This window comes from Mucilaginibacter gilvus, assembly GCF_004054195.1.
Taxonomy (GTDB): domain Bacteria; phylum Bacteroidota; class Bacteroidia; order Sphingobacteriales; family Sphingobacteriaceae; genus Mucilaginibacter; species Mucilaginibacter gilvus.
Genome location: NZ_SBIW01000028.1, coordinates 1 through 56,878 on the forward strand (window position 1 = coordinate 1; position 56,878 = coordinate 56,878).

The 56,878-nt window shown below is 45.4% G+C and carries 57 protein-coding genes and 1 tRNA gene (1 of these 58 cut by a window edge); 27 read left to right on the plus strand and 31 right to left on the minus strand.

Features of this window, described 5'->3' with window-relative positions:
* Positions 1-67: 67 nt before the first annotated feature.
* The 4 genes from EPL05_RS22215 to EPL05_RS22230 all read right to left on the minus strand — a co-directional run bounded on the left by EPL05_RS22215 (position 68) and on the right by EPL05_RS22230 (position 2,789).
* Complete coding sequence (locus tag EPL05_RS22215) at positions 68-574, minus strand: hypothetical protein (RefSeq protein ID WP_128536190.1); 507 nt, start codon at positions 572-574, stop codon at positions 68-70.
* Entirely contained in the window at positions 575-1,636 is a 1,062-nt protein-coding gene (locus EPL05_RS24415; protein ID WP_243837358.1) for a DNA cytosine methyltransferase, read from the minus strand. It abuts the gene before it with no gap.
* 275 nt (positions 1,637-1,911) lie between these two features.
* The gene (locus EPL05_RS22225; protein ID WP_128536191.1) at positions 1,912-2,127 is read right to left on the minus strand and encodes a hypothetical protein; all 216 of its coding nucleotides are present in this window, start codon (positions 2,125-2,127) and stop codon (positions 1,912-1,914) included.
* Complete coding sequence (locus tag EPL05_RS22230) at positions 2,118-2,789, minus strand: hypothetical protein (protein ID WP_128536192.1); 672 nt, start codon at positions 2,787-2,789, stop codon at positions 2,118-2,120. The genes EPL05_RS22225 and EPL05_RS22230 overlap by 10 nt, the downstream gene beginning before the upstream one ends.
* Positions 2,790-3,347: 558 nt before the next feature.
* Between EPL05_RS22230 and EPL05_RS22235 the strand changes: the two genes are divergently transcribed.
* Positions 3,348-3,737 carry a hypothetical protein gene (locus EPL05_RS22235; protein ID WP_128536193.1) on the plus strand — a complete coding sequence of 130 codons (390 nt, stop codon included), beginning with the start codon at positions 3,348-3,350 and terminating at the stop codon, positions 3,735-3,737.
* 120 nt (positions 3,738-3,857) lie between these two features.
* On the opposite strand, the gene EPL05_RS22240 is transcribed toward EPL05_RS22235, so the two are convergent.
* Positions 3,858-3,931: transfer RNA gene (locus EPL05_RS22240), tRNA-Ala, on the minus strand.
* Between the two features lie 279 nt (positions 3,932-4,210).
* On the opposite strand from EPL05_RS22240, the gene pckA reads away from it, so the two are divergent.
* The 7 genes from pckA (at position 4,211) to EPL05_RS24125 (ending at position 11,453) form a co-directional block, all read left to right on the plus strand.
* A complete protein-coding gene (pckA, locus tag EPL05_RS22245) occupies positions 4,211-5,815 on the plus strand; it encodes a phosphoenolpyruvate carboxykinase (ATP) (protein WP_128536194.1) in 1,605 nt (534 codons plus the stop codon).
* Positions 5,816-5,849: 34 nt separating this feature from the next.
* Positions 5,850-6,905, plus strand: a complete 1,056-nt coding sequence (gene fbp, locus EPL05_RS22250; protein WP_128536195.1) for a class 1 fructose-bisphosphatase — start codon at positions 5,850-5,852, stop codon at positions 6,903-6,905.
* 108 nt (positions 6,906-7,013) lie between these two features.
* Positions 7,014-8,852, plus strand: a complete 1,839-nt coding sequence (locus EPL05_RS22255) for a glycoside hydrolase family 13 protein (RefSeq protein WP_166727789.1) — start codon at positions 7,014-7,016, stop codon at positions 8,850-8,852.
* 620 nt (positions 8,853-9,472) lie between these two features.
* Positions 9,473-10,660: an MFS transporter gene (locus tag EPL05_RS22260; RefSeq protein WP_208394818.1), complete on the plus strand. Its 1,188-nt coding sequence runs from the start codon at positions 9,473-9,475 to the stop codon at positions 10,658-10,660.
* Between the two features lie 232 nt (positions 10,661-10,892).
* On the plus strand, positions 10,893-11,084 hold the full coding sequence (locus EPL05_RS22265; protein ID WP_128536197.1) for a hypothetical protein: 192 nt from the start codon (positions 10,893-10,895) through the stop codon (positions 11,082-11,084).
* Between the two features lie 22 nt (positions 11,085-11,106).
* Positions 11,107-11,259 carry a hypothetical protein gene (locus EPL05_RS24120; RefSeq protein WP_166727790.1) on the plus strand — a complete coding sequence of 51 codons (153 nt, stop codon included), beginning with the start codon at positions 11,107-11,109 and terminating at the stop codon, positions 11,257-11,259.
* Between the two features lie 44 nt (positions 11,260-11,303).
* Positions 11,304-11,453 carry a hypothetical protein gene (locus tag EPL05_RS24125; protein ID WP_166727791.1) on the plus strand — a complete coding sequence of 50 codons (150 nt, stop codon included), beginning with the start codon at positions 11,304-11,306 and terminating at the stop codon, positions 11,451-11,453.
* A gap of 71 nt (positions 11,454-11,524) precedes the next feature.
* Here the strand turns inward: EPL05_RS24125 and lpxB are convergent, their stop codons facing one another.
* Positions 11,525-12,637, minus strand: coding sequence for a lipid-A-disaccharide synthase (gene lpxB / locus EPL05_RS22270; RefSeq protein WP_128536198.1), 1,113 nt, complete (start codon positions 12,635-12,637; stop codon positions 11,525-11,527).
* A gap of 63 nt (positions 12,638-12,700) precedes the next feature.
* Between lpxB and EPL05_RS22275 the strand changes: the two genes are divergently transcribed.
* Positions 12,701-13,162: a DUF7684 family protein gene (locus EPL05_RS22275; RefSeq protein ID WP_128536199.1), complete on the plus strand. Its 462-nt coding sequence runs from the start codon at positions 12,701-12,703 to the stop codon at positions 13,160-13,162.
* Here the strand turns inward: EPL05_RS22275 and EPL05_RS22280 are convergent, their stop codons facing one another.
* The 9 genes from EPL05_RS22280 to acs form a co-directional block, all read right to left on the minus strand.
* On the minus strand, positions 13,163-13,429 hold the full coding sequence (locus tag EPL05_RS22280) for a hypothetical protein (RefSeq protein WP_128536200.1): 267 nt from the start codon (positions 13,427-13,429) through the stop codon (positions 13,163-13,165).
* Complete coding sequence (gene surE / locus EPL05_RS22285) at positions 13,419-14,207, minus strand: 5'/3'-nucleotidase SurE (RefSeq protein WP_243837359.1); 789 nt, start codon at positions 14,205-14,207, stop codon at positions 13,419-13,421. Before surE ends, EPL05_RS22280 begins: the two co-directional genes overlap by 11 nt.
* A gap of 69 nt (positions 14,208-14,276) precedes the next feature.
* Complete coding sequence (locus EPL05_RS22290) at positions 14,277-15,431, minus strand: acyltransferase family protein (RefSeq protein WP_128536202.1); 1,155 nt, start codon at positions 15,429-15,431, stop codon at positions 14,277-14,279.
* 153 nt (positions 15,432-15,584) lie between these two features.
* The gene (locus EPL05_RS22295) at positions 15,585-15,770 is read right to left on the minus strand and encodes a CsbD family protein (RefSeq protein ID WP_128536203.1); all 186 of its coding nucleotides are present in this window, start codon (positions 15,768-15,770) and stop codon (positions 15,585-15,587) included.
* A gap of 57 nt (positions 15,771-15,827) precedes the next feature.
* Positions 15,828-16,085: a Txe/YoeB family addiction module toxin gene (locus tag EPL05_RS22300; protein WP_128536204.1), complete on the minus strand. Its 258-nt coding sequence runs from the start codon at positions 16,083-16,085 to the stop codon at positions 15,828-15,830.
* A complete protein-coding gene (locus EPL05_RS22305) occupies positions 16,076-16,288 on the minus strand; it encodes a DUF2683 family protein (protein ID WP_128536205.1) in 213 nt (70 codons plus the stop codon). Before EPL05_RS22305 ends, EPL05_RS22300 begins: the two co-directional genes overlap by 10 nt.
* A gap of 74 nt (positions 16,289-16,362) precedes the next feature.
* On the minus strand, positions 16,363-17,304 hold the full coding sequence (locus EPL05_RS22310; protein ID WP_128536206.1) for an alpha/beta fold hydrolase: 942 nt from the start codon (positions 17,302-17,304) through the stop codon (positions 16,363-16,365).
* A 6-nt stretch (positions 17,305-17,310) separates the two neighbouring features.
* Positions 17,311-17,841, minus strand: a complete 531-nt coding sequence (locus EPL05_RS22315) for a hypothetical protein (protein WP_128536207.1) — start codon at positions 17,839-17,841, stop codon at positions 17,311-17,313.
* Positions 17,842-17,850: 9 nt separating this feature from the next.
* Entirely contained in the window at positions 17,851-19,752 is a 1,902-nt protein-coding gene (gene acs, locus EPL05_RS22320) for an acetate--CoA ligase (RefSeq protein WP_128536208.1), read from the minus strand.
* Between the two features lie 139 nt (positions 19,753-19,891).
* Between acs and EPL05_RS22325 the strand changes: the two genes are divergently transcribed.
* From EPL05_RS22325 to bshC, 7 genes are all read left to right on the plus strand, one after another.
* Complete coding sequence (locus EPL05_RS22325) at positions 19,892-20,101, plus strand: hypothetical protein (protein ID WP_128536209.1); 210 nt, start codon at positions 19,892-19,894, stop codon at positions 20,099-20,101.
* A gap of 94 nt (positions 20,102-20,195) precedes the next feature.
* On the plus strand, positions 20,196-20,429 hold the full coding sequence (rpmB, locus tag EPL05_RS22330; protein ID WP_067187494.1) for a 50S ribosomal protein L28: 234 nt from the start codon (positions 20,196-20,198) through the stop codon (positions 20,427-20,429).
* A gap of 105 nt (positions 20,430-20,534) precedes the next feature.
* A complete protein-coding gene (gene rpmG, locus EPL05_RS22335) occupies positions 20,535-20,717 on the plus strand; it encodes a 50S ribosomal protein L33 (protein ID WP_067063463.1) in 183 nt (60 codons plus the stop codon).
* Between the two features lie 101 nt (positions 20,718-20,818).
* On the plus strand, positions 20,819-20,977 hold the full coding sequence (locus EPL05_RS22340) for a DUF4295 domain-containing protein (RefSeq protein WP_128536210.1): 159 nt from the start codon (positions 20,819-20,821) through the stop codon (positions 20,975-20,977).
* 186 nt (positions 20,978-21,163) lie between these two features.
* A complete protein-coding gene (gene ftsY, locus EPL05_RS22345; RefSeq protein WP_128536211.1) occupies positions 21,164-22,129 on the plus strand; it encodes a signal recognition particle-docking protein FtsY in 966 nt (321 codons plus the stop codon).
* Positions 22,130-22,244: 115 nt separating this feature from the next.
* Positions 22,245-23,579 (plus strand): 30S ribosomal protein S12 methylthiotransferase RimO, encoded by a 1,335-nt coding sequence (gene rimO, locus EPL05_RS22350; protein WP_128536212.1) that lies wholly within the window; start codon positions 22,245-22,247, stop codon positions 23,577-23,579.
* A 122-nt stretch (positions 23,580-23,701) separates the two neighbouring features.
* Complete coding sequence (gene bshC, locus EPL05_RS22355; RefSeq protein WP_128536213.1) at positions 23,702-25,312, plus strand: bacillithiol biosynthesis cysteine-adding enzyme BshC; 1,611 nt, start codon at positions 23,702-23,704, stop codon at positions 25,310-25,312.
* A gap of 4 nt (positions 25,313-25,316) precedes the next feature.
* Here the strand turns inward: bshC and EPL05_RS22360 are convergent, their stop codons facing one another.
* The 4 genes from EPL05_RS22360 to EPL05_RS22375 form a co-directional block, all read right to left on the minus strand.
* Positions 25,317-25,955 (minus strand): outer membrane beta-barrel protein, encoded by a 639-nt coding sequence (locus tag EPL05_RS22360; RefSeq protein WP_128536214.1) that lies wholly within the window; start codon positions 25,953-25,955, stop codon positions 25,317-25,319.
* A 107-nt stretch (positions 25,956-26,062) separates the two neighbouring features.
* Positions 26,063-26,584 carry a hypothetical protein gene (locus tag EPL05_RS22365; protein WP_128536215.1) on the minus strand — a complete coding sequence of 174 codons (522 nt, stop codon included), beginning with the start codon at positions 26,582-26,584 and terminating at the stop codon, positions 26,063-26,065.
* A 105-nt stretch (positions 26,585-26,689) separates the two neighbouring features.
* A complete protein-coding gene (locus EPL05_RS22370) occupies positions 26,690-27,025 on the minus strand; it encodes a TfoX/Sxy family protein (RefSeq protein WP_128536216.1) in 336 nt (111 codons plus the stop codon).
* A 98-nt stretch (positions 27,026-27,123) separates the two neighbouring features.
* Complete coding sequence (locus EPL05_RS22375) at positions 27,124-30,195, minus strand: GH92 family glycosyl hydrolase (RefSeq protein ID WP_128536217.1); 3,072 nt, start codon at positions 30,193-30,195, stop codon at positions 27,124-27,126.
* A gap of 383 nt (positions 30,196-30,578) precedes the next feature.
* On the opposite strand from EPL05_RS22375, the gene EPL05_RS22380 reads away from it, so the two are divergent.
* Positions 30,579-31,655, plus strand: coding sequence for an Ldh family oxidoreductase (locus tag EPL05_RS22380; protein WP_128536218.1), 1,077 nt, complete (start codon positions 30,579-30,581; stop codon positions 31,653-31,655).
* Between the two features lie 153 nt (positions 31,656-31,808).
* Here the strand turns inward: EPL05_RS22380 and galB are convergent, their stop codons facing one another.
* Both galB and EPL05_RS22390 read right to left on the minus strand, forming a co-directional pair.
* Positions 31,809-34,259: a beta-galactosidase GalB gene (gene galB, locus EPL05_RS22385; protein ID WP_128536219.1), complete on the minus strand. Its 2,451-nt coding sequence runs from the start codon at positions 34,257-34,259 to the stop codon at positions 31,809-31,811.
* A gap of 36 nt (positions 34,260-34,295) precedes the next feature.
* A complete protein-coding gene (locus EPL05_RS22390) occupies positions 34,296-34,694 on the minus strand; it encodes a DoxX family membrane protein (RefSeq protein WP_128536220.1) in 399 nt (132 codons plus the stop codon).
* A 403-nt stretch (positions 34,695-35,097) separates the two neighbouring features.
* Between EPL05_RS22390 and EPL05_RS22395 the strand changes: the two genes are divergently transcribed.
* Both EPL05_RS22395 and EPL05_RS22400 read left to right on the plus strand, forming a co-directional pair.
* Positions 35,098-35,313, plus strand: a complete 216-nt coding sequence (locus EPL05_RS22395) for a hypothetical protein (RefSeq protein ID WP_128536221.1) — start codon at positions 35,098-35,100, stop codon at positions 35,311-35,313.
* Positions 35,314-35,408: 95 nt separating this feature from the next.
* The gene (locus tag EPL05_RS22400) at positions 35,409-35,753 is read left to right on the plus strand and encodes a hypothetical protein (RefSeq protein ID WP_128536222.1); all 345 of its coding nucleotides are present in this window, start codon (positions 35,409-35,411) and stop codon (positions 35,751-35,753) included.
* 92 nt (positions 35,754-35,845) lie between these two features.
* On the opposite strand, the gene EPL05_RS22405 is transcribed toward EPL05_RS22400, so the two are convergent.
* Both EPL05_RS22405 and EPL05_RS22410 read right to left on the minus strand, forming a co-directional pair.
* Positions 35,846-36,619 carry a LytR/AlgR family response regulator transcription factor gene (locus EPL05_RS22405; RefSeq protein ID WP_128536223.1) on the minus strand — a complete coding sequence of 258 codons (774 nt, stop codon included), beginning with the start codon at positions 36,617-36,619 and terminating at the stop codon, positions 35,846-35,848.
* A 7-nt stretch (positions 36,620-36,626) separates the two neighbouring features.
* The gene (locus tag EPL05_RS22410; protein WP_128536224.1) at positions 36,627-37,706 is read right to left on the minus strand and encodes a sensor histidine kinase; all 1,080 of its coding nucleotides are present in this window, start codon (positions 37,704-37,706) and stop codon (positions 36,627-36,629) included.
* A gap of 259 nt (positions 37,707-37,965) precedes the next feature.
* Here EPL05_RS22410 and EPL05_RS22415 point away from each other — a divergent pair, with 259 nt between their 5' ends.
* The 5 genes from EPL05_RS22415 to EPL05_RS22435 all read left to right on the plus strand — a co-directional run bounded on the left by EPL05_RS22415 (position 37,966) and on the right by EPL05_RS22435 (position 45,631).
* The gene (locus EPL05_RS22415; RefSeq protein WP_128536225.1) at positions 37,966-40,788 is read left to right on the plus strand and encodes an outer membrane beta-barrel protein; all 2,823 of its coding nucleotides are present in this window, start codon (positions 37,966-37,968) and stop codon (positions 40,786-40,788) included.
* Positions 40,789-40,969: 181 nt separating this feature from the next.
* The gene (locus EPL05_RS22420) at positions 40,970-41,782 is read left to right on the plus strand and encodes a 5'-nucleotidase, lipoprotein e(P4) family (RefSeq protein ID WP_128536226.1); all 813 of its coding nucleotides are present in this window, start codon (positions 40,970-40,972) and stop codon (positions 41,780-41,782) included.
* A 79-nt stretch (positions 41,783-41,861) separates the two neighbouring features.
* Entirely contained in the window at positions 41,862-44,309 is a 2,448-nt protein-coding gene (locus tag EPL05_RS22425) for a bifunctional YncE family protein/alkaline phosphatase family protein (protein ID WP_128536227.1), read from the plus strand.
* A 36-nt stretch (positions 44,310-44,345) separates the two neighbouring features.
* Positions 44,346-45,212: an aldose 1-epimerase family protein gene (locus EPL05_RS22430; RefSeq protein ID WP_128536228.1), complete on the plus strand. Its 867-nt coding sequence runs from the start codon at positions 44,346-44,348 to the stop codon at positions 45,210-45,212.
* 80 nt (positions 45,213-45,292) lie between these two features.
* Positions 45,293-45,631, plus strand: coding sequence for a hypothetical protein (locus tag EPL05_RS22435; protein ID WP_128536229.1), 339 nt, complete (start codon positions 45,293-45,295; stop codon positions 45,629-45,631).
* A 58-nt stretch (positions 45,632-45,689) separates the two neighbouring features.
* Here the strand turns inward: EPL05_RS22435 and EPL05_RS22440 are convergent, their stop codons facing one another.
* From EPL05_RS22440 to EPL05_RS22450, 3 genes are all read right to left on the minus strand, one after another.
* On the minus strand, positions 45,690-46,436 hold the full coding sequence (locus EPL05_RS22440) for a hypothetical protein (RefSeq protein WP_128536230.1): 747 nt from the start codon (positions 46,434-46,436) through the stop codon (positions 45,690-45,692).
* Positions 46,437-46,503: 67 nt separating this feature from the next.
* On the minus strand, positions 46,504-48,345 hold the full coding sequence (locus tag EPL05_RS22445) for a glycoside hydrolase family 35 protein (protein ID WP_128536231.1): 1,842 nt from the start codon (positions 48,343-48,345) through the stop codon (positions 46,504-46,506).
* Between the two features lie 14 nt (positions 48,346-48,359).
* Positions 48,360-51,143 carry a DNA gyrase/topoisomerase IV subunit A gene (locus EPL05_RS22450; protein ID WP_128536232.1) on the minus strand — a complete coding sequence of 928 codons (2,784 nt, stop codon included), beginning with the start codon at positions 51,141-51,143 and terminating at the stop codon, positions 48,360-48,362.
* A 122-nt stretch (positions 51,144-51,265) separates the two neighbouring features.
* Between EPL05_RS22450 and EPL05_RS22455 the strand changes: the two genes are divergently transcribed.
* Both EPL05_RS22455 and EPL05_RS22460 read left to right on the plus strand, forming a co-directional pair.
* A complete protein-coding gene (locus EPL05_RS22455) occupies positions 51,266-51,529 on the plus strand; it encodes a hypothetical protein (protein WP_128536233.1) in 264 nt (87 codons plus the stop codon).
* Between the two features lie 110 nt (positions 51,530-51,639).
* Positions 51,640-51,981, plus strand: coding sequence for a hypothetical protein (locus EPL05_RS22460; RefSeq protein ID WP_128536234.1), 342 nt, complete (start codon positions 51,640-51,642; stop codon positions 51,979-51,981).
* A 4-nt stretch (positions 51,982-51,985) separates the two neighbouring features.
* Here the strand turns inward: EPL05_RS22460 and EPL05_RS22465 are convergent, their stop codons facing one another.
* Positions 51,986-52,504 carry a YdeI/OmpD-associated family protein gene (locus EPL05_RS22465; RefSeq protein ID WP_128536235.1) on the minus strand — a complete coding sequence of 173 codons (519 nt, stop codon included), beginning with the start codon at positions 52,502-52,504 and terminating at the stop codon, positions 51,986-51,988.
* Positions 52,505-52,636: 132 nt separating this feature from the next.
* Here EPL05_RS22465 and EPL05_RS22470 point away from each other — a divergent pair, with 132 nt between their 5' ends.
* The gene (locus tag EPL05_RS22470) at positions 52,637-53,065 is read left to right on the plus strand and encodes a nuclear transport factor 2 family protein (protein ID WP_128536236.1); all 429 of its coding nucleotides are present in this window, start codon (positions 52,637-52,639) and stop codon (positions 53,063-53,065) included.
* 58 nt (positions 53,066-53,123) lie between these two features.
* Here the strand turns inward: EPL05_RS22470 and EPL05_RS22475 are convergent, their stop codons facing one another.
* The 4 genes from EPL05_RS22475 to EPL05_RS22490 all read right to left on the minus strand — a co-directional run.
* A complete protein-coding gene (locus EPL05_RS22475; protein ID WP_128536237.1) occupies positions 53,124-53,783 on the minus strand; it encodes a GDSL-type esterase/lipase family protein in 660 nt (219 codons plus the stop codon).
* On the minus strand, positions 53,780-54,274 hold the full coding sequence (locus EPL05_RS22480; RefSeq protein ID WP_128536238.1) for a cytidine deaminase: 495 nt from the start codon (positions 54,272-54,274) through the stop codon (positions 53,780-53,782). Before EPL05_RS22480 ends, EPL05_RS22475 begins: the two co-directional genes overlap by 4 nt.
* 110 nt (positions 54,275-54,384) lie before the next feature.
* Positions 54,385-56,280 (minus strand): DNA topoisomerase IV subunit B, encoded by a 1,896-nt coding sequence (locus EPL05_RS22485; RefSeq protein ID WP_128536239.1) that lies wholly within the window; start codon positions 56,278-56,280, stop codon positions 54,385-54,387.
* Between the two features lie 101 nt (positions 56,281-56,381).
* A protein-coding gene (locus EPL05_RS22490) for a hypothetical protein (protein WP_128536240.1) crosses the window boundary here: on the minus strand, positions 56,382-56,878 show its 3' portion. It continues 172 nt past the right edge of the window; only the last 497 of its 669 coding nucleotides appear in the window; its start codon lies beyond the right edge, outside the window; it ends in the stop codon at positions 56,382-56,384.

Sequence of the window (56,878 nt, forward strand, 5' to 3'; positions counted from 1 at the left end):
GTGGTCAATTTGGCCCGGAATGCCTGGTCAGTTTGCCCCGGAATGGGGTGGTCAATTTGACGCGGAATCACTGGTCACATTCCGCCGGAATCAGGTGGTCAATATCAGCGGTATATCCAGTGAAATCAACTAACGCTTTATCCCATTTTTCGGTGCCGTAAAGCACAACTAAGTCTTTTAAGAATTCGGGAATAACATATTTTCTCGTCGGACTGTTCCAATTCTCATTGGGATTAATACCGCTTCTTATTACAAAATTAACTACCAATAAAAATTTGATATAAGCACGGGGAACGTCGTCATAAGAGCCAGCGCTTATACTCTCCTCAAAATTTTTATTGAAGTATGCAATTACTTCCTTAGAGGATAGTCCATAGTTATCTGTTATGCATTTGGCTTTTGTCCAATCATCCGTAACGTCCAACAAAGCTAAAAAGCTCATTGCCGTATTCTCCGTACTTTTAGGTGCTTTTGGATTTATCGGAATTCCAATGCTTTCCAAAATATCTATAGCTTCGTTAATAATTTTCTTTACTCCAATACTTTTTTTGCTTTTAGGCAGGTAGTCTTTCATTTAAAAAAGGGTTAGGTCTTGGTACGCCACTTGGTTGTGATGGTATATAAAATCGCTTGGGTGCTGTTCTGTTTGATTATAGCAATCCTTAATAGCTAATGCTATTTGATAGGCAAGTAACGGCGGTACTGCATTCCCTATCTGATTGTACGCATTGGTTTCATTACCCTGAAATTCAAACCAATCAGGAAAGCTTTGCAACCTTGCCGCTTCGTCTATTGTTATTCTTCTTCTTCTGCCATCCTTCAATCTCACCCGTTGCATGTCACCTGTCGCCCCCGCTAAGTTCCTACAGGTTAAAGTACGAGCTGGTTTATCAGGATACAAATCCCTTGGATTAATACATTGAGAGGCACGCTCATATTTGGCAACGTAAGCATCCATAGATGCGTTTAGAAACTTACTATCATCTGAAAACTGTGTCATCAAATCCCCAATAGCGTTACTGACGGTAGTCTTTTGATTGTGCATTTTCGGGAACTTGAAAGTGGATTTATGCCCCACCACAAAGAGCCTTTCCCGGTTCTGAGGAACCTTATAATTAACTGCATTGAGGAGTTTGAATTCTATAAGATATCCTAACTCACTAAGCTCTTTCCTTATTAAATCAAAGTACCATTTATTTGAATATAGCAAGCCTCGTACATTTTCAAACATGAAAACTTTAGGGTTCAATCGCTTAACTGCATCTATAAAAATTGGAAACCCGTCCCGTGCATCCTCCATACCTTTCTGATTGCCACCGACGCTGAACGGTTGACATGGTGGTCCACCTATCACGATATCTGCTGGTGGATATTCGTACCCAACTTCAAGTTTAACGGGAAAGCAGGGGTTTCCAAGATTTCTTACATAGCTCTCAGAGGCTGGCACATTCATCTCAAACCCTACCGTCTTAAATCCTGCTGCCTCAAACCCTAAAGCTAAGCCGCCGCAACCCGCAAATAAGTCCAACACCACTGCATCTTCTGTATGCACAGGTCTTAGCACCTGATTAATGTACTGTATGTAGTTATTCGCCTCAAAATCCATTAATTCAAAAGTATAAAATTGCCACGCCATATCCTCATTTTTAATTTGCTTAAATGAGCGAAAGCTAAATTTTTTGACAAAGAATACAGACTATTTGTCGAAGCAAGTACCCTATTCGTGTCACTGGTTGGCAACATATACCGTTTCTGATATCAATTTCTGAATATCTATAATGCGCCCGGCTCCTGGCCGGGTACATTATAGTTGGATACGGTACGTATAAGTAGGCTTTACGGTACCAATAGGTACAGTTATTTTTATAGGTTAGTTTTGCGCTAAGTTCTTATTCTAACTAATTTCTAACCCTACAATAGCGTATTTACAAAGCACATATAACACGCAGTGCGCACCATTTCAGGTACAGGTTTAATGAACGTTAAATCCAGTTTCCCGTCCACAAAATCGAGTTTTACATAATCCTCAATGTTACCATTTAGTTGTCTGTTATTAAATTTTTTGCCCAAGTTGTCCATCTCACTAACGAATGCATCTGCTTTTGATTTTTGCAAAACTATCTCCATTGTACAGCACGGTTTTTAACTGCAATATCCTTAACCTTTACGGTTAAGCCATTAGCTACTTTATAATCTTGTAGGCGGGCATTTTCAGCCAGTTTAAGCGCCTCAAATGTTTGCGTCAATGATATTGACCATGTGTCGGCAAGCGACTGCATGAGGTCTCGATTTGAGTTCACATCAATTTGTTTGAAACAGTAGCGTATAGCGTTGAGTCTATGCATCTCGTCCTTAATCTTATTTACACGGTAAAAGCCATTACCCCATTTTGCGCTCAGTAAGTCTCTAAGGTTTATACCCCACTTATCCGATTGTACTAACACATGTGCATGGTAGTTACCGCCACTGTATTCATTAGTTTTGATGTAGTTGGTTATGTATCCATTGTTTACCAACCAAGCTATTACACCTTCAATTGATTTGTTATGCATATTAAGCGTGACTAACTTCTCATTGGTAAAGGTTATCAAGTGCGAATAAGGATAACCTGAACAGCCCTTAAATAGGTCATTGTTGTAATTAGTAGCGGTACTCACCGGAATGTTTGCCACCTGTTTCACTGGTTTAGCTTGTAGTTTAATCTTCGCTCTGCGTCTTTGCTGAGCCTCTCTTGTTTGGATGGTACGGGCGGCTTTGCGCTCTTCATCTGATTTGAATTTTCTTCTCATTTTTTTAATTTTAATTTGAGTTTTGTTATGCTTACATCGTTTACACCTACGGAGGTATTTTCGAGTACAGGGGGTTAGTTGCACTTTGCACTGTTCCGCCCCATTGTCTGCGTTGTTATTATTAAATACATGACTTTGGAAAAGATTACATAGTAAGCTCAGTCATCACAGGTGAAAATCACACATAACGCTGACAATGAGGTGAATAAAATTTTATAAATTGAGATAAAAAATCTCAAACCCGAAGCTCACTAATCCATCAATCCCGACTAAAGCAAATATAGTTTAGTACCCCCCCGGTTGTCAAGCGTATCAGAAAATAAATGATGACATTGAAAATTTTTCAAAAAATAGTTCAAATTTTCTTTTGGGGTCAGGCGACAAAAGCCTGTACCTGAACTTCGTAGCGTATAGCAGGATATTGTGTGCGAATTTCAAGACTCGCCGAAGCGTTTTTAAAGAAAGATATTCTTGATATATTTGGCTTAACGGTTCACGCAATTAGGTTGCGCTCTGCCCAAATTAAATATAAATTATAATTAATTGACTTTATAAATCATGCCATCACGAGCGGACTTACTTTGGGACAGGGTTAAAATGTATGCTGATGTCAACGGCAGAATTAAGGTAGACCCGGCAGACAACCTTATTATAGATGGAAGAGGTCGCAATTGGGATGAAGAAGAAAGAATTGAACGAGAACAGGAAGAACTAAGAAAGTTAGACGATTTAGCCAAGAATGGTTATATAGTAGGTAAGGTCTTAACTACACACTTCACAAATACCGTTGCGACAGTGAAAGATGAGGTTAAGCAGGCGTTTGATGATGTTCTTAACCGGAGCGAGGAGCCAAAAAAACTTACTAAAAAGCAGCAATTCGAACTGGATGTTAAGAACAAGACTGCTGAGAGAAAACTTAAAACCATCATAAAAGCAGGCAAGAAGTAAACCAGAGCCATTTTTGCCCACATTTGCAGTGCTGAAATCGTGCTGGTGAACCACTGAAATTACCCGAAAAGATATAAAAAAAGCCTCAAAAACAGTGTTTTTGAGGCTTAAAATCGTAGGTGGAGAATATCGGAGTCGAACCGATGACCTCTTGCATGCCATGCAAGCGCTCTAGCCAGCTGAGCTAATCCCCCGTTTGAGGAGCGCAAATATAATATTTAATAGCACAAATGCCAAGAAACTTTTAAACTTCCCTCGGAGAGGTTTAAAAACACCGTTGATTTTAGAACCGCCGCCACTTAGTGTATTGAAATTTATTTTTTTTACTGTTTTTTAAGAATCATACATCTGATAATCAGTTAATTAAATAGTGTGTAAAAAATACATTATGTAAATAAATATTCAAAAACACTTGTTTCTTAACATTTCAAAAGCCTAATTTTGGGGCAACCAATTATAAACTTTCAACCTTAATGAATACAAATAATAACCGGGTGCCCCAATTAGGGTATCTCAACCTGGCTAATGGCTCTGCTATTTTATACCAGCTCAACCCAGCACAATTAATTGAAGCGGCCATCAAACGCAACGAGGGTATTTTAAGCGATTCGGGCGCGCTTGCGATAGATACCGGCGCCTTTACCGGCCGGTCGCCCAAAGACCGCTTTATTGTTGACGACCACATTAGCCATGATAACGTATGGTGGGGGCCTGTCAATTTTAAATTTGATGGCGCACGCTTTAATTCATTATTTAAAAAGATGACCCGCTATCTGGCGCAAAAAGAAATATTTGTACGCGATAGTTGCGCATGCGCCAATGCAGATTACCATATCGATATCCGCGTGGTAACTGAAACCGCTTACCAAAACCTGTTTGTACATCACCTATTCATCAGACCAAAGGTTGCAAACCCCGAAGGGCAGCCGGAATGGACCATCATCGCCGCACCCGGCTTCTCCGCCGACCCGGAGACCGACGGCACGCGCCAAAAGAATTTTACCATCATCAGCCTCAGTAAAAAAACCATTTTGATAGGCGGCACGGGCTACACCGGCGAAATAAAGAAGGCTATCTTCACCGTGCTTAATTTCACCCTCGCCCACGATAAACAGGTGCTGCCCATGCATTGCGCCGCCAACACGGGCGCCAATGGCGATACCTCCATTTTCTTCGGCCTTTCGGGCACGGGTAAAACCACCCTATCGGCAGACCCGGAACGCCATCTCATCGGCGACGATGAACATGGCTGGAGCGACCACTCCATATTTAATTTCGAGGGTGGCTGTTATGCGAAATGCTCTGGCTTAACCGCCGAAAAAGAGCCGCAGATCTTTCGTGCAATCCAATATGGGGCTTTGCTGGAAAACATAAACTTTACACCCGGCACCCGCACGGTTAATTTTGATAACATCGACAAAACCGAAAATACGCGTGTAGCCTACCCCCTATCAAATGTGAACAACGCGGTAATTCCGTCGGTAGGTGCTTCGCCAAAAAATATTTTCTTTTTAACCGCGGATGCTTTCGGGATCTTGCCCCCTATCTCCAAGTTGACGGCAGAACAGGCGATGTATCATTTCATCTCTGGCTATACCGCCAAAGTGGCCGGTACCGAAACAGGCGTTACCGAACCAAAGCTTACCTTTTCGGCTTGCTTTGGTGAGGCTTTCCTCCCTTTGCACCCGGTGGCCTACGCCAACCTGCTTGGAAAAAAGATAACCGATAACCAGGTGAACGTTTGGTTGGTAAACACCGGCTGGACAGGTGGCGCTTACGGTACCGGACAGCGCATCAAGCTCTCCTACACCCGGGCCATGATCAGCGCGGCTATAAACGGCAAGCTGGACCATGTTAAATATCACCGCCACCCGATATTTAAAACCATGATGCCCGCAACCTGCCCCAACGTACCCAACGATGTACTCGACCCAAAAAACACCTGGAAAAGCGAAAACGAGTACGAAGAAAACGCCAACAGGCTGGCGCAGGCATTTAACAACAACTTCAGCAAATACCTTAACGATGATACCGTAAACCTGTTAGCAGCCGGTCCTGCGGCCATCCAGGCGGTTTAAAAAGTCCATTAAGTAACATTACACACCATATTTTATGCCAAAGGTTACTACTTTAGGTCAGTTTATTATTGAAAAACAAGCCGATTTCCCTTATGCCAAGGGAGAACTTTCCCGCTTATTGAGGGATATTGCCATAGCCGCTAAAATTGTAAACAGGGAGGTGAACAAAGCGGGGCTGATGGATATTTTGGGGCAGGCGGGCAGCACCAATATTCAGGGAGAAAGCCAGCAGAAACTCGATATTTTCGCGAATGAACAATTCATCTCGGCGCTTACCAGCGGCGGAGAGTGCTGCATTGTGGCATCAGAAGAAAATGAGGACATCATCATAATAGACCCGAAAGACAGGAAAGCGGGCAAATATGTGGTAGCTATAGATCCGCTCGACGGCTCATCCAATATTGATGTAAATGTGCCGGTAGGCACCATATTTTCTATTTATCGCCGAAAGGATTTTGATACCCCGCCCGGCCTTTGCGATGTGCTGCAAAAAGGCACCGAACAGGTGGCGGCGGGCTATATTATCTACGGCTCGTCTACCATGTTGGTTTATACTACTGGCAGGGGCGTTAACGGCTTTACGCTCGACCCATCCATCGGCGAGTTCTGCCTCTCCCACCCGGGGATGCGCGTGCCCGAAGATGGCACTATCTATTCCATCAACGAGGGGTATTATATGCATTTCCCAAAGGGGGTTAAGCAGTACATAAAATATTGCCAGGAGGAGGACAGGGCTACCAAGCGGCCCTACACATCGCGCTACATCGGCTCTATGGTGGCCGATATTCATCGCAACCTTATTAAAGGCGGCATTTTTATTTACCCATACACAGCGGCCACCCCCTCGGGCAAACTAAGGCTGGTGTATGAGTGCAACCCCATGGCATTTATAATTGAGCAGGCCGGCGGCAGGGCAACTAATGGCGACAAGCGCATCCTAACCATAGAGGTGGAGGAACTGCACCAACGCACCCCGGTTTTTATCGGCTCAAAAAACATGGTGATCCACGCGGAGGAGTTTATGAAAGAAGCCATTGAACTATCTTTTGCTTATGACGAGAACCAGGGCTTTCCCTTCGCGGTAGATTAAGGTTTTTTTGCGTGGCCGGTAGCCGCTTTCCTTAGCGCGCACAACAAATAAGTGCCTATATTTGAAATGGGCGCCGCCCCGCAGTTATTAACCTGTTCATGCTGGTCCATGAAAAATTATACCACTATGCTTATTTGCTTGTTCGCCGCTTTTACCACCCAGGCACAGGATATTGCCACACCGTTTGATAAAGCACCCGAATGGAGCAAAAGTGCCATCTGGTACCAGATCTTCCCGGAGCGTTTCCGCAATGGCGACAGTATGAACAACCCCAAGCCCGAAAATATCAACATTCCCCCGATGGGGCAAACCGCGCCCGAAGACTGGGCGGTGAACCAATGGACCGAAGACTGGTACGGCCAGCAGGGCTGGGAGGCAAACAAAGGTTTTAATGATAATATGTACTACCGCCGCTACGGTGGCGATTTGCAGGGTGTTTTAGATAAGCTGGATTACCTGCAAAACCTGGGCGTAACCGCGCTGTTTATGAACCCGCTGAACGATGCCCCCTCGGCACATAAATATGATGCCCGGCATTATCACCACATCGACGTAAACTTTGGCCCCGACCCGGAGGGCGATACCAAACTGATAGCAACAGAAAACCCCGCCGACCCCGCCACCTGGAAATGGACCGCTGCCGATAAGCTTTTTCTGAAACTGGTTAGCGAGGTGCACAAGCGTGGGATGCGCATCATTATGGATTACTCCTGGAACCATACCGGCGTAATGTTTTGGGCCTGGCAGGATGTGCTCAAGAACCAGTCGCACTCGGCGTATAAGGATTGGTACGAGATCCGCTCGTTTGACGATAGCAACACGCCCGAAAATGAATTTGCCTACACCGGCTGGGTAGGCGTGGCCAGCCTGCCCGAGATCCGCAAAGTAGATGTAACTACGCTACGCGTTAACGGCCATCCCTACGAGGGCAACATCAACGAAGGAGCAAAAAAGCACATCTTCGCGGTAACCCGGCGTTGGCTCGCACCCGATGGCCAGGCGGCCAATGGCATAGATGGTTTTAGGCTGGACGTGGCCGACCAGATAGGGCTCGGTTTTTGGCGCGATTTCCGCAAGGAGGTGCGTAGCATAAAACCCAATGCTTATTTAGTAGGCGAAATTTGGTGGGATACCTGGCCCGATAAACTGATGGACCCAACGCCTTACATCCATGGCGATATTTTTGATGCCGTAATGTTTTACCAGGCCTATCGCCCCGCCCGTTACTTCTTCGCTAAAACAGATTTTCCCCTGGATGCCGCGCAGTTTAAGAACGAGCTGGAGCACGAGTGGAACCGCCTGCCCGAAGATAAGCGTTACGCCATGATGAACGTATCCAGCACGCACGATACCCCACGCCTGCTTACCGATTTCTACAACACCAATAAATATAAGTTCCAGGCTAACCCGCGCGAGAACCCCAATTATCGCACCGGCAAACCCGATGAAGAAACCTACAAACGCCTGCGTTTATATCTCGTACACCTGTTCACCAGCATTGGCGCACCTCAAATTTGGAACGGCGAAGAAATGGGCATGTGGGGTGCCGACGATCCCGACCCACGCAAACCGCTCTGGTGGAAAGACTATACCTTTGCCAACGAAACCCGCAACAACACCCAACCCGGCGAAAAAGAGTACGATAAGGTTGGCTTTAACCAGCAAACTTTCGATTGGTATAAAAAGCTCATCGCCATCCGCAAAGAAAACCCTGTGCTGATGAATGGCAAAATAGAGTTTATTGAAGCGGAGGGCAAAACCCTTATTTATAGAAGGTACAATGATCAAAATGAAGTACTGGTGTTTTTTAACCTGGAGGAAGGCTCCATTAATTATCCGCTGCCTGGGGGCACTGTTTATAAAACCCTTTTAGATGACAGCGCCATAAGTGGCGTAGTGCATTTGGAACCGTTGGAAGCAAAAATTTTAGTGAAACGGGAGAAGTAGGTTTTGGGTATGGCTTCAAGTAATTTCGCTGCAAACTCGCCTGCGATCGAAAAAAGTTTACAAAAGTTAACACAATTCACATCTTAACTTTTGTAAAAACCTAATATTCAACTGCTTATTATTTTACAGGGTTAACACTTTTTTATCAATTTAATGCTTTGTTGGTTTTATATAATGTCACAAAAACATTGAGCGAATAAATATATCTGATGCCTACTACCACAGTCGAAATAAAAAATCGGAAAAAGATATTGAACTACTACATCATTTTAGTGTGAATGACTTTATACTGAAGGTGCTTATAGATTTACAAATTCTTTTAAAAAAGTAAAGCCCCTGATGGGCAGGGGCCTTTACTAACCAATTATAAACCTAAATTATGAGAAGACTTTTTTATGTATCAACATTGTCTGTTCTTGTTGATAGTGTAAAAGTAACACTAAGTTTTAAATTACAAAGAATTTATTTGTAATTTTTTTGTCAGCTTTATATTAATGTACTTTTTTCGTTATTGTATTAACAAAGATACTTCAATTTATTTGAAATATTTTCAATTATTTATGAATTTATGCTGACGGACTTGTAAAAAATCTTTTACACTTTTGTGAATATCTTAAAAAATGGCCGTTACAACACACAAACCGCATTTAACCACTACCACCCTTTGGGTAATGACTTTAACCACGGGGCTTGTTGTGGCCAATCTTTATTACAACCAGCCGTTGTTGCACGATATGGCCGAAACCTTTCATGTAAGTAACGGTACGGCAGGGCAGGTTAGTATGCTTACTCAAATAGGTTATGCCGTTGGGATGTTTTTTGTAGTGCCCCTGGCCGATATGGTGGAGCGAAAACGCTTAATGCTCATCAATTTCGCGTTTGTGGTGGCAGCATTGTTACTAACGGCCCTCGCCCCCAACATCGATATTTTGATCCTATCGGGCTTTTTATTGGGCTGCACCTCTATTATTCCTCAGTTACTGGTGCCCATGGCCGCCCATTTGGCAGATCCCGCCGAGCGTGGAAAGAAAATAGGCTTCATTATGAGCGGGCTTTTAATAGGCATATTATTATCGCGTACACTCAGCGGCTTTGTAGGTGCGCACCTGGGCTGGCGGGCCATGTTTTATATCGCCGGCGGTATTATGATGCTAATGTGGCTGCTGGTGTACCTGCTGCTACCCAAGGTTGAGCCCGAATACAAGGGTAATTACGGCAAACTGATGCACTCGCTTATCCACCTCGTAAAAAATGAGCCCAAATTACGTTTAGCTTCCCTGCGCGGCGCTCTTTGCTTCGCATGTTTCAGCGCGTTTTGGACCAGCCTGGTATTTATGCTCAAACAAAACTTTAACGAAGGCAGCGACGTTGCAGGAGCCTTTGGCCTGGCCGGTGCCTTTGGAGCTATTGCCGCCGGGCTTGTGGGCCGCCTGAGCGACAGGATGGACTCCTATAAATTATCAACCATTACCTTAGCTTTGGTTTTAATATCCTTTATCATCTTCTGGTTCTCGGCTTATAGCATTGCCGGGCTGATAGCAGGCGTTATTATTATGGATATGGGAGTGCAAGCCACGCACATCTCCAACCAATCTATTATTTTTTCATTAGACCCCGCGGCACGCAACCGCATCAACACCGTTTACATGGTAACCTATTTTATAGGCGGCGCAACTGGCACCTTTCTGGCCACGCGGATTTGGGGTACTTATAACTGGCCGGGCATCTGCGCTATTGGCATTATCCTATCGGCGGTTGCAATCGTTATCCACCTTATAACGCGCAAAACGATGCAGCGCGCTGTCTGAAAACGAACACTGTACACATTTACCGAACACCCGCTGACCTCCATTTACAACAGCATGTACTTATTTATTGTACAATCTGTACGATAATAACCTTATAAAAGCGCTTAAAAACCCGGGGCTCGGCACCTTTTTGTATGTAGTGTAAAAAAACTTTATGCGTACTGTCATTTTTTTTACGCGGCTCCCCTTTTTTGGCACAGAGTTGGAATAAGTATCATCAAACCGAGAAACCATGCAAATCGACAAGAAACCAGAAGCCCCGGCCGAAGAAAAAGAATGGGAAAACCCGGTAGCACCGGAAAAACCAGCCGACCACCGGGAAGAGGAACAGTTGGAAAGGCAAATGAAGGAAGCGAAGCGCAGGCACGATAACCTCGAAGAAAACCAGGGCGAAGCAAGCGATAACGAACAAACTAAAAACTAAACATAATTTAAAAATATTGATCATGAAAACTACATCACAACAAACAGCAACAAGCAAATTGGTAAACCGTTTCGATAAAGAATTGAGAACCCTTTTAATGAATGATTTGAGAGCTATCCGTTCGGTAAAAGCGCAAATGATAGGTATAAATGCTAATAGCCTAAGCGCAGCGTAATAACTAAAAGAACACCAAACACACAATATTTAAGGCATCTACCTATGAAAACCTACAAAAAACCAGCTACCAGCAAACTTTTTGCCCGTTTTGATAACGAATTAAAAAGCTTACTAATGGAAGACCTGAAGGCTTTACGGGAAAGAGGCCAGTTTACACCGCGCAACAACCAGGCTCAGCAGCAAGCTGCCTGATCTACATATATTCTATCTACCTATTAAAACAGTCCTTTGAGGAAAATAAGGCTCGGCAGTAATGCGGAGCCTTATTTTTTTGAGGCGTATTTGATAATGAGTGCCGCTGTTTTGGCCGATGCGCCGGGTTTGCCCATGCGCTGGTGAAGCAGATGGTAATTAGCGAGCATGGCGTTGCGGTAATCCTCCAGGCCCACCAGTTTATCCAATTCGTTGGAGATATTATGAAAATCACAATCCTGCTGGATCAGTTCCTTCACCACTTCTTTATCCATTATTAAATTCACCAGCGAGATGAATTTTATTTTCACCAGCATTTTGGCTATGCCGATGGTAATGGCGTTGCCTTTATAAACCACCACCTGCGGCACGTTTAGCAGGGCGGTTTCTAACGTGGCAGTACCAGATGCTACTACGGCGGCTTCTGCATTGCTCAGCAGATCATAAGTGGCGTTAAACACTACGGGGATATGCATCCCGCCGATGTACTGGCGGTAATATTCGGCATCGAAGGTTGGCGCGCCGGCTATTACAAACTGAAAATTGGTGAACCGCCCTGCAACTTTAGCCATCTCGGGCAGCAATCGGCTGATCTCCTGCTTGCGGCTGCCGGGTAAAAGCGCAATTATTTTTTTGCCGATGAGCACATTGTTCTTTAAAAAATCGGGGGTGGGCGTAAAAGCGTCAACGGCATCTAAAAGCGGGTTGCCAACGTAATCAATATCCATCCCCCAACCCTTATAAAAGTCCACCTCGAAGGGCAGGATGCAAAATAAATGATCAACAGATCGTTTTATCTTCAGCACCCGCTTCTGGTTCCAGGCCCAAACCTTTGGCGAAATGTAGTAGCAAACCAGCAGGCCCGTCCTTTTGGCAAAGTCCGCTATTTTTAAATTAAAACCGGGAAAATCTATCAGTATCAAAACATCGGGCTGATAAGCCACAATATCTTTCTTGCAAAGACTCATGTTTTTTAGAATGGCGCCCAGGTTGGCCACCACCTCTACAAAGCCCATAAAGGCCATGTCCTCGTAATGTTTTACCAGGATACCGCCTTCGGCCTCCATCAGGTGGCCGCCAAAATAACGAAACTCCGCTTGCTTGTCCTTCTCCTTCAGCTCCTTCATTAGGTTGGCGCCATGCAAATCGCCCGAGGCTTCGCCGGCTACCAGGTAATACTTCATGCTACAATGATAGTAAGTAAAATATTGTTTATTGAAAAATGAGTGAGTAATTTAGTTTTTATCATGATCCATTTAACAACAGTTAACAACAGAAAAGTTCTTTATCAACGCTACAGCACAGAACTGCCCTGGAGCAAATATTTCCCAACGCAAAACTGGCTGGCTTTTGTGGTTGTTAAGAACCAGGCCAAAACTAAATTAATTGAAATCTCTAACAAATTGATCAATAACAATGCGTGCTTTATTTGCTCCTCGGGTGTGCAGGGTGAACTATTGCACGATATAATTGACGAGGAAATAATGTTTAGGCAAGTTGACATTGACGACCTCTATTTACCTCCTTTTGACATCGTTACAACCTGGCACAATGATATTGCCGAGGGACTATGGTATGCAACAAAAGCAGCTTGTAACGACCCTACTAAAATTGATAAAGTAGTATGTTTAGATGCAAGCGAAAGCGGAATTGAGCCGGAGATTCTGGAGCTGCTTTTGAAATTTAACGCAGGTTATATTCCTGATTAATTATCGGGTATATATTTTAAATAGAAAAACTACCAGCATAAAAGCGAAAGTAAACATCATCACACCGTTGGCCGTCTCATCCAACTTGTTTTTAAAGCAGTAGCGCAGCAGCACTAAATTTAAACCTATGGCTATGAGGTAAGGTACCGCGGGCTTATCCATAATAATGGCATTATTGTGCAGCACATATTCAAAAACCACCCAGCTTAAGGCAGGCAAAATACTGCCCAGCAAAAAACCCGCGCCAACGCTATTCTTATTCAACATTAAAGTTCCATGTGTTTAAAAGTGGGATGGCATGGTGCGCCGTCATATCAAACTGTACAGGCACTACCGATGCATAGTTGTGCTCCAAAGCCCAAACGTCGGTATCCTCGCCATGGTCGTTGTTTTGAAAAACGCCGGTAAGCCAGTAATACGGCCGTTTGTAAGGGTCCATCCGCTCGTCAAATTCCTCGGCCCATTTTGCGTTGGCCTGCCGGCAAATTTTAATGCCTTTTATATCGTGCGTGTTGGGGAAATTCACATTCAGCAAAGTGCCGATGGGCAGGCCGTTATGCAATACCCGCAGGGCAATCTCTTTGATGAATTTTTCGCAATGCTCAAAGTTGGCCTGCAGCGAATAATCATCAAGCGAAAAACCTATGGACGGAATACTTTCTATGGCCCCCTCTACCGCTGCCGACATGGTGCCCGAGTACAGTACATTAATAGAATTGTTGAGCCCGTGATTAATGCCCGATACGCAAAGATCCGGCTTTTTGCCCTTGAATATTTTGGTAACGGCCAGCTTCACACAATCTACCGGGGTGCCGCTGCAACTGTATATCTCGATACCATCGTACAGGTCCACCTTATCTAAACGAAGCGGTTTGCCAATGGTAATGGCGTGCCCCATGCCCGATTGAGGGCTATCCGGCGCTACGACCACCACGCGGCCTATCTGCTTCATTACATGCATCAGCGTTTTTATGCCCGGCGCGGTTACGCCATCATCGTTTACAACAAGTATAGTGGGGAGGGTGGATTTTGTATGGTTTGTCATTAGGGCAAAATTAACCATTTGTGTGGCAGCCCGACGAATTAAAATAATTGGAATTATTCAGCAAACACTTTAAACCACCCTGTTCACGCCCGGTATCCTCACAATCATAAGTCCCAGCAAAAAGCTGCCTACAACCGCCAGCGGGGCTACCGCTAAAAATTTCAAAGCGGGTTCAATGGCCCAACTATGCAGCGCTACCGAGAGGCCTATTAAAATCAAGGGATGGAAAATATAAACCGCGAATGAAGTTCTTGATAGCAGGGTTAAAAAAGCAGAGGGTTTGTTCCAGCGCGTTTTGCCGATACAGAGCAAGGCGGCTACGATAGTAAAACCTACCAATTGCTCCCATACCGCGTACCATAGGCTTTGCCAGTGCCCGCCTACATTATAATATTCCACGGGGAAACCTACCAACTGCCGCACAACAAAAAATACAGGGAAGCCGATAAACACCAAACACAGCGCAGTGGTTCTCATGGTTTTGCCGGTGCCATAGTCTGCATTACTTATCCATTTGCCGCGTGAGGCGATGATCCCTAATATAAACATGGCGATGTACTGCGTAAAATGCCCCAACTGAAAGCCAAGTGGTTTGAGCACCCAGCCTACCGGGAAAAATATGCGAACGCCGTAAGAAATTACGCCAATGCAAATGGCAAAGGTGAGGATCTTTGTCACTGACGGCATTGGTTTCGAGATTCCTCTATCATCAACAAACAGACGAAACACCGCGTAAGCCAGTGTAAAGAGCAGCAGCGCGGCTACAAACCACAGTACGCCAAAATCTATCCAGCTATCAAACCCGCCCAGGTATTGCAGGTAAGTGATCTTTGGATGGGTGCCGGTGTAATTATAGTTTATAAAACTCAGGAAGGGCGACAGCACAAATGAATAGAATACTAACGGCAAACCTAATCGCAAAAACCTATCCGCAATGAACTTACCCGGTCCTTTTTTATCGTAAGATGATGGGATGAACAGTGCAGACAAGAAAAAGAAAAAACCCATAAAAAACGCCTGGTTAACGGCAACAAAAGCTGTCATGGGTACAATGGCACCGAGCAATTGAGTTTTCTCATTAAAATACCAGTTGCCCGGTGCACCATAGGTAATAGTTGCATGGTGCAGAATAACCAGCGCGGTTAGCACCACTTTCAAATGGTGTATATAAACTATTTTTTCTTTAGGATGCTCTGGTATGATGGCTGAAGGCGTGGCTGGCATATTTGCAATAAGTTTGGTGGAAGATACTTATAAACGACAAATAAAAACAGCCACTGTTGCACAGAGGGAGAAAAAGAAGCAAGAGTTAGGAAACAAGAACCAAGACAAACGATGCTATCCTGGCTCTTGATTCCTGATGTCTTGCACTGCAGCTTAAAGGCTGTTTATCCAGTTCACCAGGTCCTCGCGGGTTTTGCCGGTTTTTTGTTGGATGCGACCAAGGGTTTCATCGTCCTTACCTTCTTCGTGTGCCAGATCGTCATCGGTAAGATCGCCGTAGGCTTGTTTTATTTTCCCTTTCAGCTCGTTCCAGCCGCCTTTTAATTCTAACTTATCCATGGTTTGTTTCTCCTTATTTTAGATGTATAGGGAGAACAGGTAGGGTGAGAATTGGTTTTAATAATGATACCTAAGTTGAGCAATAAGGATGGAATCCGTTTCCACTTTATAAACCAAGCGATGTTCGCCTGTTATACGCCTTGACCAGTAACCACTCCACTTATGCTTTAGCGCCTCTGGCTTACCAATTCCTTCGAAGGGACTAACTTGTATTTCAGCGAGCAAGAAACTTATCTTTTCCATAATTTTCTTATTCCCGCTTTTCTTCCAGTATTGTAAATGAATTTGAGCTTTAGGAGAGAAAATTATTTCCATAAATCGTCCAGGGAAATTTTAATCCCTTTTCCTGCTTCTAATTCCTGAATACTTTCATCTAATTCCTTCTCGTTAGCTTTACTTGCCATTAAATATTCTGTCTCGTCGAGCTCCTTTTCGTATTCAACTTCAAAAGCGTCGAAAATAGTTTTTAAGGCTTTTTCTTGTTCTTCATTTTTGGGACGGACCGTAAGTACTGACATATGTTATGATATCTAATTATAACAAATTTAAGCTATTCTTTCCTAAGATAAAAATGTGCGAACGCACACCTTACTTAGCTCTCCGCCAACACCTCTACCTTCACAATCCGCTCAAACTCCTCAAAACATTCCACATGCGGAAAATGCGCGGCATCTGTAAAAGTATAGAATTGCTTTTTGGGCGCGCTTAGCTTATCGAAATAATCTTTTGCGCCGGCGTAGCAGGTATGATGATCGTGTGTACCATGGAAAAAGTAAACCGGGACGTCGAGATGGGTAACCGTATCACTGATATTGTTAGTGATGATGGCCTCCCAAAGCTGATTAAAGCTCAGCGAGGAACCTTTCATATAGTTTAATTTATCGGCAAGGGAATATTCTTTACAGGTAAGCAGCTTCCATATCGCTAACAAAAAAATATTCTTCTGCCTCATGCTGCCGCGATACCGCGCTACCTGCCACCTTTGGAAATTAAGATACCTGAACCAGGCTTTTGCACCTGCACCCCGCGTGGGGACGGTCCATTTATTTAATTTACGGAGCACGCTCCTATCCTTACGGATGGCAGCCTGCTCTTTTACAAAATCATATGATTCCTGTTCTGAAAGATATTGATCCGTCACCTGCCCTACGCTTAAATAAGCGTGAAAAAGTTGGGGGTGCCGCTGAACCAATAAAGTACCCAAGTAGGTGCCCCATGATTGGCCAAGCACATAAATTTTTGTTTGTCCGAATTTATCGATGAGGTATTTGCTTACCGCTTCGGCATCCTGTATCAATTGCTCCAGCGTTATCGAGTTTTTATTGTCCAGCGTAGCGTATGATCGCCCTGCTCCCCGCTGCTCCCAGTGGCAAATAGTGAAGAGTTTTTCTAAGGGTTTCAGCGTTTCTGCCACAAAACAAAAATCCGGTGTTCCCGGCCCGCCATGCAGGTACAGTAACAGCGGGTTGGCATCGCTCTCGCCATGGATAAAGATGTATTGCTTATTGCCGTTGATGATTGGGGAATCTGTCATTTACGCTTAATGGGAACCCTTGTATCGCTTTAATACCACCCGTTGTTTTAAAACATCAGGCCATATCTCAATTTTATAGCCGTCCTTCACTTCAAACAGATCAGGATCTGCCTTGGCTAAATCTATAGAATACACTCTTACCCGGTAATCACCCGGCACAAGTTTTACCTTCAATTCAACTTTACCGTCAGGGCAATTGGTTATTTGCATAAACCCCGACCTGATCTTTAAATTACCTTCTACCACGTGATCATAGGGTTTAAAGTTTAAGTCAGCATTAGGTTTTTCAAGCACATGTACCTGCACTTTGATGTGCCCGTATGAACCTGTGCTTACACCCAAAACATCATTACCCGTGGCTAATCTATCGGCAAACGAAGCCTCGCTCCAAAAGTCGGCAGCCCCGGTATTTCCGGAATAGTCCATATCTCCAACATAAAATTGGTTGTATGCGGTATCAAACTCCAGCTTATATATTTTAGCAGGAGCCGCGCCGAAAACAAAACTGATGCATAAAAACATTAAAGCTTTATACATAATTCAGTTTTACAATGCTCCTGCCTTTATCTCCTCAACAACAGCAGGGTCTAACAAAGTGGAGGTGTCTCCTAAATTAGAAATGTCGCCCTCCGCTATCTTCCGTAGAATCCTCCGCATAATTTTGCCCGAGCGTGTTTTTGGCAGGCCCGTTACAAACTGAATTTTATCCGGTTTGGCAATAGCGCCGATGATGCGGGCAACTGTCATCATAATATCCTTGCGGGTCAATTCAGGGTCGCCGTGCTGGTTGGGGCATACTACAAAGGCGTACACACCCTGTCCTTTAATATCGTGCGGGTAACCTATTACGGCGCTTTCTACTACGGTGCTGTGCATGTTAATGGCGTTCTCCACCTCGGCGGTACCAATGCGATGGCCGGATACGTTCAGCACATCGTCTACCCTGCCGGTAATGCGGTAGTAGCCATCCTCATCGCGCAGACAGCCGTCGCCTGTAAAATACAGATTTTCGTATGTAGCGAAGTAAGTGGTGCGGCAACGCTCATGGTCGCCATAGGTGGTGCGCAGCATACCCGGCCATGGGAATTTGATGCAAAGGTTGCCGCTTACGCCGTTGCCTTCTATCACTTTTCCGTTCTCGTCTACCAATACCGGCTGTACGCCCGGCAGCGGCAGGGTAGCGTAGCCTGGCTTAGTAGGCGTAACACCTGCAATAGGCGAGATCATAAAGCCACCGGTTTCGGTTTGCCACCAGGTATCTACAATAGGGCATTTACCCTGGCCTATCTTTTCGTCGAACCAGTGCCATGCTTCCTCGTTTATCGGCTCGCCTACCGACCCCAGTTTTTTAAGCGAGCTAAAATCGCGGCCTTTCACCACATCATCGCCAAAGCTCATCAGCGAGCGGATAGCCGTTGGGGCAGTATATAATATATTAACCTTAAATTTCTCTACAATATCCCAAAGGCGACCGGCATTGGGGAAGGTTGGGATCCCTTCAAACATCACCGAAGTAGCCCCCTGCGTAAGCGGACCGTAAGCAATATACGAGTGACCTGTGATCCAGCCGATATCTGCCGTACAAAAATAAACTTCGCCCGGCTGATACTGGAACGCGTTGCTAAAGGTATAGCCTGTATAAACCATATAACCGCCGCAAGTATGCACCACACCTTTTGGCTTGCCTGTAGAACCGGATGTATACAGGATAAACAGCATATCCTCGGCATCCATTTCCTCGGCGGGGCAATCGGGGTTACCCTGGGTCTCTACCTTTTTAACTTCATCTTCCCACCATACATCGCGCCCCTTTATCATGGACACCGGTGTGCGGGTACGGGTAAGCACAATAACTTTTTTGATGCTTGGGCACTGCACCAGCGCATCATCTATTATAGATTTTAACGGCACTTCCTTGGTGCCACGTAAACCGCCATCGGCAGTTATTACAATATTACATTCGGCATCCTTTATCCTGTCGGCAATGGATTGTGCCGAAAATCCGCCAAAAACAACCGAGTGGATAGCGCCGATACGGGCGCAGGCCAAAACGGCAATGGCCAGCTCGGGCACCATGGGCATGTAAATACAAATGCGGTCGCCTTTTTTTGCACCGTTATTTTTAAGCACGTTGGCAAACTGGCAAACCTTAGTGTGCAGTTGTTTATAAGTAAGTATGCGGTGATGTTCGGTAGGGTCGTTTGGTTCCCAAATGATAGCGGTGGTATCGCCGTTTTTTTCCAGGTGGCGGTCGAGGCAGTTCTCCGTGATGTTCAGTTTGGCACCCTCGAACCATTTTATTTTTGGTTCTTTAAAGTTCCAGTCTAAAACCTTATCCCACTTTTTTTTCCATAAAAAATTATTGGCAATACCTTCCCAAAATTGTTCAGGCTGTTCCACGCTCAGGCTATAGGCCTGCTGGTATTCTTCAAACGACTTAACTTGCATAGTGATGTATAAATGGTGGCGTAAATTAGTGATTTTTGTGTTAAGCGGGTAATAAATTTAAGGCTTTTTAAAATATTTTAAGAAGTGTTATTTCTCAATTTACAGCACCGTCATCATTTATTAATTATACATTTATATAATGAAAAAATATTTTTTTGAAATATATTTCCCGCTTGGCATTATTGTAGGCCCAGTAATTTTTATGGTTACCGGAGTAAAACTTTCTTTGGCATTCTTTTTTAGCATAATAGCCATAATGGCTATTCATCTATATCTAAATAAAACAGTGCGGATTACGGCGTTTAAGCATGTAAAAAAACTCTTTTCGACTATGAAAAAAGAATTTTAAATATTTTACAAATCACTATTGCCTATTTGCTTTAAAAACCTGATATTTGCAAACTCTTTTTAGGAGAAGAGCGAGAATTAAAAAAATATTTGTCATGTCAAGAATTTGTGATCTAACAGGAAAAGGCTACATGAACGGTAACAGCGTATCAAACTCGAACGCCAAAACCAAACGTAAGTTCTATCCAAACTTACAGTTGAAAAAGTTTTACATCCCCGAAGAAGATAAATGGATCACTTTAAAAGTATCTACTTCTGCTGTTAAAACTATCAGCAAACTCGGTATTACCGCTTGTATCAACAAGTTTGTAAAAAAAGGTTCTATTTAGTAGGTTATAGGTTTAACGTCATACGTTTTACGTTTCCACTATAACAATCATCAAGCAATAATCAACGTAAAACGTATTACGTATTACGTTTAACAAGATAAGAAAATGGCTAAGAAAGGCAACAGGGTTCAGGTAATTTTAGAATGCACAGAGCATAAAACCAGCGGCATGCCGGGTATGTCTCGTTACATTACCACCAAAAACAAAAAGAACACAACCGAGCGTTTGGAAATGAAAAAATTCAACCCGGTATTACGTAAAGTAACAGTTCATAAAGAAATTAAATAGGTTATACGTTGAACGTTTTACGTTTTACGCATTCACTTATAGCTAATTAGTTTATAATACACGTACTACCTACAACGTAATACGTATAACAACAAAAAGACATGGCAAAGAAAGTAGTTGCAACGCTGAAAGTAGCAGGTAAAGGCAAAGAATATTCGAAAGTTATTACAATGACTAAATCACCACGTACCGGTGCTTACTCATTTAAAGAGCAAATTGTACCTAACGATGGCGTTAAGGATGCAATTGCAGGTAAATAATACCTGGTAAAACTTTTGTTAAAATATTGAAAGCCGTCTTGTATCTTACGAGAGGGCTTTTTCTTTTTGATATGGTCTGAATCAGAATTTACAGAATTTAAGGATTAGCAGAATAATAAATACTAACCCCATATCTGTTGAATACTGATTCTGGAAATTCTATAATTCTGAAAATTCTGATCACCTATGGGATTATTTGATTTTTTTAAGAAAAAAGAAAGCACGGAGCAGGAACAGCAGGCGCTTGATACCGGGCTGGAAAAAACCAAGGATAATTTCTTTTCAAAATTAACCAAGGTTGTTGCCGGTAAATCTACCGTTGACGATGATGTGCTGGATGATTTGGAAGAAGTACTGGTAACTTCCGACGTTGGTGTTACCACCACCCTCAAAATTATCGAACGTATACAGGCCCGTGTTGCCCGCGATAAATACGTAGGCACATCCGAACTGAACAATATGCTGAAGGACGAGATCCAACAGCTCCTGGCTGAAAACAACAGCAACGATTTTCAGAATTTTGAATACGGCAAGCAGAAACCTTATGTAATAATGGTAGTCGGTGTAAATGGCGTGGGCAAAACCACCACCATTGGCAAGCTGGCCCATAAGCTAAAACAAGCCGGCAACCAGGTAGTACTTGGCGCTGCGGATACCTTCCGCGCCGCGGCGGTAGACCAGATAAAACTTTGGGGCGAACGTGTTGGCGTAAAAGTGGTAGCGCAAGCCATGGGCAGCGACCCTGCTTCGGTAGCTTATGACACCCTTCGCTCAGCCGTATCTAATGGCGACGATGTGGCCATAATTGATACCGCTGGTCGTTTACATAATAAGGTGGGTCTGATGAACGAGCTTACTAAGATCAAGAATGTAATGCAAAAGGTGATCCCCGGCGCACCGCACGAAATACTGCTGGTGCTGGATGCATCAACCGGCCAAAACGCTATTGAACAGTGCAAACAGTTTACCGAGGCCACCGCTGTAAATGCATTGGCCCTAACCAAACTGGATGGTACCGCAAAAGGCGGCGTAGTGATAGGGATCTCAGATCAGTTTAAGATCCCCGTAAAATACATAGGTGTAGGCGAAGGGGTGGAACATTTACAGTTGTTTGATAGGACAGCGTTCGTTAACAGTCTGTTTAAATCATAAAACATGTCCGGAGCCTCACCCTGCCCTATCCAAAGGAGAGGGTTTTGAGAAGCTTTGAAGTCCTCTCCTTTGGAGAGGATTTAGGTGAGGCTTCTTCGGTGAAAAAAGAATAACAATGAGAACAAAAACAATAAGCAAGCCGATACTAACTGCTAAACCCCGCGTAAACGTGGTTACTTTAGGCTGTTCAAAAAATATTTACGATAGCGAAGTACTGATGGGCCAGCTGAAAGGCAACGCCTTTGAAGTGGTACACGAGGCCGAAAAGCTGCGTAACAACGATATCATCGTTATTAATACCTGCGGGTTTATTGATAACGCCAAGCAGGAATCTATCGATACCATTCTGCAATACAGCGAGCTGAAGGAACAGGGCAAAGTAGGCAAAGTGATTGTCACCGGTTGCCTGAGCGAGCGCTACAAGCCCGAGCTGGAAGCCGAGATCACCAATGTTGATGCCTACTTCGGCACCAACGATCTGCCAAACATCCTCACCAATATCGGTGCAGATTATCGCCATGAGCTAATTGGCGAACGCTTATTAACTACGCCATCACACTTCGCATACTTTAAAATTGCCGAAGGCTGTAACCGCCCGTGCTCATTCTGCGCCATCCCTTTGATGCGCGGCAAGCACGTAAGCACCCCTATCGACCAGTTGGTAAAGAACGCCGAGAACCTGGTAAAGAACGGCACCAAAGAACTGATTCTGATAGCGCAGGACCTTACCTACTACGGACTTGACATATACGGAAAACGTAACCTGGACGAATTACTGCGCCGGCTGAGCGACGTGAACGGTGTGGAATGGATCCGTATGCAGTACGCTTACCCGGCAGGCTTCCCGATGGAAGTTTTAGATGTAATGAACGAGCGTGACAATATCTGTAAATACCTGGATATGCCGTTGCAGCACATTACCGATAATATGCTGAAATCGATGCGTCGTGGTTTAACCAAGCAAAAAACTATCGATGTGGTGAACGAGATCCGCGACCGCGTACCAAACATCGCTATGCGTACCACTCTCATCACCGGTTACCCCGGCGAAACCGAATACGATTTTGAGGAAATGCAACAATGGGTCGCCGATACCAAGTTCGACCGCCTGGGTTGCTTCACTTATTCGCACGAGGAAAAAACACACGCCCATTCTTTGGTGGATGATGTGCCAGAAGAAGTAAAACAGGAGCGTGCCGATGCCATTATGGAAATTCAGCAGGGCATCAGCTGGGATAAAAACCAGGAAAAGATAAGCAAAACCTATAAAGTATTGATAGACAAGAAAGACGGCGGCTACTTTGTAGGCCGTACCGAATACGATTCGCCCGAGGTAGATAACGAAGTATTGATTGATGCCAGCATTGATTATGCAGCCGTTGGCAGCTTTGTTAACGTAAAGATCAATACTGCGGAGGACTTTGACCTTTATGGACAAATTGTAAAATAACCCGATTTTAGCAGCACGATGTTTGATTTAGAATATTAAAATCTAAATTCGGCATCCTGATTGGATAGCAGGGATTTAGGTTTTACTAAATTCGAAATTGAAAATCCGACATTCGAAATACTATGGACGCTGCCTGTATTGACTATAAAGAAACGGGATACTTTTCCCAAACCGTTATCGACTACCTGGACGATGTGCCGGAGTTGAGATCATTTTACAGTCACCGCCCCACCCTGAAAGGCTTCGCTGAACTCTTCGAACATAAAAAAGTTATTGCTGATCGCCAGCTATTGGTGAAAGTGCTAACCGAACAATACTTCAAAAACTCCCAAAAAGGCACGCCCGAATTAGAATCTGCCGATTTTATTCGCCAAAAAATAACGCTTCTTGCCTCGCCCGATACCTACACCGTTACCACCGGGCACCAGCTAAATATATTTACCGGTCCGCTGTACTTTATCTATAAGATAGTAACCGCTATCAAACTTTGCCGCGAATTGAAAGAGGCGCATCCGGATAAAGATTTTGTGCCCGTTTACTGGATGGCATCGGAAGACCACGATTTCGCCGAGATCAACTACACCAACATCGGTGGCAAAAAAGTGCATTGGTGGTACGAAGCGTCCGGCGCAACCGGCCGTATCAACCCCGATACCATGCGCCAGGCGCTCAATCAGTACAAAGGTGTTTTGGGTATCGACGGCCACTCTCACGAGCTTGGCGAAATGGTAGAAACCGCTTACACCGCCTTTGATAAACTGGCCGATGCTACCCGCTATTTAGTAAATGCGCTCTTCGGCCGGTACGGCCTGGTGATCATCGATGCCGATGACCATCGCCTTAAACAATCCTTCGCCCCCATTATTGAGCGGGATATTATTGAGCAAAACAGCTTTAAAAATATCATCGCTGTTAACGAAAAACTGCAAAACCTGGGTGTACACATCCAGGTGAACCCACGGGAGATCAACTTTTTTTACCTGAAGGATCAGCTGCGCGAACGCCTTGTTTTTGAGGATGGCCGTTACAGCGTTAACAATACCGAAATAACTTTTACAGAGGAAGAGCTGAAGCAGGAGATTGCCACCGCACCCGAGCGTTTTAGCCCCAACGTAGTCATGCGCCCGCTTTACCAGGAATGTATTTTGCCCAACATCGCCTACATTGGCGGCGGTGCCGAGTTGGTTTACTGGCTGGAATTAAAATCAAACTTCGATTTTTACGGCGTAGATTTCCCGATACTGGTACTGCGTAATTCCGGCCTGGTTATCCGCAAGGAAACCGCTGCCAAAATAAAGAGCATGGAGCTTGCCCCGGCCGATATTTTTAAAAGCGCCGACGAGATAAAAAATAGCTGGGTAAAAAAACATAGCAGCCACGACCTTACCCTTGCCGAAGAATGGCGCGAAATGGAACGCGCGTTCGAAAAGATAAAACTCCGTTCGCACAATATCGACCCTACCCTCGCCCCATCCGCAGCAGCGGTACAGGCACGCCTGAAACACGCGATGGATAACTTCCAGAAGAAATTGGTAAAAGCCGAAAAACGCAACTATCAAACCCGCCTGGAACAGATAGAACACATTAAAGACGACCTTTTCCCAAAAAATAGTTTACAGGAACGCCAGGAAAACTTCGGCCTCAGCTACGTAAAATGGGGCCAGCTCTTTATAGATGAACTCATCCGCAACTTTGAGCCGTTGGATTTTAAGTTTACGGTGCTGACGGAGTAGAAACTCAATTAAACAAATACCCCAAAGAAACGCCCAATACTTTATTGTTTAGTGTCACACCTTGCCCGTAAGATAAGTTACGTAGCCCCAGGCCGTAATTAACACCGATAATCACATTATTGATCTCCACCCCACCGATAAAATTAATACCATAATCGGGATTTTTATAGTTAGCGGTATTGGGGTCATTGTTGTTTCCGAAATTCAGTTTGCTACTGCTGCCATTACCCGATGCAGTGCCCGATATACCATACCCTATGTAAGGGCCGCCGCCTAAATAACCAAGAGTACTTCCTGTAAAATGCTGCTTATAAAGCAAATTTACCGGGAGTTCCAGGTAGTTTAGTTTGACAGTAACGGTAGACGTACCCGCATACTGCTGGTTAATATCCACCTGCTGAGTTACCAGCCGCTCTCCTTTAGTAGAAAAAAGCAAGCCGGGTTGTATCGAAAAATTAGCGAAGCGAATATCCATAATTCCACCCGCATGAAAACCCGTCAAATTTTCGCTTTCTATTGTAAATGCTCCTGTAAGTGTTTGCTTAGATAAATTAAGGCCTGCCTTTAAACCAAATTTAACGGTTTGAGCAAATGTAATGACAGTAAACAAGATAAGACAAAAGGTAAGTAACGGTTTCTTCATGGCTTATTATTTTCCTAAAGATATTAAAATATCCCACTGTAGCGAAAGCAAAATATTAAACAAAGAATGCCGGCATTAACCGGCATTCTTTGTCATCTTAAAATCGTTTATTTAACGATGGTAACATCAAATTTACCTTCGCTGATCACTTTCTTTGCGCCGCCGGTACCGGTAGAAAACACAGTAAGACCGCCGCTAAAAGTACCGGATATCCTTGTAGCAGACGCGCTGGAAATGGTAACGGTTACCTGGCTCGCAGCATCGTCATCGTTAATAAAGGTATCGTCGTTCTTTGTATTAAATAACACAAGTGGCTTATCGTCGTCAGAAGCGGCGGTGTTACTATAAGTTTTACCTGCTACCGGGCTACCATTTATAGTTACAGATATACTTGTGCCATTGGCGGCAGTACCCTGTATAGCTGTAAAAGAAAGGCTGCCAGATGTACCTGTTACCGCAAAGGCATTGCTATTAAAAACGGTAGCGGTACCATCCACTTTAGCAGAAATAGTATTGGCGGGTGTGTTGTTAGAGTCCTTTTTGCAGGAGCTAACAGTTAGCGTTGCAAAAGCAACCGCAAAAAGCATAATAGCTTTAATAGATGTTGTTATGTGTAAGCGTTTAGGCATTATTTTTTATTTACCGGTCCGTTTATTCAGACCGCCGCAAAGATAGTCAAATAAGGCAATATTTTTAACCATTGATATAGAAAATTAACTGGACGATATGCGGGTTTATTTCGTCTTTTTGCTCGCCTTAGCTATCTTGTTATATTCAAGCGCCTTATTCACCCAGGCATCAAAATCCCTTTTGTTGCCCAGTACATCCTCGTGCACAAAAACATAACCCTTGGCCGTACGGGTGCGCTGTTCCATTGGCCTTACGCCATCCATCTCTAACGCAGCTTCAAATTCATCCGGATTAATTCGGCAAAGCATCTCGTGGCTGTTTACACAAATACAAAGTTTATCATCCACCATAAAACATACGCCGCCAAACATGCGCTTTTCTACAATTGGCGATACGTTCACCAACGCCTCGCGTACCCGGTTTAAAAGCCTCTCGTCCATTATTCAAAAAGTTAGAGGTCACAATTCAAAGCAGTAAATCAACTATGCTCCATTCACCACTCTCTACTTACCAATCTCTATTAACTACTCACCACTTACTACTCCACCGTTATCTCATCCGCAAAAATGTACGACGGGCTGCCTTTGCTTTCGTGCCAATCGGGCAGTGGACCGTATTGCTTGGCAATGAGTTTTATGTAGCGGGCCTTTACATTAACGGTAGCAGCAAATTCCTGGGTTTGCGGCTCCAGTTCCTTTACCTCTGTTTTGGTATTTACCGTGGCGGCCAGTTTATAGTTCTTGCCATCATCAGAGATCCAGTACTGCACATATTTAGGGAACACTATCCATGCGCGGCTATCTTGCAAAGTGCCCAGGCTAAGTTGCCTGATAGGTTTTACCTGGCCCAGATCTATCACCGCTTCCAGGTCTTTACCCTGGTATCCCTGCCAGTTGCCCAGGCGCCAGTTGGCGGTGCCATGAATGCCGTTGATGAGCGTTTCGTCGCCCTGTGCCGAGTAGTTGGGCAGGTATTTGTTGGTGAGGGTAAGTTTAATGTCGCTGCGTATTTTGGTGAAGGTAGCTTCGTCCACAAAACTGCTTTTGCCATCATTAATAGCGATGGCCTTTACGGTAGTGTTCACCAGGATCTGGATCGGCTTATCGTACATGGCCGAAGAAGCGGTTGGCGTGGTGCCATCCAGTGTGTAGTATATTTTAGCTAAAGAATCAATGCATTTAATTTCTACTGTGATAGGTTTTTTAAACGTTTTAGTACCCGCCAAAATATAAGGGTTTGGTACGATCAACTGTTCTTTAATGGCCGAGGTTGGTTTTTCCAGGTCCTGTACAAAAAGTTTATTGGCTATCCTCCCGCTGAACACTTCAAAGGTTCCGCCTTTTTCAATGGTTTCATAATTGATGTAAAGCTTGTTGTATGCCTTGCCGTCCAGGTTTAGGCCTTGTAAAAAGTTATTTTCTCTGCTCACGGTAGCGCCGGTATTGCTGATGTTGAAACGTTTTCCGTTCTCCAGGCTCACGATGATGGATTCGAACTGCGGCACACCCACCTGGAACTGTTGCTGGCCCGGCGCTATATTATAAATACCCAGCGAACTCATTACATACCAGGCCGACATCTGACCGCAATCCTCGTTGCCCGACAGGCCGTCGGGTTTATCGCTATACTGCTCGCGTAATATCTTGTTTACATAATACTGCGTTTTATCGGGCGCATTGGTAAAATTGTACAGGTAGGCAATGTGGTGGCTGGGCTCGTTGCCGTGCGCATACTGCCCAACCAGCCCGGTTACGTCTGCCTGTTCGCGTCCGCTAAGTTTGGCATTGGTGCTAAACAATTCATCCAGCTTTATCTCGAAATCCTTTTTTCCGCCCATGGCTTTCATCAACCCTTCTACATCCTGCGGTACCAGGAAAGTGTATTGCCAGCCATTGCCTTCGGTGTAATTATTATTGATCTCGGTAGGCTCAAATGGGGTGTACCAGCCGCCATTATCGCGGGCCTGCATAAAGGTGTTCTCGTTATTAAAAACGTTTTTCCAATATTGCGCGCGTTTAATGTATTCGGCGTATTCCATCGGCTTGTTCAGCATTTTGGCCATTTGGGCGATGCACCAGTCGTCGTAAGCGTAATCAAGTGTTTTCGATACCGATTCGTGCTCTACATCGGCATTTACCGCACCAGTTTTGCGGTAATTATCCAGGCCGAACTGGTCGCGGTTAACTGCCGCCTTCATCGCGGTAAAAGCTTCTTCGGCATTAAAATCGCGGATGCCTTTTGCGTAAGCATCTACAATAACGGGGATGGCGTGGTTACCTACCATGCAATACGTTTCGTTAGATGCCAGAGGCCATATAGGCAGCAGGCCGCCCTGCTCATACATCGCCAAAAAGGTTTTGATAAAATCTGAAGTGCGTTTGCGGTCTATCAGGTTGAGCAATGGGTTCTCCGCGCGAAAGGTGTCCCAAAGCGAAAACACCGTATAATAATTAAAGCCCGCAGCGGTATGGATCTTTTGATCCAGCCCACGGTACTGGCCATCCACATCGTTATAAATGTTTGGCGCAACCATACAATGGTACAGCGCGGTATAAAATATCACCTGCTTTGCGCGCGCATGATCTGGAAACGGCACGCCTTTTTTGTTATAGGACGGGTAACCGTAACTATTGGTTTCCTGCGCTTGCTGTGGTTTTGACGGCGCGCCTCCTTCCACTTGTATCTTGTTCAACTCTGCGTTCCAGGCGGCTTTCGCTTGTTTGTATATTTTTTTAAAGTCGAAATCGGGCACTTCAGTATCCAGGTTTTTCAACGCCCCTTCGGCACTTACGGCCGAAACCCCCACCTTTGATACCACTTCGCCGGGGTTATCAAACTGGATATACATCTTCACGTTTTTGCCCTGCACCTTGCTTTGGCCGCTTTGCAGTTTATCATCCAAAGCGATGCCATAGGTTTTAAAGGGTTTTGAGAATTTGGCGTAGAAGTATAAGTACTGGTCGGTAGCCCATGATTTAGAACGGCGAAAGCCACGGATCTCGTGGTCATTCACTACCTCTATCCACGAATCCAGCACCTCGTCGCGGTGCTGCAGATCGATAATGATGTTGGCCTTATCGGTATTTGGGTAATCGTACTGATGTACGCCCGCACGCGTAGTGGCAGTAAGTTCTACCTCAATATTATATTTATTCAGCCTGGTTTTATAGTAACCCGGTGATGCTACCTCATTCTTTTTGCTAAAGCCCGAGCGGTATTCGGTATTTTTTAATTGCGGGTCGCCGGTGGTTGGCATAAATAGCACGTCGCAGTAATCGGCAATGCCGGTTCCGCTCAGGTGCGTATGCGAAAAACCGTAAACCGTGGTATCGCTGTAATGATAACCCGACGAGCCATCCCAGCCTTCTAAACGGGTATCCGGACTAAGCTGCACCATCCCGAAGGGGGCAACCGCGCCGGGGTAAGTATGCCCATGCCCGCCGGTACCAATAAAGGGATCTACAAACTGGGTAAGTTCCTTTTTCTTAAGCGGCTTTTCCTTCTTCTCTTTTTTGGGTTTCTCCACAGGTTTTGCTTCATCCTGTGCCGAAGCGCAGACGGTAAAACTGAGGGCAAAAACAAATAACACACCGCGTAAAATCAATCTCATCTATAAATCCGGTTTACATTTTTTTTGAATAACGCAAAATAGCAAGATTAGTTGTATTTGGAAGGGTTTTAGGGTGATTAGCTGAGTGATTGACCAAGCGAAGGATAGGCTAATAAAAACAGGTGTGAAAATGACAGGTGCCCTTATTTTCAAAATAACAGACCACCTTTTGGGGCACTGGGAGACCGTATCTTTATGTGGTTAGCCACCGTCTAAATAAAATAAGAGAATAAAAGCCATGATGGCAACATTAGCTGCCAGGCCTATTTGGTGAACTTTGAGGGGCTTCCACCGGAGGGCGTCGATCAGGAATAACACAAGCCCTTCCGCATTAGATCTAACAACCTTTTAAATTTGTCAATCCCACCCGGTATATTTGCTTCATGCTGGTATCCGAACCCGAACTGAGAACTTTCACTCAAAACATTTTCCTGGCCATGGGCTGTAGCGAGGCGCATGCGGTACTGGCTGCCGATGTGTTGCTAAAATCTGACCTGCGGGGGATAGATTCGCACGGGGTGGCCCGCCTGAGCGGCTATATCCGTCTTTGGGAGAAGCAGCGCATCAACCCTACGCCGGATATAAAAATAGTACACGAAACTGCCACCACCGCCACGGTTGACGCCGACGCAGGGCTTGGCCTGGTGGTTGCCCCCTTTGCCATGCGGGTAGCGATAGAGAAAGCAAAAGCGTATGGCTCGGGCTGGGTATCGGTACGTAACTCCAATCATTTTGGCATTGCGGGCTACCATGCGCTGATGGCGGTGGAACAGGACATGATCGGCTTCGCTATGACCAACGCGAGCCCGCTGGTTGCGCCAACCTTCTCCAACGAGCGCCTGCTGGGGACCAACCCCATGTGCTACGCCTTCCCCGCAGGGAAATACCCGCCGGTTATTGTAGATATGGCCACCTCCGCAGCTGCCAATGGCAAGCTGGAGATTGCCCAGCGCAGCGGCAAGCAAGTTCCCGAAGGATGGATCCAAAACCAGCAGGGCCAGTTCACTACCGACCCACACGCCCTCAAATCGGGCGGCTCTCTCCTCCCCCTCGGCAGCGACCACGAGCATGGCAGCCACAAAGGTTTCGGACTGAGTGCTACCGTGGATATATTATCCGGTGTATTGTCTGGCGCTAACTATGGGCCATGGGTTCCACCTTTTGTATCGTTCCTGGAGCCGCCGATGAACCCACCCGGCAAAGGTATAGGTCACTTTTTAGGCGCTATGCGGGTGGACGGTTTCCGCCCGGCTGATGAGTTTAAGGCAGATATGGATAATTGGATCCAGCGCTTTAAATCGGCATCCACAGTGGACCCAACCCAACACGTCATCATCCCCGGCGAACCCGAACTGGAAGCGGAACTGGACAGAATGCAAAACGGCATCCCACTGGTGGATGCCGTTGCCAAAGATCTGAATGAGTTGGCTGTGAAGCTGGGTGTGAAAACTCTCCAATAAGATTGTCATCGAACGAGCGATAGCGACGAGATATCTTATACGCCCTGCTTAAACCACTTTGCATAAACGGATGCACAACGTATAAGATCTCTCTTCGCCCTCCCGCGCTTGCCTTCTCGCTGCTCATCGAGATGACAAGTTTGTTATTAGTATTTACTTCGTCTTTATCACCACCGTTGCCGGGGCCAATCCTTCCGATGTTGCGGTGAACGTTACGCTTCCTGCCGTTTCCTTGCCCTGCACTATGGCTAATGCAAGGCCATGGAACGCTTTGCGGTAATCGGCTTTAAATGGGTCGTGACTTACGGGATCGCCGTTGTCTACGCTGGCGATGCTTGCCGGGCCGGCTATTTTAAACTTCACGAGGTTATCGGCATTAGGGACCACGTTGCCGGCTTTATCCAAAATCCTCACGGTGATAAACGACAGGTCTTTTCCATCAGCTTTGATGTTACTTCTATCGGCTGTTAACTCAATTTTGGCAGGGGCACCTGCTGTGTTGATCACTTTGGTTAAAACCACCTTTCCATTCTTGCGGGAAACTGCTTTTAAAGTTCCCGGCTCGTATTTTAAGCGCCACATTACATGCAGATCGTCGCCGGTTTTCTTTTTGATGCCTACCGATTTCCCGTTGAGGTACAGCTCTACCTCGTCGGCATTGTTATAATAGGCCCAAACATCTACCGTTTTACCGGCTTCCCAATTCCAATGCGGGAAAATGTGCAGCACGGTTTTGTTGGTCCATTCGCTTTGGTACATGTAATACACATCCTTAGGGAAACCCGCCAAATCTATCACCCCAAAATAGGAACTGCGCGAAGGCCAGCTGTATGGCGTAGGCTCGCCCAAGTAGTCGAAGCCAGTCCAGATAAACATGCCCGAAAGCATCGGGTTTTTCTTTACTACTTTCCAGGTTTCTTCGTGCGTGCTGCCCCATGGCGCGGAAACGTTATCGTAAGCCGACACCGAGTTATCCGGGTTACCTGTGGTAAAAGGCTTATCCCAGGCGATAGGCCAGCGGCGGATGCTATCCGATGGCATATCATAACTGCCGCGGGTTTCCAGTGCAGAAGTGGACTCTGTACTGATAAATTTCTTCCCCGGGTAACGCTTATGGAACGAATCATAATCCTGGTGATGGTAATTATAGCCTATCAGGTCCAGCGCACCGGAGGCGATGATATTGCTACCCGGCTCGGGGTCGTTATTGGCGGCGGTGATGGGGCGGTTATCCAGGCTGCGTACAATGCCTGCCAGTTCGCGGGCTATTACGCGGCCGGTGGTATCGGTACGGCTGTATTGCTCGCCAATTTCGTTACCGATGCTCCAGATGAAAACCGATGGGTGGTTACGGTCGCGCAGGATCTGGTCCTGCAGGTCGCGTTTATGCCATTCGTCCCAAAACAGGTGGTAATCATACTTGGTTTTCTTCATCTTCCACATATCAAAGGCCTCATCCATCACTATGAAACCCATCTTGTCGCACAGGTCCAGCAGTTCGGGCGCGGGCGGGTTGTGCGAGGTACGGATGCCGTTTACGCCCATGCCTTTGAGTATCTGTAATTGCCTTTCCAATGCGCGGGTGTTAATGGCAGAGCCTAGGCTGCCCAGGTCGTGGTGATCGCAAACGCCCAGAATTTTCAGTGGCTTACCATTCAGGATAAAACCCTTATCGGCATCAAATTCAAATGAGCGGATGCCGAGGGGAGTGGTGTAGGTATCTACTATTACCTTGTCTACCAAAATGGTGGTTACCACCTTGTATAAATAAGGCGATTCAATAGACCATAAATGCGGATTTTTAACTTTAAACGAATTATTCAGCGTGGCCACAGAATCTGCCAGCTGAGGGTATGATGGAATTGAACCGCCAATAGCCACCACTTTATTCGCGGCGTCTAAAACGCGCACCTGGATAGTGTATGGCTTAAAGTTGGCAAGGTTATGCTTAACTTTTACCTGCAGGGCAATCGTTGCCGAATTAGCACTTACAGCCGGTGTGGTTACGTAAGTCCCCCAATGGTCAATCGCTATTTGGTTGGTGGTCACCAACCACACATTTCGGTAGATCCCGCTGCCAGAGTACCAGCGCGAATTGGGCTGCTCGGAGTTGTTCACTTTTACGGCTATTACGTTTACGCCGCCAAAGTTTAAATATTTGGTCAACTCGTATCTGAAGGAGATATATCCATTCGGCCTGAATCCTAAATGATGTCCGTTCACCCAAACATCGCTGTGCTGGTAAACGCCGTCGAAATCGATATAAACCTGTTTGCCTTTTGATGCCAGCGGTACAGTAAAGGTTTTTCGGTACCAGCCAATACCACCCGGCAGTGCTCCGCCCTCTGGCGAGGCAGGGTTATCTTTGCTGAAGGTTCCCTCAATGCTCCAATCGTGCGGGAGGTTGAGGTTGCGCCAGTTTTTATCCGGTGCGGATGCTTTATCCGCACCTTTTACATCTCCTAAATGGAATTTCCAGCCTTTATCAAAATCAGCAACGGTACGCCCGGTTTGGGCATCAGCGGCGCGGGTAAAACCTAAACACAACAGTAACAATACAAACACACGGCAGGTATTTGCAAAAGAGTAGTTTACATTAAGCATTATCAATAAAAAATTGTTTATATGTCAAACATACAATTATACTGTTGGATGTACAGCAAACAAACCCTGATAATTTTTACGGTAGGCTACCAGCAGGAATATATTGAGGGCTATTAAAACCCCGCCAAGCAGCAGCAATTGCGGCCCAAGGAAAATATCGAACAAAAATATATTGAAGGTGATTGGGAACAGCATGATCAAAAACAAAGCGGTAAACCGGTTGATGAGCAAGCCCAGGCCGCAGAGGATCTCCAGCACTTTTAGGCAAGGGAAAAAATATTCAGCGTGAGTAAGGGCGGTTAAATAATTATCTGCTTTGCGGTCCAAACCAGGGAAACGGATAATTCCGCTGATAAAATGGAGGAAAAAGTCAAGGCCGAAAGCCAGAAAAACTATCCCGAGCATAATTCGGGCGATCGATACTGCAGTTTTCATATCGTGAAGGGGGTTAGTGTGGTTTACCAAATATAATTATTTATAAACAGATAATTATAAGGAAGTTAAACTGGACGGTGGGAAAACCGAGCTTATACAAAGGGACCGCCCGGTCAAGGGTTCACCCTTGACCGGGTGAATTTGTAAGCGTCCACGCTTACTTTTATTTAGCCGACATGGTATTAACGTTTCGTAAGCGTGGACGCTTACAAATGTTTGCATCCAGGCGTGGACACCTGGGTGGGCGGGAGCTTTCAGCTTTTGATATTCGTATAGTTATTTGCCATCAAATTCAACACGCTTAAGCCAATGTGGGACGTAGTTACAAATTTCGACCAGTGAGGGGAGATAACATTTTATTTTTGATAATCTTATTGTTATCATTGATTATAACCAATATCACATGAAAGATTACATTAGGAAAAATAAAGAGATTTTACCACCTATTATGGTGTTTATAGTAATAACGGCGTCGTTATTAATACTTAGGTATAGCCTAAAAGTAGATTCAGACTATAATAAAAACCTGCTTTTAGCTAGTGGATTTGGCATAACAATTTTAAGTTGGTTTGTCGTTGGTTACATAATAATGAAAATGAGAAAAAAAGAAATCGACTAAGTATAAATCAATCTATACTGGAATCTAAAAGGAACTTAAAGGTTAAATTCTTGTTAGATGCTTATTTCAGACTGGAAAACTCGGATCATAGAGACATGGATTATCCAAATGTTCAAAAATGGAAGTATGATTATGTATATAAGAAATATGCTGAATCTGCCTTAACATCTATTCAACTATTGGGTGATGAAGACACTGTAAAATTAGCAAATGCTTACACCTTGTCAGGTGGTAAGCAGCACTACGATGAATTGCTAAAGAAGTTACGAGATGACTTAAGAAAGGAACTGGATTTAAAGCAATTGCCAAATACAATGGAGTATCATCCATCGACATTTAGGGTTTATCGTAATGTTGGTGCGCCAGAAGAACTTACACCGGAACAACAACTTGACATTGCAGTAAGGTTAAGTGAGTTTAGCAGAGAATTGGTTAAGTAATAATTCATCCTCGTCCGGGCACGAGACTATTGCGTCAAACTTAATGAGAGTTTCAGCCTGTGGTCGGTGTTATCACCGCACCACCAGCGATGCTACACCCACCGACTCAAAAACGCCCCGAACGCATCCTTATACTGATCCCCCACGGTAATGTTGATCTTGCCTATCTGCATGGCGTTGCGGGTGATGGAGTTGATCTTATCCAGCGATACGATGTACGAGCGGTGCACGCGCATAAAGCGCTTGGCGGGCAGTTTTTCTTCCAGCGCCTTCAGGCTGCTGAGGGTGAGGATGGCCTTATCGGAGTTTTTGAGGAACACTTTTACGTAATCCTTCAGGCTTTCGAGGTATAAGATATCGCTTAGTGCAATGCGTACCAGCTGGTATTCTACTTTGATGAAGAGGTAATCGTCCTCTACCCTCTCCACCACTACGGGTGCGGGTTCTGTTGTGGGTGCAGCTGTGACCGGTGCGGCATTATTTGACTTCTGTACCAATTCGGCGTAGGCCAAAGCCTTGTTGGCGGCGTGCAAAAACTCCTCGTAGTTGAAAGGTTTCAACAGGTAATCCAATGCGTCAACCCGGTAACCTTCCAGTGCGAACTGGTTGTAGGCCGTGGTGAAGATAATACGCGGTTTGGTTGGCCCGCGGGCATCCAGCACGCGTGCCAGTTCGATGCCGTTGAGGTTGGGCATCTGGATGTCTAAAAATATCAGGTCCACCTTATGCTGCTGCAAACCGCCCAATGCTTCTACGGCGCTGCCGTATTTGCCCACAAGGGTTAAAAACGGGGTTTGTTCTATAAAAGCGCAAACCAGGCCAAGGGCAAGTGGCTCGTCATCAACGGCAATGCAGTTTACAGTCATATCCGGTTTATAAGGAAAGTGTTAAGTTAACGGTATAAACGTTCGTTTCCAAATTGTTATCCACCTCCAATATATGTTTGCCGGGGTACAGCAGATCCAGCCGACGGATGGTATTGGCCAGCCCGATGCCTTTGTTATCTTCCAGGTCGGCACCTTGTTTTTTATAAATACTGTTTTGCACGTGAAGTTTCACCTGGTTCTCGTCCTGCGTAACATGCACTTTAATGGTGCTGGGCAGGGTATCGCTTACGCCATGTTTAAAGGCGTTTTCTACAAAGGGTAAAAACAGCATAGGTGCCACCGGGTGCTCTTTTAAGGGGCTCGGCGATGTATAATCTACCGTTACTTTATCAGTAAGGCGCAACTGCATCAGGCTGATATAATCTTTTATAAAGGCAATTTCCTGGCTTAGCAGGGCGGTGCTGTTTTGGGTATCGTACAGCACATAGCGCATCATGCGCGAGAGCTGGTGCAGCGCCGTCCGCGATGTTTCAACATTGATTAAAGTAAGCGCGTAAATATTATTAAGCGTATTGAAAAAGAAATGCGGGTTTATTTGTGCTTTAAGGAAGGATAGCTCCGAGCTTATTTTATCGGCCTCCATTTCCTTTTGCAGCGTTTTGTTCTTTTGCCAGCTTTGCACGGTGGCCACGCTGGTGCTGATGCCTAATACCAGCGAGGTGATGGTGATGGTAAACGTATCGAAGTAGCCACGCCTGCCGCCGGGACCCTTTTTTATAGCCGGGCCATGTTTGTGGAAAGCTTCCTCCAGCAATTCGCGGATGTTAAAGAACCTGTCGGCAAAGCCGGTTAAAAATACAATGGCTATAATGATGGCGGTTAGCAAGAGAAAATAAATGCCGTTACGCTTTTTTAGCAAAAAGGCAGGTACCAGCACGTAGGCGTTTAAATAATAGGCACCTATAAGCATGGCGAATACCACCGTTTGCTTCATCCAAAACTGGTAAGGTACTTCTATATCTCTCAGGAAAGGCTGATAAAACAGCAGGATGTTGCCCAGCACTATCCATATCAAGATCTGGATAACTATGCTGCCGAATGAGCTTTTTAAACGTTGAAGTATCATTTACTTTAATGGGTTTGTAAACAGGATGTTACAATATTACACATCCCTGCGCTATATCCCCAACCAAAATCTACAGGTGGCGCACATTTACCGACGAAGGCTTAAAACTTACCGTTAAAAAGGCGCTTTCGCGGATTTTAGGTTTCGCGGACCTTTTATCGGTTAAAAAGGGTCTTCCATCTACACATTGCCCTTACCTGTCTATCATGTTTTTTTAGGCTGATATAAAACTATTGTTTTGTGCATCATTAAAAAATATATGAAACTTAAATCCTTATTTGTTGCCCTCGCTTTACTGCTCACCGTAAACGCATTTGCCCAAACGGGCAGGGATGTAAAAGGCGTTGTAAAAGACAGTGCAGGTGTTACTCTCCCCGGCACCACCGTAAAAATAATAACCGATAAAGATAGCAGCGCCATCATTACCGACGCCAACGGGTCATTCATCTTCCATTCGGTCACTGTAAACCAGTTTAGTTTGGTAGTAATATCTATGGGTTACCAGCCCATTAAGCGCAGGTTCACCCTCGATAATAAAACCACTCCCTTTACCCTGCTGCCTATTGTGTTGAAAAGCGATACACGGATGCTGGGCGTTGTAACCATTACCGATGTAAACGCGGTAAAGCTGAAGGAGGACACCGTTGAATTTAACGCCGCTGCCTACAAAGTGCGCGATGGTGCCCCGGTAGAGGACGTGATAAAAAAGCTGCCCGGTGTAGACGTTGATAAAGATGGCAACGTAACTGCACAGGGCAAAAGCGTTACCAGGATCCGTGTGAACGGCAAGGATTTTTTTGGAGGCGATTTAAAAACGGCTACCAAAAACCTGCCTGCAGATATTGTACAAAGCATACAGGTGATTGATGATTACGGCGACCAGGCCAACATTACCGGCATAAAAACCGGCGAGCCCGAAAAAGTACTGAACATTAATATAAAGCCCAGCAAAAACTATGGTTACTTTGGCCAGGCCAGCATTGGCGGAGGGCAGGATATGCTGCCAAATGCTACAGAAAGTGGCCGCTATGTGGCACAGGGCAACCTGTTTAGGTTTGATGGCGATAGGCAGATAGCCGTGCTGGGGAATTTAAACAACACCAACACCAACCTGTTCAGCTTCGGAGGCCCTCCGGGTGGCGGTGGCGGCCCACGTGGTGGTGGCCCGGGTGGCAATGCAAACGCGGCAAACGGTATTACTACAGCGCGCAGCATCGGTTTTAACTACCGCGATAGCTGGAGCAAAAAAACAACCGTTTACGGCAGCTACAGCTTTGCCAACAACACGGTTAATACCACCAGCACTACTATACAAAACAATATATCCATAAATAACCCCAGCACCAACAACCAAAGCAGCGTGCAGGAAACCAGCAACCTTAACCACCGTTTTAACTTTAATATAGAGTATAAGCCCGATACAGTTAACTACTTAAAAATAACACCTTCATTTGCTTTTAGCGCTATCACTACCAACCAAAACGCGGCCAACCAATTGTTAAACGCTACGCAAACCATATCAGATTATACCTTTAACTCGTACCTGCATTCAACCGCGCCAAACTTTGGGGCAAATGTGCTGTACAACCACCGCTTTGCAAAAAAGGGGCGCAACTTTAGCGTAAACATTGGTGCCGGCTCTTATAATATCGACCAATATCAAAATCCTATTTATGTGTATGCGCCGGGTACCACACAAAATGCACCCGCCAACCAGCTCATCAATACCACAAGCCGTACGGATAGCGTTGGCGTGAACCTGTCGTACCTGGAGCCATTGGCCAAAAAATCGTTCCTGGAATTTACTTACGGCTACAAATATCAAACTACCAATGCCGACAGGAACACAGATACCTTAACCACAGGCGGTGTACGTAATAACGACCCACTGCTTACCAATAGCTACGATTACACCTTTACCACCAACCGTTTTGGGTTAAACTTTAGGTTTATCGATAAAAAATACAACTACACATTGGGTGTTGTAGCACAGCCATCAATACTGGAAGGCAACTCGCCGGACTTTGCGGTTAACCGCAAAACCGAATTTAACGTGGCACCAACTGCGCGGTTTATTTACAACTTCAGCAGGAGCCAGTCGTTGAGTATTAACTACAACGGAACCAGCCAGCAGCCAACTTATGCACAATTACAGCCCGTTACCGATTACTCCAACGCATCGTACCCTGTAAAAGGCAATCCCGATCTGAAACCTGAGTTTAACAACGTGTTATCTATCCGTTATAATAAGTTCGATTTTGCAACCGGTAACGTGTTCTTCAGTAACTTGTCGTTCACACAAAGCAATAACAAGATCGTATCGACAACTATTAATTACCCTTTAACCGAAGCTGATCCTAACCTGGCGGGTTCCATTTTAACCACGTACCAAAATGCAGATGGTTATTACGCGGCAAACGCCTTTTATGTGTTTGCTAAGCCATGGGCAAAGCGCAAGTACAACCTGTTTTTTCAGGGGAATGCCAACTACAACAACAATATTTCCTACATAGGCGGCTTTGGCCAGGATGGTTTATCGATAGAAAAAAACATCGCCAAAAATCTGGTATTATCGCAGGGTGTAAGGTTTAGGGTGAATGTTGTCGATATTATAGATGCGGAGGCAAATACTACCTACGCTATTAACCGCACCACCAATACACTGAGCGCGGCCAACGTGAATACCAAATTCAGCACGCTAACCCTGGGGCTGAACGGCAAAAACTATTTCTTTAAAGACTGGACGCTGAGCTACGATTTTAGCAAGCAGTTGTACTACGGTTACCAGGGTGCAACTAACCCAAACATCCTGAATACTTATGTGGAACGCCGGTTTTTAAAGGGCAATGTAGGCACCTTACGCTTCGCGGTGAACGATGTATTTAACGAGAACACCGGCTACACTACCACAAGCAGCGGAAGCTACATCACCCAAACCAATGCCAACAAACTGGGGCGTTATTTTTTGGTAACCTTTACTTTAAGGCTATCTAAATTTGCAGGCGCAAGGCCAAGCGGTCCGGGTGGTCCCGGCGGCCCGGGCATGGGTGGTCCGGGTGGACCAGGCTTTGGCGGCCAATAATGGTTTTTTACTGATCCGTTCTATATTCAAATACGAAGAGGCACCTGTGAGGGGTGCCTTTCGTGTTTTGGACGGATTAGACAAGACTTATAATTTGGCCCCAACCAAACAGTCTTGTAAAGATTTTCCGTATAAAATAAAACACGGATTGTTATAATCGCCATATTTGTATAACACACGTATGAAAAAGTTTAACGCCGCCCTTTTTGCCGCGCTTATTTTGATAAGCGCCTGCTCTGCACCAAAAAAAACGCAAAGTATTTCTATGGCCAATAGCGGCAAGGTATGGTCCTCGCTTTGGCAGCAGCGCTCCGCAGAGTATAAGGCACTGTGTTTCCAGGCTTACAACCTGGCCAAAATGCGTTTGAACGAAGCCATCCGAACCGAAGGTGCCAAGCCTTTCGCGGTGGTGACCGATATTGACGAAACATTGTTAGATAACAGCCCATACGATGCCATGCGTGCCGATTCGAACCTGGAGTACACTCCCCAAACATGGAAAACCTGGACCGCCAAAGCCATTGCCGACACCGTGCCCGGCGCGCCTGCTTTCTTCAAATACGCGGCATCAAAAGGCGTAGCGGTATTTTACATTACCAACCGCAATGAGGACGAAAAAGCCGTCACTATAAAAAACCTGCAATTGTACGGCCTGCCTAACACCGATGACGCGCATGTGCTGATGCGCGAAAGCTCATCCAGCAAGGAGAGCCGCCGCCAAACGGTGCTGTCTACCTATAATATTGTATTACTCTGTGGCGATAACCTGCCCGATTTTGATGCCCTGTATGATAGTCCAGCAGATAAAAAACAAACCGAACAAACCCGCGCCGCCGTTACCGAAAAGCTGAAAAAAGAGTTTGGCAGCCGGTATATTGTTATTCCCAACCCATCCTATGGTGATTGGGAGAACGTATTGTTTGATAACAAAAAGTTAAGCGGCGTGCAAAAAGATTCGCTGATGCGCGCCAAGGTCAAAGTGGACAGGCAATAGCAGGCGCATATTAAGTTTTTGTTAAGCTGTATACAATCCACAAATACAATATGTAATTTTGGATCACACTGCTTCCCTCATGAAACAAAAACTTACTATTTGTATTGCCGCTGCTCTGGCTTTTGCCTGTAGCGTTTCGGCACAAACACCCGGTAAAATAGCCCAAACAGGGCAAGTATTGCTCCCAAACGGCTGGAAACTTAGTCCCGCCGGGCGCTCCCTGCCCCTCGGCGATCTACCGCTCAATATGCAACTCTCCGCATCGGGCAAATACCTTGCGGTAACCAATAACGGGCAAAGCACGCAATCCCTCCAACTGATAGATCCGCGCAGCGAGAAACTCCTCGATGAAAAAGTACTGGGCAAATCCTGGTATGGTATCGCCTTCAGCAGCGACGAGAAAAAGCTTTATGCTTCCGGCGGCAATGACAACGTTATCCTTACCTTTTCCATCAGCAACAGCAAACTCGGCACACCCGATACCATCAAACTGGGGCAGCCCTGGCCAAAAAATAAAATTTGCCCAACAGGCATCGCCATCAATAAAGCCAATACCCGCCTTTATACCGTTACCAAGGAAGACAGCACCTTATATATTATCGACCCGGCAAAAAGCAGCATCCTCGGCAAAGTAAAACTAAGCGCCGAGGCCTACAGCTGCGTATTATCTCCGGATGAAAAAACACTTTATATTTCGTTATGGGGCGGCGATAAACTTGCTTTTTATAATACGTCAACCCAAGCCCTGAGCAGTATCAACACTGGCAGCCACCCGAACGAATTACTGTTGAACAAAAAGGGCAGCTTGTTATTTGTCGCCAACGCTAACGACAACTCGGTTTCCATCATCAATACCGCAACACATAAAATCATTGAAACCGTATCTACAGCGCTTTACCCAACAAAGTTAACCGGCTCTACTACCAATGGCTTCGCGCTTTCGGCCGACCAAAAAACGCTTTATATAGCCAATGCCGATAATAATTGCCTCGCCGTTTTCGATGTATCAAACCCCGGCAGCAGCCAAAGTCGCGGCTTTATCCCCGTGGGCTGGTACCCAACTAACGTAAAAATGCTGGGCAATAAAATATTGGTAAGTAATGGCAAAGGTTTTACTTCTATGGCCAATCCGCAAGGCCCGCAACCGATGAAAAAGGTGGATAACAGCGGTTACCAAAAAGGCGCTATCAACAGCCGCGAGCAATACATAGGGGGCTTGTTTAAGGGCACCCTTTCGTTTATTGATGTGCCAAACGAAGTTAAACTGAAGGCCTACACTAAACAGGTTTACGCCAACACGCCCTTTACCAATAAAATAGCCGCAACCGCCAAAGGGGAAGCGGGTAACCCTATTCCACGTAAAATGGGCGAAAAATCGCCGATAAAGCATGTTTTTTACATCATTAAGGAAAACCGCACTTACGACCAGGTGCTGGGCGATATGCCTGCCGGCAATGGCGATACGTCGCTTTGCATTTTCGGGCAGAAAGTAACCCCCAATCTGCACGCCATAGCTACAGAATATGCCTTGATGGATAATTTTTATGTAGATGCCGAGGTAAGCGCTGACGGGCATAACTGGAGTATGGCCGCGTACGCCACCGATTTTGTGGAAAAAACCTGGCCAACCAGCTACGGCAGCCGCGGTGGTAATTACGATTTTGAAGGAACCCGCAAAGCCGCCTACCCCCGCGATGGTTTCATTTGGGATTATTGCAAACGCGCCGGTGTTACCTATCGTACCTACGGCGAGTTTGCCGAAGGCGGCGAAAAACCGAAGGCCAACCTTAAATCGCTGGAAGGGCATTTTTGCTTAAAATCTCCAGATTTTGACTTGAGCATAAAGGATATTACCCGTGAGACTATCTGGGAACATGATTTCGATTCGCTGCTTACCATTAATAAAGTGCCACAGTTTAATACCGTTAGGCTGGGGAACGACCATACCAGCGGGCAACGTAAAGGTGCCTATTCGCCTATTGCCGCCGTTGCTGATAATGACCTGGCTGTGGGCCGTTTTATCGAGCACCTCTCGCAAAGCCCGATATGGAAAGAGTCTGTAGTGTTTATTTTGGAGGATGATGCCCAAAACGGGCCCGACCATATAGATGCGCACCGCTCGCCGGTGTTTGTGGTAAGCCCGTATGCCAAACGCAACGCGGTAATTCATAACATGTATTCTACCTCGGGCGTGCTGCGTACAATCGAACTTATTTTGGGCTTACCGCCGATGAGCCAGTACGATGCCGCGGCCATGCCACTGTTTGAGTGCTTTACAGCCAAGCCCGACTTTACACCCTATAATGCCAAAGCCCCACAGGTTGATATTGAGCAGCGTAATGTTGCCATAAACGAAAGCAGCAGGCGCTCAGAATCTTTTAACCTGGCCAAAGAAGACGCGGCGCCGGACCTGGATTTGAACGAAGTGGTATGGAAATCGGTTAAAGGTGAATCGGCTATGATACCGGCACCCAAACGCAGCGCCTTTGTCATTTTAGAGAAGAAAAAGAAACACGATGATGATTGATTTGTTGATATATTTACCTTAGAAATATCACGAATAATGACGATCCTCGAAAACCAATTCCTTAAGGTATCCATCGATACCAAAGGAGCGCAGTTAAGTTCCTTACACAACAAAGCAACCGGTGCCGAACACATGTGGCAAGCCGACCCCACCGTATGGCCATGGCACGCGCCAAACCTGTTTCCGATAGTGGGGCAACTTGCGAATGATGAGTTACTGGTTGATGGCGAAAAGTACAGCATGAAACGGCATGGCTTTGCCCGCCAATCGGAATTTATAAAGCTGGAAAGCAACGATGTATCGGCATCATTCTCTTTGCCTTACTGCGAAAAAACTTTGGAGGTTTATCCTTATAAATTCGATTTCCAGGTGATGTACACCCTGATAGAAAATGCCTTGAGAGTAACCTACAAACTCATCAACCGGGATAAAAAAACGGTTTACTTTTCCGTAGGGGGCCACCCTGCTTTTAATGTGCCGTTTAGTGCCGGCGAAAGCTATGAGGATTACTATGTTGAGTTTGAAAGCAACGAGAAATTAGATACACATCTTTTATCCGCCGAAGGATTATTTAATGGCGAAACCCACCCGGTGGCCATTAAAAACAAGAAACTATACCTTACCCGCGAGTTGTTCGCGGAAGACGCGCTGGTTTTAAAGAATCTTAAATCGCGCATGGTGACCATCAAAAGTGATAAACATGAGCATAGTCTATCGGTAGAGTTCCCGCATTTTAATTATCTGGGCCTTTGGGCAAAACCCGGTGCCGATTTCCTGTGCATCGAGCCGTGGCTGGGCTGCGCTGATTCAGCAGGCGAACCAAAGGATATTAAGCACAAAGAAGCCATTCAAAAAATAGCTGTTGGACACGTTTTCGAGGCTTCTTTTTACATTAGTTTATAGTAACTTAAAGTTTTTTTTACTTTAATAAACATTCCTTTAGCTTTTGTACTTATCATTAAAAACATTCAACAATTAATGCTATGAAAAGGAAAATTTATCTATTCGCCGTAACGATGTTACTTATGGTAGCATCATTCAGTTCAAATGCTGCAACTTTTACTGACGACAAAAAAGCTTTCAAAGAAGCTGCCGCTAAAATGAACGACGAGCAAAAACATGCGCGTATTGAAGAAATTAAAACTCGCGTAAACGAGATAAAAGCAATGGACAAATCTGATTTGAACAAGGCTGAGAAAAAAGAATTGAAAGCTGAGTTAAAAAGCCTTAAACACGAAGCCCAGGCTATGGGTGGCGGTGGTGTTTACCTTTCTATAGGTGCTATCATCATCATTATTTTGGTATTGATCCTGATCCTGTAATCTCAGAGCAACACAAAATTTATAATAAAAAATGCCCCGGTATCCGGGGCATTTTTTATTACTGGTATATTTTCATCAGGTCTTCCTTTGCTTTAATAAACCATTGCCGGCTGCTCTTTTTCTCTACCGCGCTCAGGTGGGGTTGCTCATCCAGCATATCGGTAAAGATCTTTTCGGCATCTTCTATTCTATCCTGCCGTATTAAAAACTGCCCGTACTGGTAACGCTGTTCAAAATAAGAATATCGGCCTTTCATGGCCTTAAATTCGTTTTCGGCGGCATCGGTATCCCCTAATTGCTCCAGCGCCATGGCATATAGAATATGCGCACGCGAGCGGGCAAATTGCGGCAGTTTATACAATTTTTTGGCAAGGGGTAAGATCTCCGGGTAACGCTCCAGTTTGTAATAAGCCACTATCAGCTTTGCCATTACATGTTCGTTCTCGTCGAAAGCCCCGGTAAGGCTGGCTTTGTAAATATCAACCGCCTTTTCGGTAAAGCCGGCATCCAGGTAAGCATCCGCGAGTTTAATGCGATTGGCGAAGGTATCGGTAAAGCGGACTTCATTTTCCAGCCGCTGCAGTTTAACGCCGGGGTTAAATACTGCCTTCACATCTATTTTAGGGGCGTTAATGCGCCGATTATTTAGCACTTCCTGGTAAAGATAGATGCAACTGCCTATCACCGGCAAAAACACGATCAGCCAGATCCATTTTTGCAGCGTACCGTTCCGGTAGGAATGGAAAGCGCATACGGCCTGCAAACCAACAGGTATATAGTACATATAGTCGCCATGCAGAAACATAAGTTGGGCTTATTGTGATAACTATTCCAAAAATATAAAAATGCCGCGTTTAGCAGCATTTTTTATATCAATCTTTTTGCAGCTCGTTCAGTACCGGGTGGTCAAAGGTTGACAGCTCGGTGTGGCCTGCCTTCAACTGGTCGAAAACCACCACTTCGTTGGTCCCTTTCTTTAACCAAGCCGCTGGTACATACAGCGTTTGCTGCGGGCCAATTTGCCAGTATTTACCCAGGTTATGCCCGTTGATGAACACGAAACCCTTTCCAAAGCCATGCATATCCAAATAGGTATCGCCCAATCCGCGCAGCGAGAATGTGCCGCGGTAAAGTGCCGGTTGCGCTATCTCATCTCCGGCCTGTGCAGGTAAATACTTCATCCCGGCAAGCGTGGTAAATGGGAATTTATACATTTTCCAGCCAAGCAATTCCTGCCCGTTCAGGATAACTTTATCGGTAATGCCCTGGCGGTTATCGGTTAGGTAAGGGCCGTAGTTAATGCGGCCATTGTTCTCTACCAAAATATCCAATACGCTGTTAGGCGTTGGACTGTTAAGTTGAAGCGAGTCCAGTTTTAATCTTCTATCCAATACATTGATGCGTTTACCGTTGAGGTAAACGGTAGCGTAATCGCGCAGTTCTTTTACTTTAAGCAAACCGCTTACGGCATCTTTTAAAGTGGTGCGGTATAATACAAAACCATAGCCCTGGTCAAGGTCTTCAAAGCTCATCGGTTTTTCAGCTTCTACCGGCAGCCCCAAATTGCTGAACAGGTTTGCCTTACCTGTTAAATTGATCACTTCCAAAGCAAAGGTCATTCTTTTTTTGCCGGGCACATCGGGCAGGGTTTGACCAGTTGGCAGATGTTTGGCTATTACCGCCCGCAGCATGTTATACTTCGCGGTGGGGTTGCCAGCCTCATCCAATGGAGCATCGTAATCGTAGCTGGATGTTTGCGGTGAATAAGGCTCGCTTTTACTCATGTTGGCACCGTTCATAAAATCGCGCGTGCTGCCACCATGAAACATGTACATATTGATGGAGATCCCTGCGGATAACACTTCATCCAGCTTTTTGGCATCGGCCTCGGCATTACTGCCGCTGTGGGGTTTACCCCAGCTATCAAACCAACCCGGGTACCATTCCGCTATGTAATAGGGGCCTTTGCCGTTGTGGTATTTGTTGATGAGGTCCTTTACCTTTTTAGGGTCGTCTTCGCCGTTTACGGCTGGTAAAAAGCCCGGCAGGTAGCCCGCCGGCATTTGCGATGGACCATCACAGGTAAACAGCAGGCCATCAAAACCCGCCTCGCGAAAGATCTTTTCGTTTTGGGCCAGGTACTCCTTATCATTCCTGTACGATCCGTATTCGTTCTCTATCTGCACCATCAGGATGTTACCACCATGGTTTATCTGCAGCGGCGCCAGATGCTTACCAACTTCCAGCATATAGCTGCGGTAGGCGTTAATGAAGGGGCCGTCCTTACTGCGCACCTTCATATCCTTGTCTTTTAGCAACCACCAGGGGTAGCCGCCAAATTCCCATTCGGCGCAAACGTAGGGGCTGGGGCGCAATACTACCCAAAGGCCTTCTTCTTTGGCTATGCGTACAAATTCGGCAATATCGTTGTTACCGGTAAAATCATATTTGCCCTGCACCATTTCGTGGGCGTTCCAAAACACGTAGGTACCAATGGTATTTAAGCCCATGGCTTTGGCCATTTTCATTCGCTCGCGCCAATATTCGCGCGGGATGCGGGTGTAGTGCATTTCGCCGGAGATCATCTGCAGCGGCTTGCCGTCCAGCAGGAAATCGTTATCGCCAAAGGCGAAGGTATGGGTTACCGTTTGGGCATTGCTTAGGGCGATGACGCTTAAAAACAGCGCGCAGTAAATTATAATCTTCTTCAACATTTCTCGCTCACAAATTAAAATAAGCCCAGCTGGCCTTTGTCGTCAATATCAATATCGTCCGGGTTAGTTATCTCGAAATCTACTGTTTTGGATTGCACCGATTTTGGGGGTGATTCCACAGATTTTTCTTCTGCTGACTTTACCGGTTCCTGTGATTTAACGGGTGCCAGGGCCGATTGTTGTGCTGCCGGGGCAGGGTCACTTACCTGCTTATCTTCGGCGGTAAGGGTTATCTCGGTATCTTCTACCGAATCAGGAGCCGGGTCTGGCACATCTTCGGCATCGTCATGCTCTGCTATTAGCTCTACCGATTTTACTATATGGATGGAGATTCGGTTGCCCATGGCCTTCATTCCTTTTATGTCGATAAGATCGGCTAAATTCAGTTCGGCGGTTTCGGGCACCAGGGCTTTGCCTTTCAATTGTTCTATCTTAACAATTGGCTGAGACGCACCAGAAATGATAATGAGCTTAGAGCCTGGTTCATCACTGATAACGCTGGTTTGCTTGCCTATAACTGTATTTTCAAACACAAAACGCTTAACCATGTAATTTTTCGATTTGCCATCGTAATGCACTACCGCGAATACTTTTGCGGGATCGTATTTCTCGATCACCGTCATTTTATCATCGAAATGGTTATTGAGGTCGAAACTGGTAAGCTCGTAAGTACCGTTGCTGAAGATGTTAAGGATACGATCATCGCCATCAAATTCGCCCAGGTATTTGCCACGGCCATCGGCGTTAAGGCGTTTCAGGATCTCATCGTACCAAATCTTGCGACCGGCCAATGTGGAGACGCCCTTGCTTTTTAGCAGCACTTTTTTAACCGGGTATTTGGTAACCATATTACCCATCGAACCACGGCCTTTAATGGCCAGCACGGCAAAATCTTCATCAAAAGTTAGTTTCTTGAGCTTGGCATGAGGTTTTAGTTGCACGGTTATTATCTCCGCCTCACCGTTGGGGTTGGCCGTAAAGTACAGCATTTTTGAGCCTTTACTGCCCTTGGTCAAATCGTACTCCTTATCGCGTGTGATGCCGGTCACCGAGAAGCGCTTGATATAGCTTACGCCGCTTTGCCCGTCTTTATAGATCATGTTGTAAACCGTGCGCTCGTCGTTCTTTTTAAACACCGCCACGTGCAAAATATCCTTACCTACAAAAACCTTATCCTGCACGCGTGTCACTACAAACTTGCCGTCTTCGCGGAAAACGATGATCTCATCGATATCCGAGCAATCGCAAACAAATTCGTCTTTCTTCAGTCCCGATCCGATGAAGCCATCTATCCGGTTCACATATAATTTCACGTTGGCCAATGCCACCTGCGACGCTTCCACCTTATCAAAGGTGCGCAGTTCGGTTTTACGGCCACGGTCCTTTCCGTACTTATCGCGCAGTTTTTCAAACCAGGCGATGGTATAATCGGTAAGGTGTTTAAGATGATGTTTTACTTGTTTTATTTCCGCCTCGAGATTTTTGATCTGCTCATCCGTTTTCTTAAAATCGAAACGGGTGATGCTGCTCATCGGCTTATCTATCAGCTTCTTATAATCCTCCGGCAATATCTCGCGGTAAAACAGCGGGAAGAATGGTGTAAACAAACGGGTTAACGCCTCAACCACCAGCTCAAAAGTTGATGAACCTTCGTAGTCGGGGTGTTTGTACATCCCTTCCTGGATAAAGATCTTGAGCAGAGAGCTGAAGAAGATCTTTTCCATCAGCTCTTTCAGCTTGATATCCAGCTCCATTTTCAGCAACTCGCGGGTATACACGGTGCTCTCCACCAGCATATCATTCACGCTCATAAAGCGCGGCTTATCTGATTGGATTACGCAGGTGTTTGGCGATATCGATACCTCGCAATCTGTAAAGGCGTACAGCGCATCAATGGTAACATCAGGAGAAATGCCCGGTGCCAGGTGGATAACAACCTCTACATTTTGCGCGGTGTTATCCTCAATTTTCTTGATCTTAATCTTGCCTTTATCGTTGGCCGATATGACGCTATCGATAAGGCTGCCGGTGGTGGTGGTAAAAGGAATTTCAGTAATGGTAAGCGTTTTTTTATCGCGCTCTACTATTTTAGCCCTAACCCTGATCCTGCCACCGCGCTGCCCTTCATTGTATGCCGAAGCATCTGCCATGCCCCCGGTAGGGAAATCGGGCAGTAAGTTGGGGCGGATACCTTTCAAAGATGCGATGGAAGCATCAAGCAATTCAATAAAGTTATGCGGTAAAATCTTGGTGGCCAAACCAACAGCAATACCTTCGGCACCCTGTGCTAACAGTAAAGGGAACTTTACGGGTAAAGTGATCGGTTCGCGGTTACGGCCATCATAGCTGGCTTGCCAAATGGTGGTATCGGGGTTAAATACAACATCCAGCGCAAATTTGGATAAACGCGCCTCGATATAACGCGGGGCAGCTGCCGAGTCGCCGGTTACGGGATCGCCCCAGTTGCCCTGGCAATCGATAAGCAGATTCTTCTGCCCTATCTGTACCATGGCATCGCCGATAGAAGCATCCCCGTGCGGGTGGTACTTCATGGTGTTACCAATAACGTTGGCCGCCTTGTTAAAACGCCCGTCGTCCATCTCCTTTAGAGAGTGCAGGATACGGCGCTGTACGGGTTTTAAACCATCATTTATATGCGGAACGGCACGGTCGAGGATAACGTAAGAAGCGTAATCCAGGAACCAGTTTTCGTAGAGCCCGTCGAGGGTGGTTATAGTAGGAAGCTTGGTGTCTTCGTTATCATTTGGAATATTATCAGGATGCAGATCGTCACTCATTCTTCAGCAAAAAATTTGGATGGGTAAAGATAGGGAAATGTGCAGATAAGAGGATGGGTGGGTGTGTAGATTTTATGCACAATCATGCGCAAACTAACAATTGCGTTTGCTAAATTTAACCAGTGAAAAACAAAAAAAGAACGGCATTAAAACCGGAAAGGCAATTGACATTAACCCAAATGATCGAACGATTGCCCAGTGCTAAAATAAACTCCAAATGGGATTTAAAAAAACTTTATCACGAAAGCAAATGCAAGCTTTCTCCGGCCGAAAAAAGAGGTATCAAAGCGGGGCTTGCAGATGTTAGAGCAGGCAGAGTTCATACGCATGAGGAGGTAATGAATATGATAGCCAATAAATTCAAAGGACTTGGTTTAGAGAAATAACATTCACTAAATTGATGTGTACCGCAAGGATAATTTTAAAATTCAGGTGTTTTTGAGGGATAAAAAAAAATTAGCTGTATATTGGCCATAGACATTTATTTTAACCCCGAATGAGCAATCAATTAGAAACGGTATGGTATTTACCGTCTGAAAACACATGGAAGCAATTCCAATATTTGGCCATGAAAGACATTGGCACGATAGCCTTTTTCAAAGATGTAATATCATTCACCGGAGAAAAGACTGATATAAAAATAGCTCAGATAATTTCTATTTCTTATGGAAAACAAGGACGCGATTTTATAAATAACTGGATAAAAATTGATTACCACGACGAAACTGGTGTGCAATCCCAAGCTTTTTTTGCAGATGGAAACAACAGAGGCTGGTCGGGAATATTCGGTGGGACTAAAAAAATGTATATGCTGATTAAAGAGCTATACAACGTGTAACCCCCTACCCCCCCTTCCTCAACTTCGTTTGCTCCCGTAGCATCGCCCCGTAGTCCATTTTCCTTATCGCCGCGTTGATGGTTTTCGCTATCCGGTTCGCGCGGGTTTCTTCCGTTTTAGCATCGTTTATCCACTTGATAAAATACCCCTGGTGCGATTTAGTGATGCTGTTAAAGTAATCTGCCGCTTCGGGTTCAAAATCAAAACACTCCTGCAGGTCTTCGGGCACCGTCAGTTTAAAATCCGTGTCAAATTCCAGCCGCACCCTAAGCATCGCGCCCTTCTCTTTACGGATCCCTTTGCGGATCTCCTGCCGCAGGGCCATAATGTGTTTCCCTTCGCCAATAGGTATTAAACTCATACCCGCAATGGGCATTTCATCTAAAAATCCCCGCACCCTAAACGAGCGTTTATCGTTGGGTTTTAGCTCCGCCGCAATATCTGCGGGGATCTCTATGTAGGTCCAGCCGGTTTTATCGCCGTACTCGTTAAATTGTAAGATGATGGTAGTAAAATCAACCATAGCCAAATATATACGATTGACACGCAAATGTTAAATGTTTGTTAAATGATAAATTTTAACACATGGGGTGTAACACTTCGCTCGCCGGGTGCATCTTATGTATATAATATCAACCGAATAACTTAAAATATCATGAAAAAATTAAAATCAATTATGCTGGGCTTAACCTTACTATTAGTATGCGGCGCAGTTAAAGCAAACCCAATCCCATCAAACGAAAACCTTACCGCTACCCACGCCATAAACACCTACGTAGATGCCATAACGCGTGGCAAATTAAACGGCCTTAACGAAGTGCTCGACCAGTCTGTAAAATTCAGCATGCTGCGCGGCACCAAAGTATTAAGCTTTGATAAAAAGCAAATGATGGAGTTTTTTAAAGGCGACAAAAACGTAGAGCAGACCTGCACCACCAGTACTGAGGTAGTAGAAAGCAATGCCGACGTAAAAGTGGTAAAAGTGGATATGAAATTCGACGGCTTTACCCGCAGCAATTATGTAACCGTTGCAAACACCGGCGATGGCTGGAAAATAACCAACGTGTACAGCGTTTTTAAATAGTTTATTAGTTTAGTTTAGTGTTTAAGTGTGAGGCCTCCCGATGTATCGGGAGGCTTTCTTATTTTACGTAGGGCTGTAACACCGCCTGCCATTTATCATAACCGGTTTTGTTGAGGTGCAGCAGGTCGCCCTCAAATAAGGATGAATCGGGCTGCATGGTGGTCGGCTTTAATATTACAGTAGCTACATCAATGTAATGCCCCTTCTTTTTGTCGCTTAAAAATGCCTTTATTTTGGTGTTGGCAATTTTCACTTCATCAAAATATTTGGCGCGACTCGGGCTTGGCTTTACCGCCATAAAATAAACTTCGGCCTTGGGTAGTTTGCGGCTCAGCATAGCCCACAGCTTGGTGAACTCCTCTGCCACAAAAACGCCGGATTTACCCGCAGCAATATCATTCTCGCCTGCGTAAATAAAAACCTTTTTTGGTTGATAAGGGAACAATATGTAAGGTGTATAGTAATCTACCAGCTGTTCCAAAGTACAACCACCTACGCCACGGCGAATGATGGCTTTATCGCTAAAACGCTGCTCAAGATCTGTCCATTTACGAATAGAGGAACTGCCGATAAACAGAATACCGTTTTTGGGCGGGAATTTTACGCTGTCTGCATGCTTAAAATCGCGGATCTCGTTATCAAAGGGGAAGCCGGTTTGCGCACGGGCGCTGATGCCTGCTGTAGCTAAAATAAACAGTACTATTATTCTTATTTTCATATTACTTGCGATAATCTTTCCTCGAAAAACATGAAGGGCATCAGGCTATGTACGCCGTCGATAACCCAAACCGGGCCATCTATACAATATAACAACATTTTAAACGGGCTGTTTTGGCGTTTTTCGCATTCGGCCATTACCTGCAGGCAGGCCCCGCACGATGTTACGGGTTTTAAAAGTTGAAAATCATCCGTTTTGGCGGTCACCGCCATGCTTATAATAGGATCATCGGCGTGGCTGGTGCCCCAGTGGAACAGCGCCACACGTTCGGCACATAGGCCACTTGGATAGGCAACGTTCTCCTGGTTACTGGCATGGATCACTTTGCCGCTTTTTAGCAGCAAAGCCGCCCCCACCCTAAATTTTGAATACGGCGAATGCGAACTGGCCAAAGCGCTTACAGCTTCCAGGCAAAGGTTATGATCTTCATCGTTCAATTCCTCAACGGAATCGAACTCTTTAAAGGCTATTTTTATTTCGTGTTCTGTCATGTGTATAACCCTTCTGAAAAAGGAGGGGATACAAGATAAGGGTTATTATTATAAAAAACAAAAAAGAGGCGCGAAGTATCGCGCCTCTACATTATATAATTTCCTCATACCTAACTTGCCACCGGCAACTCCACGCTATCTAAATTTTCGGCAATCAGCGGGTTTACGCTTTCATCGTCTTTCTCTACCCGCAGGTTGTTTACAATATGCTGCTGGCGGGTTGGCGTATTTTTTCCCATAAAGTATTCCAGCAATGCCTTGATATTGGCATCCTTCAAAAATACAGGATCCAGGCGGATATCCTTACCGATGAACAGCCCGAACTCGTCCGGCGAGATCTCACCCAAACCTTTAAAGCGGGTTATCTCCGGCTTGTTGCCCAGTTTGGCAATTGCGTTGCGCCGCTCTTCGTCGCTATAGCAGTAAATGGTTTCCTTTTTATTCCTAACCCTAAACAATGGTGTCTGCAAAATAGACACGTGGCCGGCCTTCACCAGGTCGGGGAAGAACTGCAGAAAGAAGGTCATTAACAACAGGCGAATGTGCATCCCATCCACATCGGCATCAGTAGCTACCACAATGTTATTGTAGCGCAGGTTATCAATACCGTCCTCAATATTCAGCGCGTGCTGCAACAAGTTAAATTCCTCGTTCTCGTAAACCACTTTTTTGGTCAGTCCAAAACAGTTCAGCGGCTTACCTTTTAAGCTAAATACCGCCTGGGTTTGCACATCGCGCGATTTGGTGATACTTCCGCTCGCCGAATCACCCTCTGTAATAAACAGCGTGGTATCCTGCTTACGTTCGTGGTTATCGTCGAAATGGATCTTGCAATCGCGTAGTTTACGGTTATGCAGCGATGCTTTTTTGGCGCGATCGTTAGCCAGTTTCTTGATGCCGGCAATATCCTTACGCTCTCGTTCAGATTGTAGTATCCTTGCTTTCAATGCCTCGGCGGTTGCCGAATTTTTGTGCAGGTAGTTGTCCAGTTCGCGCTTTACAAAATCGCCAATGAAGGTACGTACTGACGGGCCATCCGGACCAACATTTTGCGAGCCCAGTTTGGTCTTTGTTTGCGATTCGAAAACCGGCTCCTGTACTTTTATCGCGATAGCTGCCACAATAGACGCCCGGATATCTGCCGCATCGTAATCCTTATCATAAAACTCGCGGATGGTTTTTACCACAGCCTCGCGGAAGGCAGCCTGGTGGGTACCGCCCTGCGTAGTATTTTGCCCGTTCACAAAGGAATAATATTCCTCGCCGTAGGATTGGCCGTGCGTCATGGCTATTTCAATATCATGCCCTTTTAAATGAATGATAGGGTAACGCAGGTTTTCGGCATCGGCGTTACGCACCAACAGGTCGTACAGGCCGCGTTCCGACAAGTATTTTTTACCGTTGAAGTTTAGCGTAAGGCCCGAGTTTAGGAACACATAGTTCCATATCATGTTCTCCACAAACTCCGGGATAAACCGGTAATGGCGAAAAATGGTGTCATCGGGGATAAAATTGATGGCGGTACCATTACGCTGCGAGGTTTCTTTTTCAGGCTCATCGCGCGTTAGCTCGCCCTTTTCAAATTCGGCAATTTTGGTGCGGCCGTCGCGGTAACTTTGTACGGTGAAGAAGTTGGAAAGCGCGTTAACCGCTTTGGTACCCACACCATTTAAGCCTACCGATTTTTGGAAGGCCTTACTGTCGTACTTACCACCTGTATTTATTTTAGATACGCAATCGATCACCTTTCCCAACGGAATACCGCGGCCATAATCGCGCACGGATACTTTATGGTCGCTCATGGTAACCTCTATCGTTCTGCCAGATCCCATCACAAACTCATCTATCGAGTTATCCACGATCTCTTTAAGCAACACGTATACTCCATCGTCATAAGCAGAACCATCGCCCAGCTTACCGATGTACATACCGGGCCTTAGGCGTATATGTTCCTTCCAATCGAGCGAACGGATACTATCGTCATTATAATCTACATTCTCTGCCATATCTTTCTAAAAAATTGGGAAACGAAACGCCCCGGTTGCAAAAATAAAGTTCCCACACTTAAATTGATATTTAAATATGCTAACTTATCAACATTGTAAATTTAGGGCTTAAACTTTATGCAGTTACTGGCCCTATCCATGTCTTTAAAAAATTCGGGGCCTTTTTCATTGGCGAAACAAACCGCTATGATGGTACCTGTATGGTCTTTTTGTAACGTCACCAGCAACGCGTATTTATAATGCTTGGTAACTGGCAGGTCAAGCAGGTTTAGCAAGTATGATCTGCCTGCATCCGCTTTGTACCGGGCGCATATTTTTTGGGGGATAGTGCGTGTAAAATAAGCAGCGTTATCACCTGTAAAAGCCAAAGCATGAGCCGTGCCAATGCCCAAATACAGCGAATCGGGGTTGGCCTGCATGGTTTCTTTATTGCCTAAAGTACGCTGGTATGCCGCGTAATTCTCCTTTTGCGATTTCACCTGGAACCAGATCTCAAAATCCTTACCAGGGAGTTGCATCGCGTAGTCGAAAGAAAAATCTTCGTTATCGGGTGCGGGGATTTCTTTAAATCCGGCCGGGAATTTAAAAATAACATTTG

Excerpts from the sequence above, each read along its gene's own strand:
- EPL05_RS22215 (WP_128536190.1), bottom strand. The coding sequence starts at position 574 with ATGAAAGACTACCTGCCTAAAAGCAAAAAAAGTATTGGAGTAAAGAAA.
- EPL05_RS24415 (WP_243837358.1), bottom strand. The coding sequence starts at position 1,636 with ATGGCGTGGCAATTTTATACTTTTGAATTAATGGATTTTGAGGCGAAT.
- EPL05_RS22225 (WP_128536191.1), bottom strand. The coding sequence starts at position 2,127 with ATGGAGATAGTTTTGCAAAAATCAAAAGCAGATGCATTCGTTAGTGAG.
- EPL05_RS22230 (WP_128536192.1), bottom strand. The coding sequence starts at position 2,789 with ATGAGAAGAAAATTCAAATCAGATGAAGAGCGCAAAGCCGCCCGTACC.
- EPL05_RS22235 (WP_128536193.1), top strand. The coding sequence starts at position 3,348 with ATGCCATCACGAGCGGACTTACTTTGGGACAGGGTTAAAATGTATGCT.
- pckA (WP_128536194.1), top strand. The coding sequence starts at position 4,211 with ATGAATACAAATAATAACCGGGTGCCCCAATTAGGGTATCTCAACCTG.
- fbp (WP_128536195.1), top strand. The coding sequence starts at position 5,850 with ATGCCAAAGGTTACTACTTTAGGTCAGTTTATTATTGAAAAACAAGCC.
- EPL05_RS22255 (WP_166727789.1), top strand. The coding sequence starts at position 7,014 with ATGAAAAATTATACCACTATGCTTATTTGCTTGTTCGCCGCTTTTACC.
- EPL05_RS22260 (WP_208394818.1), top strand. The coding sequence starts at position 9,473 with ATGGCCGTTACAACACACAAACCGCATTTAACCACTACCACCCTTTGG.
- EPL05_RS22265 (WP_128536197.1), top strand. The coding sequence starts at position 10,893 with ATGCAAATCGACAAGAAACCAGAAGCCCCGGCCGAAGAAAAAGAATGG.
- EPL05_RS24120 (WP_166727790.1), top strand. The coding sequence starts at position 11,107 with ATGAAAACTACATCACAACAAACAGCAACAAGCAAATTGGTAAACCGT.
- EPL05_RS24125 (WP_166727791.1), top strand. The coding sequence starts at position 11,304 with ATGAAAACCTACAAAAAACCAGCTACCAGCAAACTTTTTGCCCGTTTT.
- lpxB (WP_128536198.1), bottom strand. The coding sequence starts at position 12,637 with ATGAAGTATTACCTGGTAGCCGGCGAAGCCTCGGGCGATTTGCATGGC.
- EPL05_RS22275 (WP_128536199.1), top strand. The coding sequence starts at position 12,701 with ATGATCCATTTAACAACAGTTAACAACAGAAAAGTTCTTTATCAACGC.
- EPL05_RS22280 (WP_128536200.1), bottom strand. The coding sequence starts at position 13,429 with ATGTTGAATAAGAATAGCGTTGGCGCGGGTTTTTTGCTGGGCAGTATT.
- surE (WP_243837359.1), bottom strand. The coding sequence starts at position 14,207 with ATGACAAACCATACAAAATCCACCCTCCCCACTATACTTGTTGTAAAC.
- EPL05_RS22290 (WP_128536202.1), bottom strand. The coding sequence starts at position 15,431 with ATGCCAGCCACGCCTTCAGCCATCATACCAGAGCATCCTAAAGAAAAA.
- EPL05_RS22295 (WP_128536203.1), bottom strand. The coding sequence starts at position 15,770 with ATGGATAAGTTAGAATTAAAAGGCGGCTGGAACGAGCTGAAAGGGAAA.
- EPL05_RS22300 (WP_128536204.1), bottom strand. The coding sequence starts at position 16,085 with ATGGAAATAATTTTCTCTCCTAAAGCTCAAATTCATTTACAATACTGG.
- EPL05_RS22305 (WP_128536205.1), bottom strand. The coding sequence starts at position 16,288 with ATGTCAGTACTTACGGTCCGTCCCAAAAATGAAGAACAAGAAAAAGCC.
- EPL05_RS22310 (WP_128536206.1), bottom strand. The coding sequence starts at position 17,304 with ATGACAGATTCCCCAATCATCAACGGCAATAAGCAATACATCTTTATC.
- EPL05_RS22315 (WP_128536207.1), bottom strand. The coding sequence starts at position 17,841 with ATGTATAAAGCTTTAATGTTTTTATGCATCAGTTTTGTTTTCGGCGCG.
- acs (WP_128536208.1), bottom strand. The coding sequence starts at position 19,752 with ATGCAAGTTAAGTCGTTTGAAGAATACCAGCAGGCCTATAGCCTGAGC.
- EPL05_RS22325 (WP_128536209.1), top strand. The coding sequence starts at position 19,892 with ATGAAAAAATATTTTTTTGAAATATATTTCCCGCTTGGCATTATTGTA.
- rpmB (WP_067187494.1), top strand. The coding sequence starts at position 20,196 with ATGTCAAGAATTTGTGATCTAACAGGAAAAGGCTACATGAACGGTAAC.
- rpmG (WP_067063463.1), top strand. The coding sequence starts at position 20,535 with ATGGCTAAGAAAGGCAACAGGGTTCAGGTAATTTTAGAATGCACAGAG.
- EPL05_RS22340 (WP_128536210.1), top strand. The coding sequence starts at position 20,819 with ATGGCAAAGAAAGTAGTTGCAACGCTGAAAGTAGCAGGTAAAGGCAAA.
- ftsY (WP_128536211.1), top strand. The coding sequence starts at position 21,164 with ATGGGATTATTTGATTTTTTTAAGAAAAAAGAAAGCACGGAGCAGGAA.
- rimO (WP_128536212.1), top strand. The coding sequence starts at position 22,245 with ATGAGAACAAAAACAATAAGCAAGCCGATACTAACTGCTAAACCCCGC.
- bshC (WP_128536213.1), top strand. The coding sequence starts at position 23,702 with ATGGACGCTGCCTGTATTGACTATAAAGAAACGGGATACTTTTCCCAA.
- EPL05_RS22360 (WP_128536214.1), bottom strand. The coding sequence starts at position 25,955 with ATGAAGAAACCGTTACTTACCTTTTGTCTTATCTTGTTTACTGTCATT.
- EPL05_RS22365 (WP_128536215.1), bottom strand. The coding sequence starts at position 26,584 with ATGCCTAAACGCTTACACATAACAACATCTATTAAAGCTATTATGCTT.
- EPL05_RS22370 (WP_128536216.1), bottom strand. The coding sequence starts at position 27,025 with ATGGACGAGAGGCTTTTAAACCGGGTACGCGAGGCGTTGGTGAACGTA.
- EPL05_RS22375 (WP_128536217.1), bottom strand. The coding sequence starts at position 30,195 with ATGAGATTGATTTTACGCGGTGTGTTATTTGTTTTTGCCCTCAGTTTT.
- EPL05_RS22380 (WP_128536218.1), top strand. The coding sequence starts at position 30,579 with ATGCTGGTATCCGAACCCGAACTGAGAACTTTCACTCAAAACATTTTC.
- galB (WP_128536219.1), bottom strand. The coding sequence starts at position 34,259 with ATGCTTAATGTAAACTACTCTTTTGCAAATACCTGCCGTGTGTTTGTA.
- EPL05_RS22390 (WP_128536220.1), bottom strand. The coding sequence starts at position 34,694 with ATGAAAACTGCAGTATCGATCGCCCGAATTATGCTCGGGATAGTTTTT.
- EPL05_RS22395 (WP_128536221.1), top strand. The coding sequence starts at position 35,098 with ATGAAAGATTACATTAGGAAAAATAAAGAGATTTTACCACCTATTATG.
- EPL05_RS22400 (WP_128536222.1), top strand. The coding sequence starts at position 35,409 with ATGGATTATCCAAATGTTCAAAAATGGAAGTATGATTATGTATATAAG.
- EPL05_RS22405 (WP_128536223.1), bottom strand. The coding sequence starts at position 36,619 with ATGACTGTAAACTGCATTGCCGTTGATGACGAGCCACTTGCCCTTGGC.
- EPL05_RS22410 (WP_128536224.1), bottom strand. The coding sequence starts at position 37,706 with ATGATACTTCAACGTTTAAAAAGCTCATTCGGCAGCATAGTTATCCAG.
- EPL05_RS22415 (WP_128536225.1), top strand. The coding sequence starts at position 37,966 with ATGAAACTTAAATCCTTATTTGTTGCCCTCGCTTTACTGCTCACCGTA.
- EPL05_RS22420 (WP_128536226.1), top strand. The coding sequence starts at position 40,970 with ATGAAAAAGTTTAACGCCGCCCTTTTTGCCGCGCTTATTTTGATAAGC.
- EPL05_RS22425 (WP_128536227.1), top strand. The coding sequence starts at position 41,862 with ATGAAACAAAAACTTACTATTTGTATTGCCGCTGCTCTGGCTTTTGCC.
- EPL05_RS22430 (WP_128536228.1), top strand. The coding sequence starts at position 44,346 with ATGACGATCCTCGAAAACCAATTCCTTAAGGTATCCATCGATACCAAA.
- EPL05_RS22435 (WP_128536229.1), top strand. The coding sequence starts at position 45,293 with ATGAAAAGGAAAATTTATCTATTCGCCGTAACGATGTTACTTATGGTA.
- EPL05_RS22440 (WP_128536230.1), bottom strand. The coding sequence starts at position 46,436 with ATGTTTCTGCATGGCGACTATATGTACTATATACCTGTTGGTTTGCAG.
- EPL05_RS22445 (WP_128536231.1), bottom strand. The coding sequence starts at position 48,345 with ATGTTGAAGAAGATTATAATTTACTGCGCGCTGTTTTTAAGCGTCATC.
- EPL05_RS22450 (WP_128536232.1), bottom strand. The coding sequence starts at position 51,143 with ATGAGTGACGATCTGCATCCTGATAATATTCCAAATGATAACGAAGAC.
- EPL05_RS22460 (WP_128536234.1), top strand. The coding sequence starts at position 51,640 with ATGAGCAATCAATTAGAAACGGTATGGTATTTACCGTCTGAAAACACA.
- EPL05_RS22465 (WP_128536235.1), bottom strand. The coding sequence starts at position 52,504 with ATGGTTGATTTTACTACCATCATCTTACAATTTAACGAGTACGGCGAT.
- EPL05_RS22470 (WP_128536236.1), top strand. The coding sequence starts at position 52,637 with ATGAAAAAATTAAAATCAATTATGCTGGGCTTAACCTTACTATTAGTA.
- EPL05_RS22475 (WP_128536237.1), bottom strand. The coding sequence starts at position 53,783 with ATGAAAATAAGAATAATAGTACTGTTTATTTTAGCTACAGCAGGCATC.
- EPL05_RS22480 (WP_128536238.1), bottom strand. The coding sequence starts at position 54,274 with ATGACAGAACACGAAATAAAAATAGCCTTTAAAGAGTTCGATTCCGTT.
- EPL05_RS22485 (WP_128536239.1), bottom strand. The coding sequence starts at position 56,280 with ATGGCAGAGAATGTAGATTATAATGACGATAGTATCCGTTCGCTCGAT.